Source organism: Nocardia sp. NPDC058658, from assembly GCF_042716665.1.
Lineage (GTDB): Bacteria > Actinomycetota > Actinomycetes > Mycobacteriales > Mycobacteriaceae > Nocardia.
The window spans coordinates 1-55,447 of sequence record NZ_JBHXRR010000010.1 but is presented as its reverse complement, the minus strand read 5'-3'; the positions used below and the strand labels follow the sequence as shown (position 1 = coordinate 55,447).

The 55,447-nt window shown below is 67.0% G+C and carries 62 protein-coding genes, 1 rRNA gene and 1 riboswitch (1 of these 64 cut by a window edge); of the genes, 23 read left to right on the top strand and 40 right to left on the bottom strand.

The annotated features are described in order from the left end of the window. Both ACFWUP_RS16715 and ACFWUP_RS16710 read left to right on the top strand, forming a co-directional pair. On the top strand, window positions 1-119 hold the end of the coding sequence (locus ACFWUP_RS16715) for an acyl-CoA dehydrogenase family protein (RefSeq protein WP_379235125.1). Its footprint begins 1,033 nt before the window's first position; only the last 119 of its 1,152 coding nucleotides appear in the window; the start codon falls outside the window, past its left edge; it ends in the stop codon at window positions 117-119. Between the two features lie 79 nt (window positions 120-198). After that, a complete protein-coding gene (locus ACFWUP_RS16710) occupies window positions 199-990 on the top strand; it encodes a hypothetical protein (protein ID WP_379235123.1) in 792 nt (263 codons plus the stop codon). 7 nt (window positions 991-997) lie between these two features. Here the strand turns inward: ACFWUP_RS16710 and hisF are convergent, their stop codons facing one another. The 5 genes from hisF to ACFWUP_RS16685 form a co-directional block, all read right to left on the bottom strand. Then, complete coding sequence (hisF, locus tag ACFWUP_RS16705; protein WP_379235121.1) at window positions 998-1,789, bottom strand: imidazole glycerol phosphate synthase subunit HisF; 792 nt, start codon at window positions 1,787-1,789, stop codon at window positions 998-1,000. Next, window positions 1,786-2,616 (bottom strand): inositol monophosphatase family protein, encoded by an 831-nt coding sequence (locus ACFWUP_RS16700; protein ID WP_379235119.1) that lies wholly within the window; start codon window positions 2,614-2,616, stop codon window positions 1,786-1,788. The genes hisF and ACFWUP_RS16700 overlap by 4 nt, the downstream gene beginning before the upstream one ends. A gap of 8 nt (window positions 2,617-2,624) precedes the next feature. Beyond that, window positions 2,625-3,356 (bottom strand): bifunctional 1-(5-phosphoribosyl)-5-((5-phosphoribosylamino)methylideneamino)imidazole-4-carboxamide isomerase/phosphoribosylanthranilate isomerase PriA, encoded by a 732-nt coding sequence (priA, locus tag ACFWUP_RS16695; RefSeq protein ID WP_379235117.1) that lies wholly within the window; start codon window positions 3,354-3,356, stop codon window positions 2,625-2,627. Window positions 3,357-3,458: 102 nt separating this feature from the next. Further along, window positions 3,459-3,605, bottom strand: coding sequence for a hypothetical protein (locus ACFWUP_RS16690; RefSeq protein WP_379235116.1), 147 nt, complete (start codon window positions 3,603-3,605; stop codon window positions 3,459-3,461). Beyond that, entirely contained in the window at window positions 3,602-3,901 is a 300-nt protein-coding gene (locus ACFWUP_RS16685) for an ADP-ribosyltransferase (protein WP_379235407.1), read from the bottom strand. Before ACFWUP_RS16685 ends, ACFWUP_RS16690 begins: the two co-directional genes overlap by 4 nt. Before the next feature lie 338 nt (window positions 3,902-4,239). On the opposite strand from ACFWUP_RS16685, the gene ACFWUP_RS16680 reads away from it, so the two are divergent. After that, complete coding sequence (locus ACFWUP_RS16680; RefSeq protein WP_379235114.1) at window positions 4,240-4,893, top strand: class I SAM-dependent methyltransferase; 654 nt, start codon at window positions 4,240-4,242, stop codon at window positions 4,891-4,893. Here ACFWUP_RS16680 and ACFWUP_RS16675 read toward each other — a convergent pair. Next, entirely contained in the window at window positions 4,886-5,488 is a 603-nt protein-coding gene (locus ACFWUP_RS16675; RefSeq protein ID WP_379235112.1) for a maleylpyruvate isomerase family mycothiol-dependent enzyme, read from the bottom strand. The two genes, ACFWUP_RS16680 and ACFWUP_RS16675, sit on opposite strands and share 8 nt — an antisense overlap. Before the next feature lie 232 nt (window positions 5,489-5,720). Between ACFWUP_RS16675 and ACFWUP_RS16670 the strand changes: the two genes are divergently transcribed. Then, window positions 5,721-6,953 carry a DUF2786 domain-containing protein gene (locus ACFWUP_RS16670; protein WP_379235110.1) on the top strand — a complete coding sequence of 411 codons (1,233 nt, stop codon included), beginning with the start codon at window positions 5,721-5,723 and terminating at the stop codon, window positions 6,951-6,953. Here the strand turns inward: ACFWUP_RS16670 and ACFWUP_RS16665 are convergent. Together ACFWUP_RS16665 and ACFWUP_RS16660 are read right to left on the bottom strand one after the other, a co-directional pair. Next, entirely contained in the window at window positions 6,929-7,549 is a 621-nt protein-coding gene (locus ACFWUP_RS16665) for a LemA family protein (RefSeq protein ID WP_379235108.1), read from the bottom strand. The genes ACFWUP_RS16670 and ACFWUP_RS16665 overlap by 25 nt on opposite strands. After that, on the bottom strand, window positions 7,546-8,391 hold the full coding sequence (locus ACFWUP_RS16660) for a DUF3137 domain-containing protein (protein WP_379235106.1): 846 nt from the start codon (window positions 8,389-8,391) through the stop codon (window positions 7,546-7,548). Before ACFWUP_RS16660 ends, ACFWUP_RS16665 begins: the two co-directional genes overlap by 4 nt. 142 nt (window positions 8,392-8,533) lie before the next feature. On the opposite strand from ACFWUP_RS16660, the gene ACFWUP_RS16655 reads away from it, so the two are divergent. Then, window positions 8,534-9,115, top strand: coding sequence for a Uma2 family endonuclease (locus ACFWUP_RS16655; protein WP_379235104.1), 582 nt, complete (start codon window positions 8,534-8,536; stop codon window positions 9,113-9,115). 37 nt (window positions 9,116-9,152) lie between these two features. On the opposite strand, the gene ACFWUP_RS16650 is transcribed toward ACFWUP_RS16655, so the two are convergent. Then, the gene (locus ACFWUP_RS16650) at window positions 9,153-9,983 is read right to left on the bottom strand and encodes an SDR family oxidoreductase (protein ID WP_379235102.1); all 831 of its coding nucleotides are present in this window, start codon (window positions 9,981-9,983) and stop codon (window positions 9,153-9,155) included. Next, window positions 9,980-10,537, bottom strand: a complete 558-nt coding sequence (locus ACFWUP_RS16645) for a TetR/AcrR family transcriptional regulator (protein WP_379235100.1) — start codon at window positions 10,535-10,537, stop codon at window positions 9,980-9,982. The genes ACFWUP_RS16650 and ACFWUP_RS16645 overlap by 4 nt, the downstream gene beginning before the upstream one ends. Window positions 10,538-10,701: 164 nt before the next feature. On the opposite strand from ACFWUP_RS16645, the gene ACFWUP_RS16640 reads away from it, so the two are divergent. From ACFWUP_RS16640 to ACFWUP_RS16630, 3 genes are read left to right on the top strand one after another with little or no spacing between them, the layout of a single operon-like run. Then, window positions 10,702-11,478 (top strand): helix-turn-helix domain-containing protein, encoded by a 777-nt coding sequence (locus ACFWUP_RS16640; RefSeq protein ID WP_379235098.1) that lies wholly within the window; start codon window positions 10,702-10,704, stop codon window positions 11,476-11,478. A gap of 52 nt (window positions 11,479-11,530) precedes the next feature. After that, on the top strand, window positions 11,531-12,487 hold the full coding sequence (locus ACFWUP_RS16635) for an alpha/beta fold hydrolase (protein WP_379235096.1): 957 nt from the start codon (window positions 11,531-11,533) through the stop codon (window positions 12,485-12,487). Continuing rightward, window positions 12,480-12,833, top strand: coding sequence for a cupin domain-containing protein (locus ACFWUP_RS16630; protein ID WP_379235094.1), 354 nt, complete (start codon window positions 12,480-12,482; stop codon window positions 12,831-12,833). The genes ACFWUP_RS16635 and ACFWUP_RS16630 overlap by 8 nt, the downstream gene beginning before the upstream one ends. 53 nt (window positions 12,834-12,886) lie before the next feature. Here the strand turns inward: ACFWUP_RS16630 and ACFWUP_RS16625 are convergent, their stop codons facing one another. From ACFWUP_RS16625 to ACFWUP_RS16570, 12 genes are all read right to left on the bottom strand, one after another. Beyond that, window positions 12,887-13,399: a GNAT family N-acetyltransferase gene (locus ACFWUP_RS16625; RefSeq protein ID WP_379235092.1), complete on the bottom strand. Its 513-nt coding sequence runs from the start codon at window positions 13,397-13,399 to the stop codon at window positions 12,887-12,889. A 3-nt stretch (window positions 13,400-13,402) separates the two neighbouring features. Further along, window positions 13,403-13,672, bottom strand: coding sequence for a DUF1778 domain-containing protein (locus ACFWUP_RS16620; protein ID WP_379235090.1), 270 nt, complete (start codon window positions 13,670-13,672; stop codon window positions 13,403-13,405). A gap of 56 nt (window positions 13,673-13,728) precedes the next feature. Then, on the bottom strand, window positions 13,729-14,358 hold the full coding sequence (hisH, locus tag ACFWUP_RS16615) for an imidazole glycerol phosphate synthase subunit HisH (protein WP_379235089.1): 630 nt from the start codon (window positions 14,356-14,358) through the stop codon (window positions 13,729-13,731). After that, window positions 14,355-14,969, bottom strand: a complete 615-nt coding sequence (hisB, locus tag ACFWUP_RS16610) for an imidazoleglycerol-phosphate dehydratase HisB (protein WP_379235087.1) — start codon at window positions 14,967-14,969, stop codon at window positions 14,355-14,357. Before hisB ends, hisH begins: the two co-directional genes overlap by 4 nt. 23 nt (window positions 14,970-14,992) lie before the next feature. Next, entirely contained in the window at window positions 14,993-16,120 is a 1,128-nt protein-coding gene (locus ACFWUP_RS16605; protein WP_379235085.1) for a histidinol-phosphate transaminase, read from the bottom strand. A 73-nt stretch (window positions 16,121-16,193) separates the two neighbouring features. Then, complete coding sequence (gene hisD / locus ACFWUP_RS16600; protein ID WP_379235083.1) at window positions 16,194-17,531, bottom strand: histidinol dehydrogenase; 1,338 nt, start codon at window positions 17,529-17,531, stop codon at window positions 16,194-16,196. Window positions 17,532-17,683: 152 nt separating this feature from the next. Further along, window positions 17,684-19,288, bottom strand: a complete 1,605-nt coding sequence (locus tag ACFWUP_RS16595; RefSeq protein WP_379235081.1) for a serine/threonine-protein kinase — start codon at window positions 19,286-19,288, stop codon at window positions 17,684-17,686. Window positions 19,289-19,376: 88 nt separating this feature from the next. Then, a complete protein-coding gene (locus ACFWUP_RS16590; protein WP_379235079.1) occupies window positions 19,377-21,119 on the bottom strand; it encodes a penicillin-binding transpeptidase domain-containing protein in 1,743 nt (580 codons plus the stop codon). A gap of 68 nt (window positions 21,120-21,187) precedes the next feature. After that, window positions 21,188-23,272: an acyltransferase family protein gene (locus ACFWUP_RS16585; protein WP_379235077.1), complete on the bottom strand. Its 2,085-nt coding sequence runs from the start codon at window positions 23,270-23,272 to the stop codon at window positions 21,188-21,190. A gap of 84 nt (window positions 23,273-23,356) precedes the next feature. After that, complete coding sequence (locus tag ACFWUP_RS16580; RefSeq protein ID WP_379235075.1) at window positions 23,357-24,202, bottom strand: arylamine N-acetyltransferase; 846 nt, start codon at window positions 24,200-24,202, stop codon at window positions 23,357-23,359. A 152-nt stretch (window positions 24,203-24,354) separates the two neighbouring features. Further along, window positions 24,355-25,335 carry a TAXI family TRAP transporter solute-binding subunit gene (locus tag ACFWUP_RS16575; protein WP_379235074.1) on the bottom strand — a complete coding sequence of 327 codons (981 nt, stop codon included), beginning with the start codon at window positions 25,333-25,335 and terminating at the stop codon, window positions 24,355-24,357. Between the two features lie 44 nt (window positions 25,336-25,379). After that, window positions 25,380-27,455, bottom strand: coding sequence for a TRAP transporter permease (locus ACFWUP_RS16570; protein WP_379235072.1), 2,076 nt, complete (start codon window positions 27,453-27,455; stop codon window positions 25,380-25,382). Between the two features lie 125 nt (window positions 27,456-27,580). Between ACFWUP_RS16570 and ACFWUP_RS16565 the strand changes: the two genes are divergently transcribed. The 5 genes from ACFWUP_RS16565 to ACFWUP_RS16545 all read left to right on the top strand — a co-directional run bounded on the left by ACFWUP_RS16565 (window position 27,581) and on the right by ACFWUP_RS16545 (window position 31,698). Continuing rightward, window positions 27,581-28,105: a hypothetical protein gene (locus ACFWUP_RS16565; protein WP_379235070.1), complete on the top strand. Its 525-nt coding sequence runs from the start codon at window positions 27,581-27,583 to the stop codon at window positions 28,103-28,105. A gap of 52 nt (window positions 28,106-28,157) precedes the next feature. Next, the gene (locus ACFWUP_RS16560; RefSeq protein ID WP_379235068.1) at window positions 28,158-29,336 is read left to right on the top strand and encodes a winged helix DNA-binding domain-containing protein; all 1,179 of its coding nucleotides are present in this window, start codon (window positions 28,158-28,160) and stop codon (window positions 29,334-29,336) included. Window positions 29,337-29,934: 598 nt separating this feature from the next. Next, on the top strand, window positions 29,935-30,135 hold the full coding sequence (locus tag ACFWUP_RS16555; protein ID WP_379235066.1) for a helix-turn-helix domain-containing protein: 201 nt from the start codon (window positions 29,935-29,937) through the stop codon (window positions 30,133-30,135). Then, a complete protein-coding gene (locus ACFWUP_RS16550) occupies window positions 30,132-31,325 on the top strand; it encodes a type II toxin-antitoxin system HipA family toxin (protein ID WP_379235064.1) in 1,194 nt (397 codons plus the stop codon). The genes ACFWUP_RS16555 and ACFWUP_RS16550 overlap by 4 nt, the downstream gene beginning before the upstream one ends. Window positions 31,326-31,500: 175 nt before the next feature. Then, a complete protein-coding gene (locus ACFWUP_RS16545) occupies window positions 31,501-31,698 on the top strand; it encodes a hypothetical protein (protein ID WP_379235062.1) in 198 nt (65 codons plus the stop codon). 17 nt (window positions 31,699-31,715) lie between these two features. Here ACFWUP_RS16545 and ACFWUP_RS16540 read toward each other — a convergent pair whose 3' ends face one another. From ACFWUP_RS16540 to nadA, 4 genes are all read right to left on the bottom strand, one after another. Further along, window positions 31,716-32,849 carry a hypothetical protein gene (locus ACFWUP_RS16540; RefSeq protein WP_379235060.1) on the bottom strand — a complete coding sequence of 378 codons (1,134 nt, stop codon included), beginning with the start codon at window positions 32,847-32,849 and terminating at the stop codon, window positions 31,716-31,718. Between the two features lie 81 nt (window positions 32,850-32,930). Continuing rightward, a complete protein-coding gene (gene nadC, locus ACFWUP_RS16535; RefSeq protein ID WP_379235058.1) occupies window positions 32,931-33,791 on the bottom strand; it encodes a carboxylating nicotinate-nucleotide diphosphorylase in 861 nt (286 codons plus the stop codon). Window positions 33,792-33,972: 181 nt separating this feature from the next. Continuing rightward, a complete protein-coding gene (locus tag ACFWUP_RS16530) occupies window positions 33,973-35,664 on the bottom strand; it encodes an L-aspartate oxidase (RefSeq protein ID WP_379235056.1) in 1,692 nt (563 codons plus the stop codon). Window positions 35,665-35,700: 36 nt separating this feature from the next. Next, the gene (nadA, locus tag ACFWUP_RS16525; protein WP_379235054.1) at window positions 35,701-36,738 is read right to left on the bottom strand and encodes a quinolinate synthase NadA; all 1,038 of its coding nucleotides are present in this window, start codon (window positions 36,736-36,738) and stop codon (window positions 35,701-35,703) included. 78 nt (window positions 36,739-36,816) lie between these two features. Here nadA and ACFWUP_RS16520 point away from each other — a divergent pair, with 78 nt between their 5' ends. From ACFWUP_RS16520 to ACFWUP_RS16495, 6 genes are all read left to right on the top strand, one after another. Then, a complete protein-coding gene (locus ACFWUP_RS16520; protein ID WP_379235052.1) occupies window positions 36,817-37,533 on the top strand; it encodes an NUDIX domain-containing protein in 717 nt (238 codons plus the stop codon). A 37-nt stretch (window positions 37,534-37,570) separates the two neighbouring features. Then, a complete protein-coding gene (locus tag ACFWUP_RS16515; protein WP_379235050.1) occupies window positions 37,571-37,813 on the top strand; it encodes a hypothetical protein in 243 nt (80 codons plus the stop codon). Then, window positions 37,810-38,187 carry a type II toxin-antitoxin system VapC family toxin gene (locus ACFWUP_RS16510; RefSeq protein ID WP_379235049.1) on the top strand — a complete coding sequence of 126 codons (378 nt, stop codon included), beginning with the start codon at window positions 37,810-37,812 and terminating at the stop codon, window positions 38,185-38,187. Before ACFWUP_RS16515 ends, ACFWUP_RS16510 begins: the two co-directional genes overlap by 4 nt. 88 nt (window positions 38,188-38,275) lie before the next feature. Beyond that, window positions 38,276-39,067 (top strand): alpha/beta hydrolase family protein, encoded by a 792-nt coding sequence (locus tag ACFWUP_RS16505; RefSeq protein ID WP_379235047.1) that lies wholly within the window; start codon window positions 38,276-38,278, stop codon window positions 39,065-39,067. A 60-nt stretch (window positions 39,068-39,127) separates the two neighbouring features. Continuing rightward, entirely contained in the window at window positions 39,128-39,517 is a 390-nt protein-coding gene (locus ACFWUP_RS16500; protein WP_379235045.1) for a hypothetical protein, read from the top strand. A gap of 205 nt (window positions 39,518-39,722) precedes the next feature. Further along, window positions 39,723-39,962: a nitroreductase/quinone reductase family protein gene (locus ACFWUP_RS16495; protein ID WP_379235043.1), complete on the top strand. Its 240-nt coding sequence runs from the start codon at window positions 39,723-39,725 to the stop codon at window positions 39,960-39,962. Between the two features lie 11 nt (window positions 39,963-39,973). Here ACFWUP_RS16495 and ACFWUP_RS16490 read toward each other — a convergent pair whose 3' ends face one another. The 6 genes from ACFWUP_RS16490 to bioB all read right to left on the bottom strand — a co-directional run bounded on the left by ACFWUP_RS16490 (window position 39,974) and on the right by bioB (window position 43,991). Then, window positions 39,974-40,141, bottom strand: coding sequence for a hypothetical protein (locus ACFWUP_RS16490; protein ID WP_379235041.1), 168 nt, complete (start codon window positions 40,139-40,141; stop codon window positions 39,974-39,976). Window positions 40,142-40,237: 96 nt separating this feature from the next. Next, entirely contained in the window at window positions 40,238-41,374 is a 1,137-nt protein-coding gene (locus ACFWUP_RS16485) for an AI-2E family transporter (protein ID WP_379235039.1), read from the bottom strand. 61 nt (window positions 41,375-41,435) lie between these two features. Next, complete coding sequence (locus ACFWUP_RS16480; protein ID WP_379235037.1) at window positions 41,436-41,969, bottom strand: DUF1353 domain-containing protein; 534 nt, start codon at window positions 41,967-41,969, stop codon at window positions 41,436-41,438. A 70-nt stretch (window positions 41,970-42,039) separates the two neighbouring features. Next, entirely contained in the window at window positions 42,040-42,657 is a 618-nt protein-coding gene (locus ACFWUP_RS16475) for a DUF2567 domain-containing protein (protein ID WP_379235035.1), read from the bottom strand. A gap of 26 nt (window positions 42,658-42,683) precedes the next feature. Beyond that, window positions 42,684-42,893, bottom strand: a complete 210-nt coding sequence (locus ACFWUP_RS16470) for a hypothetical protein (RefSeq protein WP_379235033.1) — start codon at window positions 42,891-42,893, stop codon at window positions 42,684-42,686. Window positions 42,894-42,977: 84 nt separating this feature from the next. Next, window positions 42,978-43,991: a biotin synthase BioB gene (gene bioB / locus ACFWUP_RS16465; RefSeq protein WP_379235031.1), complete on the bottom strand. Its 1,014-nt coding sequence runs from the start codon at window positions 43,989-43,991 to the stop codon at window positions 42,978-42,980. A 150-nt stretch (window positions 43,992-44,141) separates the two neighbouring features. On the opposite strand from bioB, the gene ACFWUP_RS16460 reads away from it, so the two are divergent. Continuing rightward, complete coding sequence (locus ACFWUP_RS16460; protein ID WP_379235029.1) at window positions 44,142-44,726, top strand: TetR/AcrR family transcriptional regulator C-terminal domain-containing protein; 585 nt, start codon at window positions 44,142-44,144, stop codon at window positions 44,724-44,726. Here the strand turns inward: ACFWUP_RS16460 and ACFWUP_RS16455 are convergent, their stop codons facing one another. The 6 genes from ACFWUP_RS16455 to ACFWUP_RS16430 form a co-directional block, all read right to left on the bottom strand. Next, window positions 44,727-45,872 carry an alpha/beta fold hydrolase gene (locus ACFWUP_RS16455; protein ID WP_379235027.1) on the bottom strand — a complete coding sequence of 382 codons (1,146 nt, stop codon included), beginning with the start codon at window positions 45,870-45,872 and terminating at the stop codon, window positions 44,727-44,729. It abuts the gene before it with no gap. Between the two features lie 275 nt (window positions 45,873-46,147). Continuing rightward, window positions 46,148-47,362: an MFS transporter gene (locus ACFWUP_RS16450; RefSeq protein WP_379235025.1), complete on the bottom strand. Its 1,215-nt coding sequence runs from the start codon at window positions 47,360-47,362 to the stop codon at window positions 46,148-46,150. Window positions 47,363-47,417: 55 nt separating this feature from the next. After that, window positions 47,418-48,767: an LLM class flavin-dependent oxidoreductase gene (locus ACFWUP_RS16445; RefSeq protein ID WP_379235023.1), complete on the bottom strand. Its 1,350-nt coding sequence runs from the start codon at window positions 48,765-48,767 to the stop codon at window positions 47,418-47,420. Further along, a complete protein-coding gene (locus ACFWUP_RS16440; protein WP_379235021.1) occupies window positions 48,764-49,528 on the bottom strand; it encodes an ABC transporter ATP-binding protein in 765 nt (254 codons plus the stop codon). The genes ACFWUP_RS16445 and ACFWUP_RS16440 overlap by 4 nt, the downstream gene beginning before the upstream one ends. Next, entirely contained in the window at window positions 49,504-50,364 is an 861-nt protein-coding gene (locus ACFWUP_RS16435; RefSeq protein WP_379235019.1) for an ABC transporter permease, read from the bottom strand. Before ACFWUP_RS16435 ends, ACFWUP_RS16440 begins: the two co-directional genes overlap by 25 nt. Next, window positions 50,364-51,455: an ABC transporter substrate-binding protein gene (locus ACFWUP_RS16430; RefSeq protein ID WP_379235017.1), complete on the bottom strand. Its 1,092-nt coding sequence runs from the start codon at window positions 51,453-51,455 to the stop codon at window positions 50,364-50,366. The genes ACFWUP_RS16435 and ACFWUP_RS16430 overlap by 1 nt, the downstream gene beginning before the upstream one ends. 122 nt (window positions 51,456-51,577) lie before the next feature. After that, window positions 51,578-51,641: riboswitch (cobalamin riboswitch) on the top strand. A gap of 55 nt (window positions 51,642-51,696) precedes the next feature. On the opposite strand from ACFWUP_RS16430, the gene ACFWUP_RS16425 reads away from it, so the two are divergent. The 3 genes from ACFWUP_RS16425 to ACFWUP_RS16415 are packed head-to-tail and all read left to right on the top strand — an operon-like array spanning window position 51,697 to window position 54,583. Next, complete coding sequence (locus ACFWUP_RS16425) at window positions 51,697-52,728, top strand: FecCD family ABC transporter permease (RefSeq protein WP_379235015.1); 1,032 nt, start codon at window positions 51,697-51,699, stop codon at window positions 52,726-52,728. Between the two features lie 44 nt (window positions 52,729-52,772). Beyond that, window positions 52,773-53,549, top strand: coding sequence for an ABC transporter ATP-binding protein (locus ACFWUP_RS16420; protein WP_379235013.1), 777 nt, complete (start codon window positions 52,773-52,775; stop codon window positions 53,547-53,549). Next, the gene (locus tag ACFWUP_RS16415; protein WP_379235011.1) at window positions 53,549-54,583 is read left to right on the top strand and encodes an ABC transporter substrate-binding protein; all 1,035 of its coding nucleotides are present in this window, start codon (window positions 53,549-53,551) and stop codon (window positions 54,581-54,583) included. Before ACFWUP_RS16420 ends, ACFWUP_RS16415 begins: the two co-directional genes overlap by 1 nt. 30 nt (window positions 54,584-54,613) lie before the next feature. Here the strand turns inward: ACFWUP_RS16415 and ACFWUP_RS16410 are convergent, their stop codons facing one another. After that, window positions 54,614-55,084: an SRPBCC domain-containing protein gene (locus ACFWUP_RS16410; RefSeq protein WP_379235009.1), complete on the bottom strand. Its 471-nt coding sequence runs from the start codon at window positions 55,082-55,084 to the stop codon at window positions 54,614-54,616. A gap of 63 nt (window positions 55,085-55,147) precedes the next feature. Then, a 5S ribosomal RNA gene (gene rrf / locus ACFWUP_RS16405) occupies window positions 55,148-55,264 on the bottom strand. Window positions 55,265-55,447 lie beyond the last annotated feature (183 nt).

Sequence of the window (55,447 nt, the reverse complement as noted above, 5' to 3'; positions counted from 1 at the left end):
TAGGCTATCTCGCGGACTCCCCCATCGCTCGCCTTTACGCCGACCACCGAATCGACCGCATCATGGGCGGCACCAGCGAGGTCCTGCGCACGATCATCGCCGCCGACATGGGGTTGTGAGATCGGGTAACGATTCGACAGTCCACCCGGGCGCTGCCTACTATCGCGGCGATCGAAGTTCTGACGGAGGGGGATTTTCATGCATCCGCAACAGCCATACCAGCCGGGCCACCCGCAACCGGCCTACCAGCCCGGCTACCCGCAACAGGCTTACCAACCCGGCTACCCGCAACAGGCGTATCAGCCCGGCTATCCGCCGCAGGCGAATCACCCTGGTGCGCAACCCGCTCACCCACAACAGCCCGGTTACCCGCCGCAGGCGAATCTGCCTGGCGCGCAGCCGGTTCACCCGCAACAGCCGGGCTATCCGGAACAGGGGAATCGGTCGGGTCACCCGCAGCAGTTCGGGTCAGGTCAGCAGGCCGATGGGTCCATCGAGGTCACCTATGTCTGTGACGACAAGACCGCTCGCCGCCTGAGCCGTGGCGCCGCCTGGGTCAACTGGCTGCTCCCCGCCAAGTTGGGGATACTGTTCGCGATTCCCGCGTTCCTGCTCGCGCGCGGAACCATCTCGCTGGTGAGCAATGGCGGCGATGCCGAATTCGGCGAGATGATGGGCGCGTTCTTCATCGTGCTCGGCTTCGAGCTCGTGTGCGTCATCCTGATCACGGGTTGGCAGCTGGTCAGAGTCAGCCCGAAATTCACCGCCGTGGCCGGACCCGGACACCGGATCACCGCGCGCTACACCCACGACACGATGCATCTGCAGCAGACCAGCGGAGCAGTCGCCAACCGCTATGCCGACATCAAACGGGTCAAGGTCCTCGGCGACGTAGTGTTCCTGCAGCCCAACGGAACTCAGGGCTTCATGCTGCCCTGCGAGGTGGTGCCCGACGCCGCACTCACCCGGCTGCGGGGCGGTCGGGCCTGAGTTGATGTCAGCGGACGGTGATGCCGTCCGCTCGCATCGCGTCCTTCACCTGACCGATGGTGAGGTCGCCGAAGTGGAAGACGCTGGCGGCCAGCACCGCGTCGGCACCGGCCTGGACGGCGGGCGGGAAGTGCTCGACCGCGCCCGCGCCGCCGCTGGCGATCACCGGGACCCGCACCGCGGCGCGGACCGCGGTGATCATCGGCAGGTCGAAACCAGCTTTGGTGCCGTCGGCGTCCATCGAGTTCAGCAGGATCTCGCCCACGCCCAGTTCGGCGCCGCGGATGGCCCATTCGACGGCGTCAATGCCGGTGCCGCGCTTGCCGCCGTGGGTGGTGACCTCCCAGCCGGAGGGGGTGTCGGGCTGGCCGTCGGGCACGGTGCGCGCGTCGACCGAGAGCACGATGCACTGGGCGCCGAAGCGCTGCGACATCTCGAAGAGCACTTCGGGGCGGGCGATGGCGGCGGTGTTCACCGATACCTTGTCAGCGCCCGCGCGCAGCAACCGGTCGACGTCTTCGACCGTGCGCACGCCGCCGCCGACGGTGAGCGGGATGAAAATCTGTTCGGCGGTGCGGGTCACCACGTCGAGCATGGTGGCGCGGTCGCCGGTGGAGGCGGTGACGTCGAGGAAGGTCAGCTCGTCGGCGCCCTGGGCGTCGTAGGTCGCGGCCAGTTCCACCGGGTCGCCCGCGTCGCGCAGGTTCTGGAAGTTCACGCCCTTGACCACGCGGCCCGCGTCGACGTCCAGGCACGGGATCACGCGGACCGCCAAGGTGCTCGGCGCGGTGATGCTCATGATGATGTCCCTCGTTCTTCTTCGCTGACGGTGCAGATCATTTCGAGCAGTTCCTGGTGTACGCCCGGTGCGGCGGCCAGCACCGACCCCGAGGTGATCGTCCACGGCGCGCCGGCCAGGTCGGTGACCACGCCACCCGCGGCGCGCACCAGCGCGACCCCGGCCGCGTTGTCCCACGGATGATGCCCGAACACGACCGCGCCACCGAGCGCACCGGACGCGGTGAACGCCAGGTCGATACCGGTCGCGCCGTGCATGCGCACCCGCGAGGACAGCCTGCTCAGCGCACCGAGCAGGTCGAAGCGGAACTGGCCGGGGATGCGGCCCGCCGAGTCGAGGTTGAAGGCCCCGAACCCGATCATCGAGTCCGACAGCTTGGCCGGTTCGAGCGGCGGCAGCGCCATCCCGTCGAGATACACCGGCCCGCCGGACACCGCGGCATAGCGACGCCCGAGCATGGGCAGCCAGGTCAGTCCGATCACCGGCTCACCCTCGTGCACCAGTGCCAGCAGGGTGCCCGACATGGGATGGCCCGAGGAGTAATTGAAGGTGCCGTCGATCGGGTCGAGCACCCAGGCCGTGCCCGAAGTCAGTGCGGGCCCGCCGAATTCCTCGCCGTGCACCGCGATCCCGGTGCGCTGCTGCAGCTCGGCCGAGATGGTGCGTTCGAGCTCGAGGTCGAGTTCGGTGGCGAAGTCGTTGCGGCCCTTGGTGACTGCGCTCGGCGCGCCGAGTCCTTCGACGAACCGCGGCACCACCCCGTCCAGGATCTGGGTGGCGACGGCCAGCAGGTCGGTCAGTTCGGCGGTGCTCGGCGCAGTGGTCATCGGCGGCGTCAGCGCACCGCGGCCAGGGCTTCGGGCAGCGTGAACCGGCCCGCGTACAACGCCTTGCCGATGATCGCGCCCTCCACACCCTCGCCGGTCAGACCCGCGATGGCGACGAGATCGTCGAGCACCGAGATCCCGCCGGAGGCGATCACGGGCGCCTCGGCGGCATTGGCGACATCACTGAGCAGCTCGAGGTTGGGCCCGGTCAGCGTGCCGTCCTTGGAGACGTCGGTGACGACATAGCGCGAACAACCGTCGCGCTCGAGCCGTTCGAGCACCTCCCACAGGTCACCGCCGTCGGTCACCCACCCGCGACCACGCAACCGCCACTGCCCGTCGATCTGCTTGACGTCGAGCCCGACCGCGATCCGGTCCCCGTACTCACCGAGCACCCGCGCACACCACTGCGGATCCTCGATCGCCGCGGTCCCGATGTTCACCCGAGCACACCCGGTGGCCAGCGCGGCCTTCAGCGAATCGTCGTCGCGAATACCGCCGGACAGTTCGACCTTCACATCGAGCTCACCGACGACCTGCGCGATCAGGTCCCGATTACTCCCCTTACCGAACGCCGCATCGAGGTCAACCAGATGCACCCATTCGGCCCCCGCCTGCTGCCACGCCAACGCCGCGTCCCGAGGCGACCCATAGCTCGTTTCGCTACCGGCCTCCCCTTGCACAAGGCGCACGGCCTCACCATTGGCGACATCGACAGCGGGCAACAACACAAGACTCACCCATTCAGACTAGTAGGTCTGCGTCCCCGTCCCCGCAACGGTCCGCGACGGGTGAGGCCCGTGTCACTCCTCCCGCATCTGCGAGCTGATCTACCCAGACAGCTAGCTGCCTTTATGCAGGTCGACCGGCAGCTGTTCAGACCGTGCCGCCGCCAAGATCTTCTTGGCTTCCCTTCGACGCTGTTCCACCTGCTGCGGAGTCAGCGGAACGCGAACAGGTCGCATCTCATCCCCGGTCAGCGCGCTCACGAGTCGACCTCCCTGACAGTTGCTCGAATGCGCCACATCTTACGCCTGTAGTCGAAACCTACGTCGACAACGAAGTAGCTTCGTGCGTCGATGACCAGCACCTCACGCTCTGCGGGAAACTCAGCGAGATCTCCCAGACGTAGGGCAGGTGTACCGGCCGGAACAACAAGTTCCAAAATCACCGGATCGGTGAGTCGCGAGGAATGCGGCGGTATCGAAGACCCAGAGGTCGACCAGAACCCCAGCTCGATGAACTCGCCGTCGACCACCGCCCTCGCGGATTCCGCATCGTGAATCCCGTAGATCGCGGCATCAACTTCCCTGCTGACCCGAACGGCAATCGGGAGTGGATATCGGCGCAGCCCAGAGCGAATCGAACCGATCGCCGTGCCAGAGCAGCCGACATCGGGACCACGCCGTGTAGCGCACCATTGATCAACTCGTACCCACCCAGTGCGTACGCCTCGATCGAATCCCGCTCCTCCTGCGTGAGCCGAGTCGATTCCTGACCGGCCAGCGCGGCCTCAGCGAATGGAACGATGTCGAATTCACTGCTCTCCCCTGGCATGTGACGAGTATCGCGACTGCTATCGACTGCCTGTATTCGGGTGGCAGCGTCCAGCACGATGGAGGTATGCCCCTTTCCCCATTGCGGAAGTTGAACCAGCGGCATCCGTGGAGTCACAACGATCATTACGGCCGGTGGGTTGCCGACCGCGTTGCGGCCGCCGGAGCTCGTAACGCCCTCGATGTCGGTTGCGGCACAGGCAATCTCATCGCCAGACTTCGTGACAACGCCGTCACGGTGACGGGATTCGAGCCCGATCCGACCACCTGCGCCGTGGCGGCCGACCGCTTCGCCGATGACCTCGCTGTCACTATCTGCCGCACGGATTTCAGTGGACGCGACCCGCACCAGCGCTGGGACGCCATCACCCTGGTCGCCGTACTGCACCACATGCCACTGCTATCGACGCTGCGCGAACTGCGTGACAGCCTCACACCGGGAGGACGCCTTGTCATCGTCGGCTGCTACCGCGCAGCGAGCCCCGCCGACTTCCTCGCCACACTCCCCGCCGTTGTCGCCAACCCCGTCATGGGCATGATCAAGCACCCGACCCGCGCGACATCGACACCTCTCCACATGACTGCACCCACCACAGATCCGACGGAAACCTTGGCCGAAATCCGGGCCGCCGCAGCCGCGGAACTCCCAGGTTCCCGGATCCGCCGTCGACTGTTCTGGCGCTACACCCTCATCTTCGACAAGCCCAGCGGTCTCAGCTGATTCGACGGCGAAGTTCGGGAAGCCCGTCGCCGGTGAGGTCGTCGAGGGCGGCGGTGCGACCGACGACGGCCAGGGCGATGGCCTCGCCCGGGCCGCGGACTTCCGGGCCGACCCCCGAGGTCCATGTGACGTCGGTAGCCGTGAAGCGCAGCCCCTTGGTGTATTTGCCGGGGAAGGCGAAGGGGTCGGGGTAGGACAGCACCGCGGTGAGGCGATCGGCGGGGATCGTTCGGGGGCGGCCGAGTGGGCGGCGGATGTCCTGCTGATGCACCATCAGGTCCGACAGGGCCAGACGCGGCGAGAATTTCGACAGGCGGCCCGCGTTGTGCTCGAATTCGTCCACCAGCCGGGTGGTCGGCAGGTCGGCGAACGAGGCGGCGATCGCGTTGTTGAGGCGATCGACCGATCCGCGGTTCTTCACCGCGGCGGCCAGGTACCGCACCGGTCCGACCGTGTCGGTCAGCAGGTGCCCGACGACATCGCGCACTCGCCAACCGCCACACAGCGACGGCGTTTCCCATTCCTCGTCGGTCAGCCCGCGCAACAGTTCGATCATTTCGGCCCGTTCCGCGGCCAACATCCCCCGATAGCTCATACCGCAACTCTAGGTACCACGGCCACGCACCGAATCCGCCTACAGTCGGATTTCCTTGCCCCAGAAGCGATGACAGCGTGGCGATCCGGCGCGATCGACTGACCCGCACCGGTGCGACGACATCGCGTGCATGACGTGCGACTCCACCGAGGCCGATGCGCGACAATGGACGCCGCGAACGTCGCGCCGCCACCCATCGCGGGTAGCACCCACGAACAGGACCCCGCACCCCTTGGCCAAGCAGAATCGTCGACGTCGCACCGGTCGTAAACCGGCAGCAGCTCCCGGACTTCCGGTCGAACAAGCGCTTTCCGGTGACCCAGCACAGGTCGCCGACGCCATCGCGACCGTCGCCTTCCTCGCTGCCCAGGGCGACAAGAACGCGATCGATCGATTCATCGACCAGGTGACGGGCGCGGAGTTGGCTGCCGGCGTTCAGCTCGCCGGACAACGAATCATCGCCCGCGCCTTCGACTTCGGCTGGCTCCCCGCCGACATCCACGAGGCCGCGCGCAGGCGGGTCGACGAGTTCGCCACCGCGTACCTGACCGACCTGATGGCCGAGCACCGCGCCGATTTCCCCGCCGAATCCGTCGACGAGATCTGGCAGTCGCAACTGACCGAACTGGCCGCCGCCGTGTGGTGGACACCCACGCACCCCCACCTCGACCAGTGGGCCGACCGCGCCCTGCTCACCCCCGAAGAGGCCCTCACCGCAGCCCTGAGCGCCTTCGCCCTGCTGATCCAGCTCCCGAAACTCGAGCAGATCGCCCCACTGCCCGGCACCCGTCGTCACACCACCCACCATCACGTCGACGAGAAAACCCTCGGCCGAGTCCGCGGTCTGCTGGCCAAAGCCGAGTCCACCTCCTTCGCCGAAGAAGCGGAAACCCTCTCCGCGAAGGCACAGGAACTCATGACCAAATACGCCATCGACCGCGCCCTGCTCCACTCCCAGCAGACCGCCCCCGATCTCCCCGCGGCCCGCCGAATCTGGCTCGAAACCCCCTACACCGACGCCAAGGCCCTCCTGATCGACATGGTCACCCGAGCCAACCGTGCCCGCGCGATCTTCGTAGCCGAGTGGGGTTTCGTCACCGTTGTCGGCGACGACACCGACCTCGACGCGGTAGAAATCCTGTCCACCTCACTTCTGGTCCAAGCCACCCGCGCGATGATCGACAACGCCACCACCGACGAATCCCGCTCCCGCCACTATCGCAAAGCCTTCCTCACCGCCTACGCCACCAGAATCGGCGAACTCCTCACCAAAGCCGCCGAAGCGACCATCGCCAACGCCCCCACCCAGCTACTCCCGGTCCTCGCCTCCCACCAACAACGAGTAGACCAAGCCTTCGACACCTACTTCCCCACCGTCCGCTCCCGAGGCATCACCATCCGCAGCGCCGAAGGCTGGACCGCAGGCACCGAAGCCGCCGATCAAGCCTGTTTCGACAAACGTTGACCAGCGTCCGTCCGATCGCTGAACAGCTGGTCGACGTCGATGACAGCTCGCGCCTGCGCCTCGCTGAGTTCGAAGTACTCGACCGCGGACACGTGATGCAGCGAAGCGACCAGCATGGCGGGCGCGGATTCGACCTTGGTGTTGAGGGCACGGACATTCGCGTTGTACAGGCGCCGGGACGCCGCGATCCGGTCTTCGAGGTCGGCCAGTTCGCGCTGTAGTGCCGCGTAGTTGCGCACGGTTCCCAGCTCGGGGTACTGCTCGGCGAGCATCTGCACGCGCCCCAGCGCCGTGGTCAGGGCGTTCTCGGCGTCGGCGACCGAGGCAACATCCCCCGCGGTCCCGGTGAGCGCCCGCGCCCGGTTTCGCGCCTCGATCACCGCCGCCAAGGTACCGCGCTCGAAGGCCGCGGACCGCTCCACGGTGGCGACCAGATTCGGTACCAGGTCGTGGCGACGCTGCAGCTCGACGTCGATCTGTTTCCACGATTCGGCGACCAGATTCCGCAGCCGCACGAAGTCGTTGTAGGCGGCGAAATACCACAGGACCACGATCAGCCCCACGACGACAACAGCGATGATGACACCGGTACTCATGCGAAATTCCGTTCTCTGACGTGCTCCGCCAGATAGGCCGGGGTTGCGTAGTCGGTCCAGACGAATCTGGGGATGCCCTCGGTGACAATCCGCATCGCCTCGAACACTGTGTCGATCTCGCGGGTTCGATTGCCGAGGATGCTGACCCCCACCAGCTGGTTGCCGACGATTTCGAACTTGGTCAGTGCCGCCGTCGGCAGGTACGTCCCGAGGTTCACCAGTTGCTCGATCGTGCGCGGGGTGAAAACCGCATGTGCGAACGCCGGATTCGACGAATGCACCGAGAAGTGCTTGTTGAAGTCCGCGGATTCGAACTCCACCTGATCACCGGTGGACGTGTCCAACGTCGGCCCCATCGTCAGCCGGGGCAGCGCCACGGGAAGATCGAGGATGAACACATTGCGGTAGTGGGTGCTGACGTTGATCTTGTTGTTGTTGAGCCACGTCAGATGGAACAGGCGGGCGGGATAGTTGCCGATCATGCCCTGCATCCCGTCACGGACCCGAAAGCGCCGTGCCCGACCGATAGTGAACGGCGGAAAGTCCCACTCGGGCACCGCCCATCCGGTCGCGCGGTGATACACGAATCCGTGCTCGTCGGCCCACCGCGCGGTCCAGCGCTTGCGAAAAGCCTTCACGACGATCCCCGCAGGCAGGAACGCCAACGCCGGTGTCGCGAGCAGCAAGACCCACGAGAACGGGCGACCGTGGTCGCGCCACCACACGTACTGCAGGATCGCCAGGACAACAAAGGTCACCGCCGTCACCACATTGAGGAACCGCGGCCCCGCCCAGAACGGATCACTCCCGCCCGCCCGCCGACCACCAACCGTCTCGCCCACAATCTCTCCTACCATCGACGCGCCTCCGAGAAGAGGACGCGTGAACGATCGCAGCGACGGCTTGCAGACTTCTTTACGCCAGCCTTTATCCAGGGTCGCGGGAGCATCGGCGCAGGTAGTATTGCGAATCAGGAGGTGGATTATGACGGCGGTACACCACGATCCCGTCACCACTACGGATTTCGAAGCGATCGCCGCAGCGGTCGAACGAACCACAGATGCGCTGCAGCTCGAGTACATCGACGGAAAGCTGGGGTTCAAGACCGCGCCGGACGGTGATCACAACCGCATCATCAACTGGCTTTTGCTGCTTCTCATGCCGTTGGCTCCTGGCTTGTTTCTACACCAAGGACAGGGACTGAAGATCAACGAATACCGTGACAGCCGTGCCCGCCCGGACGAAGTGGTCGCGCCGCTGGACGCGTTCGTCGGACACGGCGAGTGGGCGCCCTCGCGTGACACCGTGATGGCCGTCGAGGTCACCTCCCACGATTCGGACACCAACAAACGAGACCGGGTGGAAAAGCCGACGGCATACGCCGAGGCCGGCATTCCGCTCTACCTCCTCGTCGACCGAGACACCGCCGAAATCGTCCTGTACAGCGAGCCGGACGGCGGGCGATACCAGGAGACTCGCCGATACGCCTTCGGGCGCGCCGTCCCCCTCCCGGACCCGATCAGCATCACAGTCGACACCACCCCACTCCTCGACTGGGTCGACTGACCTCACGCGACTTGCTCAACGATTTGCCGCGCGCGGATCATGGCGTGGCTTCTGCGACGAACTGCGACAGTCGCCGGGTCGGTCGGCCCAGGAGGTCGGAAGCGTCCGGGACAACAGGTGCGTTGGCGCCGGAGGCGATGGCGTCGAACAGCCCGGCGAGGGTGGTGATGTATTCGTGGTGCCAGCCCAATCGCGAGGCGAGAGCGTGAAACTGCTGGACAGTCGAATCCTCGTATCCGAAGAGGGGGATTCGCGATCGGGCAGTGAGCGCGGCGACTTCGGAGAACGTCAACGCTTCGGCGCCGGTCAGGTCGAACTCGCGCGCACTGTGGTCACCGACGAGGGCTGTAACAGCGCATGCCGCAATATCTTCGGCGTCGATGAAACTCACCCTCGCGCCGCCGGTGGGCAGCCGCAGCACACCGTCTCCCGCAGTCGCCAAGTCGCGGAGCGGGCCCTCGGTGAGGTTCTGGAAGAACCAGTTGGGTCGCAGGATCGTCCACCGCATATCGGTGTTCTGCAGGTGGAGTTCCACGGCGCGCTGTTCGACGGATGTCGGCGCGTACTGCATTCCCATCGCTGTCATCAGCACCACGGTGGTGACACCGGCGTCCTGTGCCATATCCAGGAAAGCGCAGGTGCGTGCACCGAGCCCGCGCACGGATCGATGTCCGTCGTCCCCGCCGGGTACGACCGTGAAGATCTTTTCGACACCGGCGAGCGCTCGCCCCCACGTGTCGGGTTCGGTCCAGTCGAACCCGATAGGCGCCCGCCGCGATGCTGCCCGCGTCGGGTATCCCGACTCGGCCAGTTGGGCGAGGACGTGGCGGCCGACCTTGCCCGTGGCGCCGGTGACCAAGATCGTCAACGGGTCACCCCAAGACAAGCCGCGAGCTGGTCCAACACCACTTCCGTGTACTCCTGCGGCTCCGTACGCATGTGCCCGAGCACACGCGGGTACAACAGTCCGTCCATCGCACCGACCGCAACGTCGACTATCGCTGTGGCGCTTCTGCGGCAGTGGAACATGCCACCGGCGATGCCGTCGGCGACCGCTTCGTCGAATGGCCGTCGATAGAGCGCGGCCAGCCCGGCGGCATGCTCGCGCAGCTCGTCGTCGTGCGCCGCCGCCGTCCAGAACTCCATCAGCATCCGCCAGACCGGCACCGGAGTGCCGAGCCCACGCTCGGTCAACGCCACCAACCGTGCCCATGGATCGTCGTCCAGGCCCGCGGTCATCGATTCCATCTCCGCTACTTCCAGGGCTGTCGATCGACGCAGTGCCTCGACCAGCATGTCCTCACGAGAACCGAAGTAACCCTGCAGGGTGCTCACGGCGACGCCGCTCGCCTCGGAGACATCGCTGAACCTGGTATTCGCGAACCCGCGTGCAACGACAATGTCGACCACGGTGTCCAGCACGCGCTTCCGCCTTTCACCACCAGCACGACGGCGACGCGATCCCTCTGCAGCTATCGTCATCCTCCTACCGTATCACCATACGGTAGGAGTATACGAAGTTCGGCGGCTGGGGCTCGTTGCCAGGCCCGCAACTTCGCTCGTACGCTCGGTATGTGCGGCCGATCATGTCCGAACAGGAGCTGGATGGCGGCTGGGACCTGGCGAAGTCGACAGCGATGGCGATGGCTGGCGTCTCGATGGACGGGTTTCGTGATCGGGGGTCCGTGGGGTGCGATATGCGGATTTTCGCGCGGCCGGAGGTCACTGTGGCGATCCAGTTCGGGAACAGTCCGTTGACCGTGGAAGGCCCTGACCAGCCTGTATTCGATGGGTTGGTCGCTGGTCTCGTCCCCGGTATTCGTCATGTCCGTGCCGAGCGCGTCGAGTGCGTCGAGTTGCGGATGTCGCCGATCGCCGCCTACCGCCTGCTCGGTGTCGGTCCGGCCGACCTGGACGGCACGGTGGCCGGGCTAGCGGATATCTGGGGTTCGGGGGCAGCACTGTTGCGTGAGCAGTTGTCCGAAACAGCAACGTGGGCAGAACGATTCGCGGTGACCACGAAGTTTCTCGCCGCCACGGAAACAACGAGGACAGCTGATTCCGAAGTCGTCGCGTGCTGGGAGCGGATCGTCGCGGACAAGGGTGCCGTGCAGGTCAGGGAGCTGGCCGAGCTGACCGGGTGGAGTCGGCAACGCGTGTGGTCGAGGTTCACTGCGCAGATCGGTGTGACGCCCAAGCGAGCGGCGATGGTGGTCCGGTTCCGCCGTGCGTTCGACCTGCTGTCGGTTGGCCGATCCCCCGCCGAAGTCGCTGCGGCATGCGGTTATTCGGATCAATCCCACCTCCACCGCGACATGTCCGCCTTCGCCGGAATCACCCCCGGCGCACTAGCGACGAACTGATCGGCGAACATTCGTCCAAGACGCCGCCCGCCGCGAACCGGACAGTAGTCGCATGAGACTCGAGCAACGGATCCGCGCCGCCGAACAGCGCGTCGCCGCCACCTACGGACTGACGATCACCGAACACCCACTGGCACAAAGCAACCCCGCGGTTCGTGTCCTGACCACCGGCGAGGGTGAACCGCTGATCCACATGAACGGCATCTCGGCACCCGCCATGGGCATGGCACCCCTGATCGCCGGCCTACCCGGCTTCCGCCACATCCTCATCGACCTCCCCGGCCACAGCCTCGCACCGCCCTACACCTGGCAGGGCCGACCGGTCCGCGAACTGGCAGTCGACGTTGTCACCGGCACTCTCGACGCACTCGGCATCGAACAGGCCGCCTTCGTCGGCAGCTCCCTGGGCGGCCTGTTCACCCTCTGGACAATGCTCGACGCACCCGACCGCGTCTCGCGAGCGGCGATCGTCGCAACACCCGCCACCGCCTTGCCCGGCACCCGCGTCATCGCCGAGTTCGAATCCCTGACCTCCCCGATCCGGGGCCGACTCGAACAGAGCCTGATGCAACTACCGTCCCCACCGTTCATCGCTCGTTTCGCCCTCACCGAGGCCATCGGCGCGAACGCGGCACGCGCGATGTCGGCCGACATGCTCGACCTGCACCGCCTACCCCTGCGTCTACCAGGGCAAGCCGCGTCCTACCGTGCCCTGCTGCGCCGCCTGATCGACGGCGCGACCGCACGCCCCGAGAACATCCTCACCGACAACGAACTCGCCCGGATCACCACCGCGCCGCTGTTCGTCTGGGGCGAAGACGACGTCATGTGCGCACCCGACCAGGCACGACCTTCCATAGCGAAGATCCCCGGCGCGCACCTGGTCACCGTTGCGGGCGGCCACGCCCCTTGGTTCGACGATGCGTCCCGTTGCGCAGCGCTGGTCCGTGACTTCCTCGCCGGCGACCCGGCCCGCGCCATGACCGAAGAAGGAACCAACCATGCGTAACCACGACCCCATCGCCCTCGCGGCGAATCTCGATCCGTTCGACTTCCGCGAACTCGCCACATTCAACGACGGCGCGTTCTGCATGTACTTCGGCGACGAACTCGAGTCCTCGGACTGGGAACTGCACCCCGACACCGACGAGCTGCTGATGGTCCTGAAAGGCAGCGTGACGGTCGAGATCCTCACCGATACCGACCGTCACCGAATCCCGCTCACCGCAGGACAATTCGCCATCGTGCCCAAGGGCCACTGGCATCGTCACCTCGACATCGACAATGTCGTGGAGATGTTCTACACCCCGGGCGAGACCGTCGAGTCGACGGCCGACGACCCGCACACCGCCTGAACTACAGCGACCCAACAACCGCGCCCTTTCGGCAGCGGCCGGCCAACGCCATCTCAGCCGATGCCGAGCGCGTTACGAGCAGTCGCGATCTTCATGACCAACCTGCGCGGTGTATTGCGCACCGGCGTGAAAGCGTATTTACGGTAGAACTGCGCGGCCGCGTCGTCGATCGCATCTACGACGATCAGTCGGCCACCACCTACCTCCGCGGCCGCGACGGCCTTGGAAACGGCGTCGTAGAGAAGTTCCGCACCGAATCCCTGCCCTTGGAACGAACGATCCAGTGCCAATCTCCGGATCAGGTATCCCGGGATCCTCGACACCCCGCCCGCAGCCCCGCTCGGCACCCCGTCTTCGTCGCGATTGACCAGCGTGGGCGTCAGCGCGAAATACGCGACGACCTTCTGCTCACCCTCAGGAGTCCACACGTACACCCGGGCAGTACCCGATACGCATGCCCGCTGCGCCATCGAACGTAACCAGTCATCCAACGTCGCCTGCCCGCTGTCGAAGGTCGACAGGTCGTGGTCTTCCGCCAATCGCGTCGAAACGAACTGTGCGGTCACCGATCACCGTCGCTTGAAGGCGCGCGGGCGGCGGGCCAACTCGGCCAGCTCTGGAGCGGCATCGGCTTCATCGAGCGAGTCCAGCAGTGCGTCGAACTGTTCCGCCGACATGACGGTGATCAGTTCCTGCGCCAGAATTCGCTCGGCACGTTCGAACACCGCGCGACGGATGAACTCCGACTGCTGCTCGTGCACCAGCTCCGCGGCGCGCTGCAGCTTCGCCCGCAGCGCGTCGTCGACGCGGAACTCCGCGCGTTCGGTCTTGGCTCCCATAGGCCTAGTGTAGCCACTGTACGGATATTTACCGTACAAATTCCCGGGAACCGCGCCTACAGCGACCCGATCCAGTTCCGCAGCAGCTGCGCACCCGCATCCCCGGACTTCTCCGGGTGGAACTGGGTAGCCGACAACGGCCCGTTCTCGACGGCGGCCAGGAACGGCACACCGTGCTCGGCCCAGGTGAGTTTCGGCGGCGCTATGTGCTCGTTCTCGGGGAGTTCCCACTGCTGGGCGGCGTAGGAGTGGACGAAGTAGAAGCGGGTGTCGGCGGCCATGCCGGCGAACAGGGTGCTGTCGGCGGGAGCCTTCACCGTGTTCCAGCCCATGTGCGGGAGGACGGGCGCGTCGAGCCCGGCGACGACGCCCGGCCATTCACCGCACCCTTCGGTCTCCACACCGAACTCGACCCCACGGTCGAACATGATCTGCATCCCGACGCAGATGCCCAGCACAGGACGCCCACCGGCGAGGCGCTGGCCGATGATCCGGTCACCGCGCACCTCGAGCAGCCCGGCCATGCACGCCGCGTACGCGCCGACACCGGGGACGACGAGTCCGTCGGCGGCCAGCGCGGCGGTGGGGTCGGCGGTGACCTCCACCTGCGCACCCGCCCGCACCAGCGCGCGTTCGGCCGAATGCAGGTTGCCGGAGCCATAGTCCAGCAGCACAACGGTTTTCACAGCACACCCTTCGTGGACGGCACACCGCTCACGCGAGGGTCGATTTCGACGGCAGCGCGCAAAGCCCTTGCTACAGCCTTGAATTCGGCCTCGGTGATGTGGTGCTGGTCGCGCCCGTAGAGCACCCGCACATGCAACGCGATACGGGCGTTCTGCGCGATCGACTCGAACACGTGCTTGTTGAGCACCGTCGAGTACGAAGCACCGGGGCCCGCACTCGGAATGATGGTGTGCACCAGGTGTTCCGGCTCGCCGGTGAACACGCAGTACGGCCGACCGGACACGTCGACGGCGGCGTGCGCGAGGGTCTCGTCCATCGGGATGAAGGCGTCACCGAAGCGGCGGATGCCCTTCTTGTCGCCCAGCGCCTGGCCGAGCGCCTGACCGAGCACGATCGCGGTGTCCTCGACCGTGTGGTGCGCTTCGATCTCGATGTCACCCTCGGCCCGCACCACCAGGTCGAACCCGGCGTGCGCGCCGAGCGCGGTCAGCATGTGGTCGTAGAACGGCACACCGGTGGAGATCTCGGTCTTCCCGGTGCCGTCGAGGTTCAGCTCCACCAGGATCGAGGATTCCTTGGTGACGCGTTCCACCCGCGCTGTTCTGCTCATGATGTGTCCCTCCACAGGTGGATTCAGTGAGTAAGGTCGGTGCCCGCGATATCGCCGCTCACGCGCAGGAATTCGTCGTTCTCGGCAGCCAGGCCGATGGTGGCGCGCAGGTAGCCGGGGATGCCGACGTCGCGGATCAGCACGCCCGCGCCGAGGTAGTGCTGCCACGCCTGCCCGGCGTCGGTGAACCGGCCGAACAGCACGAAGTTCGCGTCGCTGGGAATCACGTCGAAGCCGAGCGAGACCAAAGAAGCGGCGACCCGGTCGCGTTGGGCCGCCAATTCCGCGACGCTGCCGAGGGTTTCGTCAGCGTGCCGCAAGGCCGCGCGCGCGGCGGCCTGGGTGACCACCGACAGGTGATACGGCAACCGCACCAGCAGAATCGCGTCGATCACCGCGGGCGAGGCCGCCAGATAACCCAGGCGCCCACCCGCGAAGGCGAATGCCTTGCTCATGGTGCGGGTGACGACGAGCTTGGTCGGGAACCTGTCGATCAGCGTGATCGCGCTGGGTGCCGCCGAGAACTCGCCGTAGGCCTCATCCACGACGACGATGCCGGGCGCAACATCGAGAATCCGCTCGAGCTCGTCGATCGGAATGCTGTGGCCCGTCGGGTTATTGGGGCTCGTCACGAACACCACGTCAGGCCGACGTTCGATAATCTGTGCTACCGCATAGTCGATATCGAGCGAGAAATCACCGCTGCGCTTGGCCTCGACCCACTCGGTGTCGATGCCCTCGGAGATGATCGGGTGCATCGAGTACGACGGCACGAAACCCAATGCGCTACGGCCGGGACCACCGAACGCCTGCAACAACTGCTGCAGAATCTCGTTGGACCCGTTGGCCGCCCACACATTCACGGTGTCGACGGCGACACCGGTCTGACGCGTCAGGTACTCGGCCAGGTCGTGACGCAACGCGACCGCATCCCGATCCGGGTACCGGTGCAGATCAGCCGCTGCCGCCCGCACAGATTCCGCGACATCGTTGATCAGCGCCTTGCTCGGCGGGTGCGGGTTCTCGTTGGTGTTGAGCTGCACCGGCACCGTCAATTGCGGTGCGCCATAAGGAGATTTGCCCCGCAGGTTATCGCGCAGCGGCAGCTGATCCAGCGTCGCCGAAGCACCGGGCACGGTCGGAGTGCTCATGCCTCCGCCTCGCTGGCGCTCAGCTGCGGCATGCGCACCGCGCGCTGGCACATGATTCGCTCGCTACGCTCGCTCACGACAGTGCCTCGAATCGGGCCTGCACAGCCTGACCGTGCGCGGGCAGATCCTCCGCATTGGCAAGGGCCACAACATGTCCGGCGACATCCTTCAACGCCGCTTCGGTGTACTCCACGATGTGGATGCCACGCAGGAACGTCTGCACGCTCAGCCCCGAGGAGTGCCGCGCACAACCAGCGGTCGGCAGCACGTGATTGGAGCCCGCGCAGTAGTCGCCGAGACTGACCGGAGCCCACGGCCCGACGAAGATCGCGCCGGCACTGCGCACCCGACCCGCCACCGCAGCCGCGTCGACAGTCTGAATCTCGAGGTGCTCGGCGGCGTAGGCGTTGACAACGAGCAGACCCTGCGCGATGTCGTCGACGAGCACGATCCCGGACTGCTTGCCCGACAACGCTTCCCGCACCCGATCGTTGTGCTTCACCACGGCCAGTTGCGCATTCACCGCGGCATCGACCGCATCGGCCAGCGCCACGGAGTCGGTGACCAACACACTGGCCGCGAGCACATCGTGCTCGGCCTGACTGATCAGATCGGCGGCAACGTGCACCGGATCGGCAGTCTCATCGGCGAGCACCGCGATCTCGGTAGGACCGGCCTCGGCGTCGATCCCGACCAGCCCACGGCACAGCCGCTTGGCCGCCGTGACGTAGATATTGCCGGGCCCGGTGATGAGATCGACAGGTTCGAGCGCCCCACCATCGGTATCCACACCGCCGTAGGACAGCAAAGCCACCGCCTGCGCCCCGCCGACAGCCCACACCTCATCGACACCGAGCAGCGCGGCCGCCGCCATGATCGTCGGGTGCGGCAGCCCACCGAACTGCGCCTGCGGCGGCGAGGCCACCACCAGCGACTCCACACCCGCGGCCTGCGCGGGCACCACGTTCATCACCACAGAAGACGGGTACACAGCGTTGCCGCCGGGCACATACAGCCCGACCCGCTCCACCGGCAGCCACTTCTCGGTCACAGTCCCACCGGGCACGACCTCGGTCACCGTGTCGGTGCGCCGCTGATCGGCGTGCACCTTCCGGGTCCGCTCGATCGCGACTTCCAGGGCAGCCCGAACAGCCGGATCCAGTTCGGAGAGAGCTTTGGCCAGCTCGGCGGCAGGCACCCGCACCACAGCGGGCCGCACCCCGTCGAACTTCTCGCTGTATTCCAGCGCGGCCTCAGCACCCCGATCGCGAATATCCTCGACGACCGGCCGCACATGATGCAGCACCGAGTCCACGTCGACCCCTCCACGCGGCAGCGCGGTGCGCAGCTCGGCAGCGGAAGGAGTACGACCGCGCAGATCGACGCGGGCGAGCTCGATGCGGGAAGTCATATCGGGTTACGGTCCTGTTCTGTGCTGGGCCTGAAGGTCAGCTACCAGCCTAATGCCCGCCCGCCATCGCTTTTCCAGCACGTCCCACGCGAGCAAACCGAACGGTCTACCGAGACAGCACGGGCGAGCCACTGATCGGCTCGCCCGTGCTGCTACTGGACGCGGGTGTCGTCGTCGATGCGCAGGGAACCGCCGGAGTTCACCACGCGCATGACCAGCGCCTTGGTCGTGCCGTCGACCGTGATGCTGGCCAGGCGCATGTCCGTGGATCCGTCGGCATTGTTGCCGCTCACGGCCATGATGCTGGCGAAGCTCTGGACAGTGCGGTCGTTCCAGTACGCGCGGAAATCGGCCTCACTGCCGTAGACCTTCTGCGCGGCCGGGGTGAGCAGCGACCAGGAGCCCGCCGGATTGCTGTAGAAGTTCTCGACGAGCAGACCGGCCGAACCGATATCGACGGTGCCGACATTGCTGGCCTGTCCGAGCGGGGGAAGCGCCGCACTGGGCTTGGGGGTCGCCGAAGCCTGAATCGAGGTCGGCGGACCCGCCTGCACCTGCGGTGAATCCGAGTCCGAACCGCTGAACGCGCTGATCGCGACGGCGACCGCCGCGACAACCGCACCCACACCGGACCCGATCAGTACCGCGCGCCCCTTACCTGCCTGCTTGCGATGCACGGGCGCGGGCTGGGCCTGGGTGCGCGGGTGCGCTGCGGTGTCGTGGCGGGGCTGCGGACGCGGGTTCGACCGGATCTGGCGGGTCGTCGCCGTGGACGCTCCCGCATGCGAGGCGCGACGCCCCGACTGCCGGATCACCTGGGTGGTCGCCGCAGAATTGCGACGGCCGAAAGCCTCACTGGCGGGGACGAATCCGGCGGGCACCGCGTTGTCGTCCTCGGCGAAGTGCGCCAGCGCGTCGCGGGCCTCGGTCATCGTCGGACGATCGAGGGGGTCGGGGCTGAGCAGGTCGAGCAGGAAATCGGTGGCCGGTCCCGCGTTGTGCGGCTCGCGGACCTGCCCGTTGGCGGCGGCGTAGAGCACGGCGAGGGGGTTGGCGTTGGCACCGTAGGGCGGCTCGCCTTCGAGGGCGTGGAAAAGCGTTGCGCCGAGGGCGAATACGTCAGCGGCGGGGGTCGGGTCGGAGCCGCGCGCCACCTCGGGTGCCAGGTAGGCGGCGGTGCCGCAGATCAGCCCGGTTTCGGTGAGTGTGACGTCACCGGCCGCGCGGGAGATGCCGAAGTCGGTGATTTTCACCTCACCGTGGTCACCGAGCAGGATATTGCCCGGTTTCACGTCGCGGTGCACCAAGCCGGCCTGGTGGGCGGCGATCAGCGAGGAGGCGACCTTCTCACCGATGCGGGCCACCTCGAGCAGCGGCAGCGGGCCCTTCTGACCCAGCTCTCCCGCGAGGCTGACCGACTTGAGGTACTCCATCACCAGGCACGGATCACCGTTGTGCTCGGTGATGTCGAAGACCACGATGGCGTTGGGATGCTGGAAGCGTGCCGCGTTGCGGGCTTCCCGAATCGCGCGCTGGCGCAACACATCCCGCTCGCCCTCGGGCAAGCTGGGTTTGATGTGGATCTGCTTCACTGCCACGGAGCGTTGGAGGCGTTCGTCGACAGCACGCCATACAACGCCTGTGCCGCCGCTACCAATACGCTCGACCAGGCGGTAATGCTCCGCGATCTTCTGACCGGTATCGATGGCGCCTACTCCGAACCTTCTCGAAATTGTGACATCCCGCGTATTGACCATGGGTATGGTCCGCCGACGAGTGTAGCTGGCTGGGTGATGACCGCGTGCGGCAGCGGGGGGATTGCTCGCCTGCGGAGGGAAAGATGACTCATGGTGTCACACGCAGCATCCGTCCCGCTGCCTCGACCGCCGGTCCGGAGCTCCCGGCGTCGGAAACGAACACCGCGAACGCCAGATCATCCTTGATTCCGACGAACCAACCGTGTGCGTGGGTGTCGTCGAGGTATTCGGCGGTGCCGGTCTTGCCGAGCAGACCTGGGATGTCACGCAGCGCCGTTGCGGTACCGGCGCTCACCGTCTCCCCCATCATGGCCTCTATCTGCGACGTCACCGCTGGGGGCACCGGCGACGAGGTCCGATCCGGAGCGCCGGGACGCCCGCGAATGATGCTCGGCGGGGGCGCGGAACCGTGCGCGAGGGAGGCCGCGACGAGCGCCATACCGAACGGCGAGGCGGTCACCGTGCCCTGTCCGATGCTCGATTCGACCCGTTGCGCCGGATTGTCGGCGGGTGGAACTTTCCCGGTGACAGTCGTCAAGCCGGGTGTCACGTAGTCGACGCCGAGACCGAGTTGTTGGGCGGCCGCGGTGAGTCCGTCGGCGGGCAATTTCACTCCCAACTCGGCCATCGTGGTGTTGCACGAGCGTGCGAACGCGGTGTGCAGAGGCACCATACCCAGGTCGAAGCCGTTGTCGTTGGGAATCGTTCGTCCCTCGATGGTGGCGCGGCCGGGGCACGGCAGCACGGTGTCGGGGGTGAGCCCGCCCGCTTGCAGTGCGGCCGAGACCGTGACGGTCTTGAACGTGGAACCCGGCGGGTAGAGCCCGGTCAACGCGATCGGGCCCTGGGCGTCGGCGGGCGCGTTCTGTGCCACCGCGAGGACCTCGCCGGTCGAGGGCCGCAACGCGACGATGGCGGCCGGAGTGGCGATCGGGGTGAGCGCGTCCTCGGCGGCGTGCTGTAGGTCGATGTCGAGGGTGCTGGCGATGTCGGCGGTGGGTTTCGCGTCGGGGCCGGCGATGCGCTGGGTGCCGGTCGGGGTCTGCGCGCGGATCGCCCAGCCCGCGGCGGTGTCGGCCTGCTCCTGCCAGATCTCGGCCAGGCCGCCGATCGTGGGCCCGGACAGTGCCTTGTCGACGGTGAGCAGCCGGGTCTGTGGCGCGAGTGTCACTCCGCGCACCCCGGTCAACCCCTGCTGCACCGGCGCGATGTCGGCCTCGCGCAGCGCGACGGCGGCGATCGGTTTGCCCTGTGCCGCATCGAGATCCGCCCGCAAACCGGCCTCCGTGACGCCCTGTGGCGCGAGCAGCGCCGCGACGGCGGCCAGGTCCGCATCGGGTGCGACGTTCACCAGCGTCACCACCTGCTGGGTCATCAGGTCTCCGCCCGAGGCGTCGAGTACGCGGGCCGGTTTCGGTTCGACCGGGCTGTAGCTGAGCGGGCCGAGGTCGAGCCCGGGGGCGACCGTGGTCGGCTGCCAGGCGATCTTCCAGTCGTCCTCGCCGGTGGTGGTGCCGGCAGTCGAATAGGTCCACGCGTTACGACCGCCGGGGCCGAATTTCCAGGTGGATTCCAGCGTGAAGGACTTGCCGTCGGTCGATGTCAACCGGACGGTGTCGTTGGGGCCGAGGTTGTCGAACAGCGCGGTCAGTACCGGGCCCGCTTGTTCGGGCGCGTCGGTCAATGCCGCGGCGGCGGCAGCGTCTCCGCTGGTCAGCGCGGCGGCGAAGGACTCGACGACGGTCTCGGGTTGGTCCGGTCCCGACGAGCACGCGACGGGAAACGCGGCGAGCGCGACGAGCAGGACCGATGCCTTCCGTGGGATGCGCACGGGTCCGAGAGTAGCCCGATCTGTGGTGCCGGTGGGGTTGTTGTTGCGGCAGTGAGGAATCCGCCGGGCTACCACCAGCCCGTGATCGCCCCGATCTGCCGCCCGAGTTCGGGGGCGAGCGAGCGGGCGTAACTGGCGGTCAGGTGGTGTTCGTCGCGATAGATGAGCACATTGCCCTCGACCACCCGGCAACGCTGCGGTCGGCACACCGCGTCGGACAGATCGAGCGGGTGGACGTTCGGATACCCGGCCGCCGGTTCCTGGGCGGGGTCGAGGGGGTCGAGGACTTCGGCGCGGTCGAGCCCGCAACTGTCGGGGTCACCACGGTAGGCCAGGCAGTCGGTGGCCCGGTAGAGCACGCCGTCGCGGCGCAATCGTGGAGTGTCACGCAGCGCGAGCACATTGAATCCGCGATCCTGCATGGCCGTCCACACCTCGAGGTATTCGGCGGGCACCTCGTCGCCGAGGCCGTCCATGCGGTAGCGGGTGGACAGGGTCAGCACCCAGTTCGGTGGTTCGGCGGACAGCCGGTCGAGCACCTCGACGGACCACTCGTGACATTCGGGGAACGGCCACTCCGCGTAGGACGGCTCATCGGAGAGCACGACCGGGCACCCCTCCTTGAGGTAGGAGATCACCCGGAACCCGTGTTCCACGCCGAGCACCTCCAGCGCGGGCAACCAGTGCTCGGAGTGCGAGCCGCCGACCAACGCGATCGAACGGTCGGCGGTGGGGTCGCCGTAGGTGCAGACGCGCACCTCCCGGTCGGGGGTGATGCACCCGTCGGTGGTCGGCGACGGCGTGTCGGCCTGTCCTTCGAAGACGGTGGGGCGCATGGGTTCCGGCGAGTATTCGGCACCGGTGAGCAACGCCTGGGCGCCCGGGTAGCGCTGGGCGTCCAGTGCCTGCGGCGGCACGGCCGGGTTCGCCACCAGCACCACCTGCCACCCCACCGAGGCGATCAACACCGCGACGGTCATCGCGGTGACCAGGCCGCCGGTCGGCTTGCGGTTGTCGGCTCGCTGACCACGCGGGGGCATCCGCAGCGGCGTCTCGATCAACCGGGTCGTCGCATAGGCCAGCACCAGCGAGGCCCCGATCACCACCAACCCGTCGACGACCCCGGCATCGGCCCGCCCGGTCTCACCGAGATAGAAGATGAGGATCGGCCAGTGCCACAGATACAGCGGGTAGGCGATCGCGCCGAGTTCGGTGCACAACCGTCCGGCCAGCATCCGGTTCGGCCACGCCTGCGCGGTCGCGCCGAACCCGGACGCGATCACCAGGCAGGCTGCGAGCACCGGCCACAGCGCCGCGACACCGGGGAACTGATGCGCGCCGTCGAACAGCGGCCCGCACGAGACCACCATGGCGAGCCCGATCGCCGCCGCGAGCCCACGCAGCCGGTTCGGCATCCGCAACCAGGGTGCCGCCACCGCCAGAATCGCACCGGCGAGGAGTTCCCAGCCGCGCGCGAAACTGTCGTAATAGGTCCACGCCTGGTGCTGCGTGGTCCCCGACGCCGCGTACCAGAACGACAGCGACCCGAGCCCGACCAGCACGATCACCAGGGCCACCCGCCCGGCCGCACCGCGTCGGCGCAACCAGGCCCATCCCGCGAGGAGCGCGAAGATCGCCAGGTAGAACTGCCCCTGCACCGACATCGACCACAGGTGCTGCAGCGGGCTCACCGAGGGATCGGGCGAGAGATAGTCGAGTTCGGCGGTCGCCAGGTACCAGTTCTGGCTGTAGAACATCGAGGCCAAGGTCTGCACGGTGGCCTCGCCGAGCTGGGTGTACGGCCGCAAGAACACGGTGGCGAGCAGAACCGCCGCTAACACCACCACCAGCGACGGCATCAGTCGGCGCGCGGTCCGGCGCGCGGTCTCCCCCACCTCGACGCCACCGGCCCGTTCCACTGCGCGCACCACCGCGCCGGTGAAGAAGAACCCCGACAGCACCAGAAATACATCGACACCGCCGGATACGCGCCCGGCCCACACGTGGAACGCCACCACGAGCGCGATCGCTACCCCGCGTAGCCCGTCCAGATCCTGTCGTCGTGCGACGGTGCCGCCGACCGCCATACCGCCATCGACCCGCGACGCACTACGGACATTCGGCACCATCGAACCCACAGAATCGGCCCCCACAAAGGAATTGTTTCCCGGCAAGTAACCATCAATTTGCCGTAGCGCCATCCAGGAAGCAAACCGCCGTGCCGCGCGGGCGAGGCGCTATCCGCGTCGCCAGGGGGTGGTCGCGAGGGTGGTGGCGTCGGTTTCGGTGAGGTCGATGTCGAAGGTTTCGCCCAGAATCTTGGTGAGCTCGGTGGGGTCGAGATCACGCGAAGTGCCGGTGCCGTCCGGGTATTCCGTGATGAGTGTCAGGTCGTCGAGCACGTAGTGGACCTCGGGCAGGAAGCGCTGGAGGAAGGGCCGGGTGGTGAACGGCGAGCGCGGTGAGGTCGACACGAAGTGGTTGCCGACCGCGTAGTCGATGCGGAACTGCGGGTTCTCGGTGAAGGTGTAGCGGTCGATCCAGCCGTCGCGGCCGAACTGGAACATCACCCACTGGTCGGCCCGACGTTCGAGCCGGTAGCGCCACTCACCGAGGGCGAATTCGCCTGCGCTGTCGACCAATTCGTACGGTTCGAGAGGTCCGAAGCCGAACCCGACATCGCAGATCCACACGCGGTCGTCGTCGGGAGTGGTCACGCGCAGCAGGGCGTGGGTGGCGGGTCGCAGCGCTCCGGTGTCGGCCACCCCGTAGGTGACCCGGCCGCTGAGTCCCGAGACACCGAACCCGAGCCGCTCCAGCGCGGCGGCGAAGAGCGCGGCGTTCTCGAAGCAGTACCCACCGCGCCGCTGCCGGATCATCTTGTCCTGCAGCGAAGCGAGGTCAAGGGGGATGCCGCGTCCGAGGATGATCTCGAGATTCTCGAACGGGATGGTGGTGGTGTGGGCGCGTACCAGGGCGCGCAGGGTCTCGACCGAGGCGGTGCGCGGTCCGTCGTAGCCGATTCGGGCCAGGTAGGCATCCAGGTCCAGTTCGGCACCCTGCCAGCCGTGATCGTCGCTCATCGCATCCTCGTTCCGTTGGTTGTCTTTCGCACAACCACGGCCCGGTGAGCGTTTGTTCCTCCGGGGTCGGACCCGGCGTAATCGCACAATTCGCGGCCGTTCAGTCAGATATCTGATTGTCGAGCCGCGTTTTGTACGATTACGCCGGTTCGTCAGCGCAGTGCGGCCTCGGACCCGCGGTGCAACTGCACCGGCGCCGTCTTGCTCGCGGTGTCGGCGTTGATCCCCTTGGCGGCCGGGTTCGCCTGTTCCAGTTGGGGTTTGCGATCCAGCAGCGTCTTGGTGAGCACACACGCCAGGTTCGCGTCGAGGTCGTCGCGGACGACGAGCAGGTTGGGCACCACGATGGTCGGTGTGTCGGCGGCCAGGCCGTAGGTGGCGGCGGGGATCGAGCCCGTCTCGTAGACCGGGTTGATCTCCTTCAGTTTCGGCAGCACTCCGGTGATATCGAGGAAGCGGACCTTGTCCTTCGCGGTGGTGAACAGGTCGGTGATGCCGGGTGTCGGCAGGCCACCGGACCAGAACATGGCGTCGATAGAACCGTCCTTGAGCCCGTCGACGGTCTTGGTCAGGTCGAGGCGCTGGGCGGACACGTCACTGTCCGGGTTGAGCCCGGCGGCCTGCAGCACGCGCTGGGCGATGACCTCGGTGCCCGATTTGGGCGAGCCGGTGGAAACCCGCTTGCCGCGCAGGTCGGCCAGCGAGTTGATGCCCGCGTCGGTGCGCACGATGACCTGGGTGTAGTTGTCGTAGAGCCGGGCCAGTGCGCGGATCGGCTGCGCGGAGGTGAAGCTGGCCTTGCCCGCGACCGCGTCGGCCGCGGAGTCGGCGAGGGAGAAGCCGACCTGGTAGGTGCCGCCGACGACCTGCTGGATGTTCTGCACCGAGGCGCCGGTTTCGGCCGCGGTGGCCTTGACGGTGCCGTTGGTGGCGGTCGAGATCTGTTCGGCGTAAGCGTTGCCGAGCGCGAAGTACACACCGGTGGCGTTGCCGGTGGCGATACCGATCCTGGTGTCCTGCTTCACTTCACAGGTCACCTCACCGCCCGCGTCGGCCGTCGGGGTGTCCTGCCGGCCTCCACAGCCGGTGAGCAATGCCGCGGCCGCGACCACGGCGACAATACTTCTGACCATCAGGTCCCCTCTCGTCGACGGCGATGCCGCCGGTTCGATGTGAATTACGGTGTGTCCGTGGATGTTCGCCGCGTGCGGTCGACGAGCCCCGCCACCGCGGCGACGACCAGCAACCCGAGTCCGATCCCGGTGGCGATCGGATTCGGATACAGCAGTGTCAGGCCCGCCGCGGCCGCCAGTCCGCGCGGAATCGGTCCGATGGCGCCGACCCCGAACAACCACCCGCCGGTCGCCGCCGCCAGCGCCGCGACACCCGCGCAGGCGGCCGCGCTCACCCACAGCACGTCGAGCCACGGGCCGCGCCCGAGCAGGTGCTGCCCGGAGTCGGTGAGCACGAACATCAGTGGCACCAGGAAGGCAGGCAGGGCGTAGCGCAGGGCGTGCCACATCGTCGGCATCGCCTTCGCGCCGGTCACCGCCGCCGCGCCGACGGCGGCCAGCGCGGTCGGCGGCGTCACTTCCGACAGCACCGAGAAGTAGAAGACGAACATGGCGGCGGCCGGTGCGGCGACGTGCAGGTCGAGCAGCGCGGGCCCGATGATCACCCAGCCGATCACGAACGACGCCGTCACCGGGACCGCCAGACCGAGCAGCGACAAGGCGATCGCCGCCAGCACAGCGGTGGTCGCCAGGACGATCGCGGGATCATCCGACAGTGCGGAGCCGGCTTTGACCAGCAGCGCGGCCAGTTGCGCACCGAGTCCGGTCTTGGTGGTCATCGCGGTGATCACGCCCGCTGCCGCACACACCGCGACCACGGGCAGTGCCGAACGCATGCCGTGTGAGAGTGCGCGCAGCGCCTCGATCACGAACTGCGTCACGGTTTTTCGCGTCCAGCGATGCCCGACCTCAGTAGCAGACTTGCGCAGCATCCGATCCGGGATGGCCAGCAGCAGCGCCAGCACGGTGGCATAGACGACAGCTCGCGTCGCACTCACCCCGACCAACAGCAGCACCACGATCACGACCAGCGACGAGAAGTGATACCCGAAGCGCCCCAGCAGTTTCCACCACGGCGTCGGCAGCGGCCCGTCCGCCAGATCCGCGGGTGCCCGCCCGTCCGCGTGGATGCGGCGCGCGTCGATCTCGACCGACAGCAGAATCCCGAGGTAGTACAGCAGCGTCGGGATCAGCGCCCACCCGAGCACCGTCACATACGACACATCGAGATATTCGGCGACGATGAACGCCGCGACACCCAACGTCGGCGGCGACAGAATCGCACCGACACCGGCCGCTGCCAGCATCCCGCCGGCCTGCTCGGGCCGGTACCCCGCCTTGCGCAGAATCGGCCAGGTCACCGCACCGGTACTCACCGCGGTCGCGGTCCCCGACCCCGAAACGGTCCCGAGCAGAAACCCCGACGCCACCGCCGTACGGCCCGCCGCACTGTGCGAGCGACGGAACAGCGAGACGGACAGTTCGACGAAGAACCGTGCGGCACCGGAGAATTCGAGCACCGCACCGTACAGCGTGAACAGCACGATGTAACTGGCTGCCACATCCAACGGAGTGCCGTAGAACCCACTGCCGGAGTTGTACAGCGCGTCGACGATCTGATCGACATCGAGCCCCGCGTGCGCGATCGACCAATCCTGCGGCAACAGCCCGCCGTAATACCCGTACCCCAGAAACACCAGACACACGATCGGCAAGATCACCCCGGTCGTCCGCCTGCACGCCTCGAGCACGAGCACCAGCAGCAACCCACCCATCACCACATCGAGCGGCGCCAGCATCCCCTGCCGATCGAGAAACGCGTCGTATCCCCCACCCGCATCCCCGATCCGAATCGGCAGCACCGGATACAAACACACCACCAGGGTGACCCCGGCCAACACCCAGTCGAGCACCGAAGGCCCATCAGCCCGGTCCAGCGGCCCCCACCACGACCGATAGCTCAGATACACCAACGGCAACGCGACAGCCAGAAAGACAACCAGGTAGTACTGACTCCCCTGCGCCAACGGCCGAAACACCTGCCACACCGACAAAAACGCCAGGCCGAGCGCAACAACCCCCACCAGCCGCCCGGTAAACCCCGAGAGCACCCGAGCAGGCCGTTCCTCGTCATCCACCCCCAGCTCAGCCGCAGTAACAACCGGTGGCGCTGCGTTCATGAGCGGACGATAGCAACGAGATTCGCCCCCGGGGAGCGAAACCGACAACCACACTCCCTGCACAAAATGGACACTACGAAAGGGCGGATAATGTTGTCGTGGCTGCGATACGACGAATTGTTGTGATGGGAACTTCGGGTTCCGGCAAGACCACGCTGGCACGCCAGATCTCACGCCAGCTCGACATCCCACACATCGAACTGGATGCGATCCATCACCAACCGAACTGGACTCCGATGTCCGCGCCCGATTTCCAGGCAGCCGTTGCCGAGCGGATCGCCGGGGACGCCTGGGTGGTCGACGGCAACTATCGGGGCAAACTCGGCGATCTCGTGTGGCAGCGCGCCGATACGGTGGCGTGGTTCGATCTGCCGCGGTCACTCGTCATGCGCCAGATAGTCCATCGGACCGTCAGTCGGTTCCTGACCGGGCGTGAGCTCTGGAACGGCAACCGCGAGCGTTTGGCGAACATGCTCTCCCTCGATCCCCAACGATCGGTGATCATGTGGGCGTGGACGACCCACGCGAAGAATCGGGCCGGTTACCTTGCCGCACAATCGGATCCGGCGTATCAGCACCTCACGTTCGTGCGGCTGGGTTCGCACCGTGCGGCCGCCGCGTTCCTCGGCGGGCTCTCCCCTTCGGAGTAATCGATCCTCGAGGTGCGCCCGGTTGTCGGTGCCCGCGCCTACTATCCCGGTCATGCTCTCGATCGATATCGCGCAGCGTCGCGCCCGCCTGGCGGTCAGGCATCGTCTCGCGCCGTCGGCCCGCTCGACCGACCCTGTCGACATCGCGCGTTCGATGGTGGTCCTGCACGCCACCGACCCTGCGACAGTGTTCCTTTCGGTCGGCGCTCGTGGCGTGGATCTGACACCGGCCGATGTGGAAAAGGCGCTGTACGACGACCGTGCGCTGATTCGGATGCTCGCCATGCGTCGCACGATGTTCGTCGCGCCGACCGAGTTGCTGCCGGTGCTGCAGGCATCCACCTGTGATGCGCTGGCCCGCAAGCAGCGCCGTACCTACGGCCGCTACGTCGAACAGGCCGGCGTGATCGACGGCGATATCGCGACGTGGCTGGCCGAGGTCGAAGCGGAGACCCACGCGGCGTTGCTGACCCGCGGCGCGGCGACCGGTGCTCAGCTGAGCAAAGACGTGCCGCGCCTGCGCACCCAGATCGACACCGCTCCCGGCAAGTCCTATTCCAAGCCGACCAGCATCACCACCTGGGTGCTCGTGGTGCTCGGGGCCGAGGGCCGGATCGTGCGCGGTCGCCCGAACGGCAGCTGGACCAGCAGCCAGTACACCTGGGCACCCGTGGAAACCTGGCTGCCAGACGGCTTTTCACCTTTGCCTGCCGCCGAGGCCCGCGTCGAACTGGTCCGTCAGTGGCTGTACACCTTCGGCCCGGCCCCGATCACCGATCTGAAATGGTGGACCGGCTGGACCCTCGGCGAAGTCCGAAAAGCCTTGGCGGAACTGGACACAGTAGAAGTAGACCTCGACGGCACCCCCGGCATAATCCTCGCCGACGACCGCACTCCCGTCCCCACCCCCGAACCCTGGGCAGCCCTGCTCCCCGCCCTCGACCCCACCCCCATGGGCTGGCAATCCCGAGACTGGTTCCTCGGCCCCCACGCCCCCGCCCTCTTCGACACCAACGGCAACATCGGCCCCTCCATCTGGGCCGACGGTCGCATAGTCGGCGGCTGGGCCCAACGCCCCGACGGCGAAGTAGTAACCCGCCTCCTCGAAGATGTGGGCACCGATACCCGAAAACTCATCGAAGCCGAAATAGACCGCACCACAACCTGGTTCGGGGAAACCCGAGCCATCCCCCGCTTCCGCACCCCCCTCCAACGCGAACTCACCGCTTGAGAGCTATCCGCTGACCGCTTTCGGGAAAAACTTCACGAGCCTCGACTCTTGTTTCCCGGGCATGACGACGATCGACTCCCCTCGACAATCGCCCTTCTCCAAAATGTCTACGCCACATTGCTGCCGTTCATCACAGACATCGCGGTCAGTGGTCCGGGACTGCCTACATCGAGCTCGAGACAGTTTTCTGGCGCGATAGGGGCACCTCGCCGTGCTCTTGTTCGTCCCATAATCCTTTGAAGTCGGGCAGGTGCCACCAAAACACCGCTCCGCCAGCACAGTTCGTTTGCTGGATGATCTGCGTCATCAGGTGACGGCCGGCCGGCCGCGCTGATGTTTCGAGAAGCACACGCCCGCCCCGACCGAGCGACAGTCAGTAGCCTCGCGCAGTGGTGAAACTCGGGTTGAACAAGAGCAACCGACGCCGCACAACGGTCGCCAGACTTCCGGCAGCATTCTGCCGGTTTGTCGCTGCTGGCCACGAAAACACCCCGCCAGACAATAGATCGGCAGAATACTACCGATTGCGTCCAATTTCGAGTACTCTCCACAAGCAGAGCTATCAATTCGGCAGTATTCTGCTGATCGGAGGTGGACCGTGGATGTACTGAAAGACATCGGGGCGAAGATCCGGGCGGAGCGCCGCCGCCACCACCTGACCCAAGAGCAGCTTGCCGAAGTGGCGGATACCTCCACGCGCACGGTTCGCGATATCGAACAGGGTCGAGGTTCGACCAGCATCGGCACGGTCACCGCGGTGGCCGGCGCACTGGGACTGACGCTGACGGTGTCGCCGTGACGGACTTCGAAGCGCTACGCAGGGTCAGCAGCGCTGATGTCTACAAGGCAGGCCATCTTGCTGCCTCCATCCGCAGAACCGACGATGGTGGTACCGAATTCCGGTACATACCTGAGTATTCCGGCGATCCGATCGCATCGACATTGCCCCTCGACACTGAACCGGTTACCGGCGGATCAGGGTCGGTCCCGCCGTTCTTCGCGGGACTTCTGCCAGAGGGACACCGCTTGACGGTGCTTCGTCGTGCGGTAAAAACCAGCGCCGACGACGAACTCAGTCTGCTCCTCGCCGTCGGTGCCGATGCCCCCGGTGATGTTCAGGTTTTTCCCGCCGGTGCGGACCCTGTCGACGTTCCCGCGCTCGTCGACTGCATGTCAGCGGACGAGCTCGAATTCGACCGGCTCATAGACGACGTCGACCGGCAGGCCATTCCAGGCATCCAGAACAAGGCGAGCGCGTCGATGATCAGTACGCCGATCGCAGCCGGCTTCGGTCGATTCATCCTGAAGCTGTCACAGCCGGAATACCCGCATCTGATCGAGAACGAAGCCGCACACCTGGCCGCGGCGCGAGCATTGAAGTTGGAGGCCGCTGGTTCGGATCTCGTGCATGACAAATCCGGGCAGCCAGGCTTGCTTGTCCGCCGCTTCGACCGTGTCCACGAAGGTGATGCGTGGCGTCGTCTCGCGTTCGAAGATGCAACCCAACTGCTCGGATTGCCGCCATCGGCGAAGTACAACGTCGACACGATCGATGTTGTCGCAGCGATCACCGGGATGGTTCGCGCCCCTGTCCTCGCAGCACGAAATCTCTACTTGCAGTTCCTCTTCGCGTGGTTGACCGGCAACGGTGACCTACACGGGAAGAACGTCGGCGTCCTCCAGGACAGCGAGGGGCGCTGGGATGCCGCACCCATCTACGACATCCCCTGCACCTTGATATACGACGACGATTCGATGGCGCTGCCGATCGCCGGACGCACCAAGGGTTTACGGCCGAAGCACTGGTCCGCTTTCGCCGCGGAAATCGGCCTGCCGTCCAAAGCCGCGACATCCGCGCAACGCCTTGCGCTCCGCGCGGCCGCGACGGTCGATCTCGACCGGCTGCCCTTTAACGGGTCACCCTTGAACAGAACTCGCCGTGAGCTGCGCTTGCGCCGCGGCGAGTTGGAGCAGGCGCTCGACTCGTAGCACCCCCGGCTCGATATCGGTTGGAGTCCCGATCCGCAGACACATCCGTCATAGTGTTCACATGAATACCGAACAGCCCGAGTGGATTCGACTGCTGGCCTATGACGCCGTCAAGGGCGCACCGCGACCGATCAGTGCCCTGCGCGGTTGACTGCGTGACCGCGGAGTCGACTGGATGCCGTTTTCCGCCGAAGACATCCGCTTCGATCTCATGCGTGCCCAGCATGCCGACGGCCGCATCGGCTGTGTCGTCGGTGTAGCGGTCCGCGGCGAGGCCCTGTACCCGCTGGGCCTGCACCCCGACCAACCGGAATCGCAGCCGATGCACCCGTCGCCACCCGCTTGGTGGCATGCTGCCGCTGAGCGCACATAGCTCTGAGCTGCGGGGATTCAGCGCAAAGATGGTTCGGCTTGGGCCGGGTGGACCCACAGTGCGACCACGCGCGGCTCTCTGTCGGGGCCGATGTCGCCGTAGAGCGGAACCACTCGGTCCCAGAATTCCCAGATTCGAGAGCGCATCCCCGCGTCGTCGGGGTTGGCCAGGCGCCAGCCGATGGCGAGGGACAGGATGTCGGGGGCGTCGAGGACCAGTTCGATGTGGGCGTTGGGGAAGCGGTCGAGGTACAGCCGGATGGCTTGGGTGAGTTGGTCGGCGGCGGCGCGCAGGTCGTGGCCGCCGTTGCCGTCACCGCGTAGGTCGAGGGTCGGTTCGTCGGCGGTGGCGCCGTAGCCGACGGCGAAGACGGGGGCGCGGCCGCCGGTGTCGGCCAGTTCGGTGGCGGTCAGCCGACGTCCTGCCGATGATGTCGCGGCGACCACCTCGGCCATGTCACCTTCGGAGACTGCGATCAGTAGTCGGATCCTTTGTGCGGCAGCATCTTCGGTTGGCCCATCGGGCAACAGGACCGGGGCGCCGTGCACCATCGCGGCGTGGCGCAGTTGCGGTAACGGCGCGAACGGTGCCGCCGAATGCGTGCCGGTCGCCGGGTAGGAGAAGGCTGCCGGTGGGCCGCCTTCGTCGACGGCCACCAGCCAGGTGCCGGGCCGGGGCAGCCAGTCGTAGCCGATCGAGACCGCCACCGGCCAGGCGAAGTCGGGCACCACCGAGTAGCCGGAGTCGCTGCTGTCGGCGTTGAGCGCGGCGTCGAAGATCGCTCGAACCTCGCCGACGATGCCGCGCAGATCCACCGCTCCATCGGACGTGGCGGTCGAAAAGGTGCGCCGGACCGCGCACAGATCCTGGGTCTGCTCCGCTGCGGCCGAGATGGCGGCCCCGTGCAGTGACGGCACCCGACTGCTGTCGGCGCGCAGGTAGTACAGCGTCCCGGAAGTGTTCCTGCGCCACAGATACCGCAACTGGAGCAACGCCACCAGCAGGAACAACGCCAGCAAAGCGAAGAACACGATGATCTGCGCCAGTGTGGCGGGCAGCAGATCCTCGGCCACCAGACCCATCACCGTGACCAGCAATGTCGAACACAACGCCAGAAGGAGCGGTAGCCCGTACTGATTCCAGCGGTTCATCCAGCGAGGTTACCGGCAGGCGGTCGGCCGATCACGGAAGCCGATCCGCATGTCCACCACCGATCACCGCAGGTCAGCGGCTCACATGTCCAAGCCGAGATCGAGCACACGGACCGAGTGGGTCAGCGCGCCGATGGCCAGGTAGTCGACGCCGGTGCCCGCGTACTCAGCGGCCTGATCGAGCGAAAGTCCGCCGGAGGACTCGAGTTTCGTGTCGGGCGCGTTGGTATTGCGGCGCTGAACGGCGGCTTGGGTCTGCCAGAGCGGGAAGTTGTCCAGCAGCACGAGTTCGACGTTCTCGGCGAGCACCGCATCGAGTTGTTCGAGGCTGTCGACCTCGACCTCACAGGCGATATCGGGTGCCAGTTCGCGGACCGCGCGCAAGGCGTTGACGACCGAACCCGCCGCCACGACATGGTTGTCCTTGATCAGCGCGGCATCACCGAGCCCCATCCGGTGGTTCACGCCACCGCCGACCCGGACCGCGTACTTCTGCAGGGCGCGCAGGCCCGGCAGGGTTTTGCGGCTGTCCCGGATCTTGCAGTCGGTGCCCTCGACCGCGTCGACCCACGCGGCGGTAGCGGTGGCGATCCCGGACAGGTGGCAGACGAGGTTGAGCATGGTCCGTTCGGCGGTGAGCAGGCCGCGGGTGGGGGCGACGATGCTCAGTACCGAGGTGCCGGGCTCCACGCGGGTGCCGTCGGCGACGCGCGCGGCGATCTCGTAGGTGCCCGCGCCGAGCACTTCGTCGAGCACGAGCAGCCCGACGTCCAGGCCCGCGACGGTGCCGTGCTGACGCGAGACCACCGAGGCCTTGCTCACCGCGTCCTCGGCGACGGTAGCGACCGTGGTGACATCGGGTCCGTAGCGCAGGTCCTCGTCGAGGGCGGTGCGGATCAGCGTCAGCAGCTCATCACGGTCGAGGGTGGCATCCAGAGCCATCACTGCACTCCTGTTCTCGGGCAGCTGTGCGCCGCACCGATCGGGCGGCAGACTTTCGCTGCGCCGGAATTGCTTGAACAACAACATATTTCAGTGCGCTCACCGTTGCCTGCGCGCGGGGACAACCGAGTCGTGCGCGTCGACCGCCGGACAAAAGCCGCCGACGCCGGTTCGACGATGCTCACCAGGCCCCCGTCGACAACGGCTCGGAGTCGACGGCCACGGCGGACAGTTCGAGACCACCGTGCGTATCGAGACGGATCACGGTGCTGTGTCGCTGCGCGGCGACGACCTCCGGATACTCCGACCGCGTGTGACAACCCCGGCTCTCGGTCCGGCAGGCCGCCGCCCGCAACAGCGCCCGCGCGGTTACTGTGAGCGCCGCGTCTTCGATGCGCCGCAGGTGCTGGACCGCGTCCACAGCTTCCGGCCCCGCCGCGAGCTGTTCCGCACCATCGACCGGCGGCGCCGCGTCTGCGACGCCCCGATCGACTTCTGGCGCAACCGAACCCGCGCCCGGGTCGAGCAGTGCCGCCTCCGAAGACATCCCGGCCTCGATGCGCCGCAACGCCTCGGCGAGCCCGACGCCGTCGCGCACGACAGAGGCGTGCTCGGTCATCGCCTGTTGCACCACCGCACGATCCGCGAATTCCAGTGTCCACGAGGAGATCTCGTCGACCCGTGCGGCAACACCGACCCGCTCGACCGCCGCCGCGCCGGCCCGCTCCCCCACCACGAGCCCTTCGAGCAGGCTGTTGGAGGCCAACCGGTTGGCGCCGTGCAGACCGGTCCTGGCGACCTCGCCCGCCGCGTACAGCCCCGGCACACCGGTCCGTCCGTGGGTATCGGTGAGCACGCCACCGCACTGGTAATGCGCGGCGGGCGCGACCGGAATCAGTTGCGCCGCAGGGTCGATGCCCGCCGCCAGGCACGAGGCGGTGATCGTCGGGAACCGCTGCGCGAACCCCTCGACGGCACGAGCGTCGAGGAAGACGTGGTCGTCACCGAGCGCCCGCATCCGCTCCGCGATCGCCCGCGACACCACATCACGCGGCGCGAGGTCACCGCGAGCATGGACGCCGGCCGTGACCGAGTTCCCTTGGGAGTCAACGAGAACGGCCCCTTCACCGCGCACCGCCTCGCTGATCAACGGCCGCCGACCCACGCCGCCGGGCGTGTACAGCACGGTAGGATGGAACTGCACGAATTCGAGATCGGCCACCGCGGCCCCGGCCCACAGGGCCAGCGCCACACCATCCGCGGTCGCTCCGGGTGGATTCGTACTCAGCGCGTAGAGCTGCCCGAGCCCACCGGTGGCCAGCAGTACCGAGGGCGTATGGACGACACCGAAACCGTTGTCCGACACCGCGATAACACCCTGTACACCATCGACTCCGGTCACCACACGCAGCGCGGCCGCACCGAACATCACTGGCAGCCCTGCCGCGTTCAGCGCGCGCTGCACCTCGGCGCCGGTAGCATCCCCACCGGCGTGAATGATGCGCCGCGTACTGTGCCCGCCCTCGCGAGTCCGCGAGATCTGCCCGTCACGACCGAGATCGAACACCGCACCGAGGTCGGTCAGCGCGGCAACCGCCGCCTGCCCACCCTCGACGATCGAGCGCACCGCGTCGACCTCACACAGCCCGGCACCGGCCTCGACCGTGTCACGCACGTGCGAGTCGACCGAATCACGCTGGGGCGCAACAACTGCGATACCACCCTGCGCGTACTGCGTGGACGTATCGGTGGGACCGCCCTTGCTCAGGATGAGCACCCGCAGCCCACGCAACGAGGCCGTGCGCGCCGCGGTGAGTCCCGCGACGCCACCGCCGATGACCACCAGGTCGACCTCGGCCTCCCAGGAAACCATCACGCCTCGCCTACCGACTCGACCGAACGGCGCCGGTCACTCTCCACCGCCGGAGTTGCCGATCGCGATCATCCGCTGCACCGACGCCCGCCCGGCCTCGGCCATCGCCAGGTCGACGTGCACCTCGTCGGCGCCCTCGACCAGGCACCGCAGCAGCGCGGCCGGGGTGATCATCTTCATGTACTTGCACGACGCGCGATCGTTGACGGCCTGGAAGTCGATCCCGGGCGCGGCCTTGCGCAGCTGGTGCAGCATGCCGACCTCGGTCGCCACCAGCACCTGGTTCGAGGTCGACGCCTTCGCCGCGTCGATCATCCCGCCGGTCGACAGGATGTGCACCCGCTCGGCCGGGAAGGCGCCCTCGCCGGCCAGGTACAGCGCCGAGGTGGCGCAACCGCACTCCGGGTGCACGAACAGCTCGGCGTCGGGGTGGGTGCGGGCCTGCTCGGTGAGTTCGTCGCCGTTGATGCCGGCGTGCACGTGGCATTCGCCCGCCCAGATGTGCATGTTCTCGCGGCCGGTCTCGCGCTTCACGTGCGCGCCGAGGAACTGGTCGGGCAGGAACAGCACCTCACGGTCGGGGTCGATCGAGTCGACCACGTCCACGGCGTTGGAGGAGGTGCAGCAGATGTCGGTGAGCGCCTTCACCTCGGCGGTGGTGTTCACATACGACACCACCATCGCGTCGGGGTGCTCGGCCTTCCAGGCGCGCAGCTCGTCGGCGGAGATCGAATCGGCCAGCGAGCAACCGGCGCGCTGGTCCGGGATGAGTACGGTCTTGGCCGGGCTGAGGATCTTGGCGGTCTCGGCCATGAAGTGCACGCCGCAGAACACGATGGTGTCCTCTTCGGCCTCCGCGGCGATGCGCGAGAGGGCCAGGGAGTCGCCGACGTGGTCGGCCACGTCCTGGATCTCGGGCAGCTGGTAGTTGTGCGCGAGGATGGTCGCATTGCGTTCGCGCGCCAGGCGGCGCACCTCCTGCGCCCACTCCGGCGTCGCTTCGACACCCGCGTACCCGCCGGGTCCATCGAAGACCGAACCCATCAGCGTCTGCTGTGCAGTCGTCGTCGCCATGGTGGCTCCCTTCCTCGTGCGAGCGGCGCCATCGCCGTAATTCGCACCAAACCAGGTTTTCGACTTATAATCGAAAACGTGCCCCATAGTAACACCATCCACGAATCGCTCACCGCGGTGTTCCAGGTTCGCCGCTTTCCCGTCGACGTTTCCGCAGGTAGGAGCACCAAGCACCCAGAACTGGCGGTGCTGCTGTGGGAACGCGCGCTCGATCCGCAGATCGGTACGTGGTCACTGCCCGGTGGCCGCCTTCGCGACGACGAGGACCTCGACACCTCCGCCCGCCGTCAGCTCGCCGAGAAGGTCGACGTGCGCGACCTACACCACCTCGAACAGCTGTCGGTGTTCTCCAACCCCGACCGCGTCCCCGCCCCGCGCCGCATCGCCTCGGCCTACCTCGGCCTGGTCCCCCTCACCACCGAGCCCGAACTCCCCTCCGACACCACCTGGCACCCGGTCTCGAACCTGCCCGACATGTCCTTCGACCACCGCACCGTCGTCGACCACGCCCGCACCCGCCTGGCCGCCAAACTCTCCTACACCAACATCGCCTACGCGCTGGCCCCCGACACCTTCACCATGTCGACCCTGCGCGAAATCTATTGCGCCGCACTCGGCTACGACGTCGACACCACCAACCTCCAACGAGTCCTCACCCGCCGCAAGGTGATCACCCCCACCGGCGCCACCGCACCCCCCGGCCGAGCAGGCGGCCGCCCCGCCGCCCTCTACCGCTTCACCGACTCCGGCCTCCGCGTCACCGACGAATTCGCCGCCCTCCGCCCCCCGAATTGATGGGTGCAGACTGCACCCATGGTGCTACGCTGGGGTTATGCCAAAAGTGATTCAGATTCGCGAGGTTCCCGATGACGTTCATGACGCGCTGGTTGCCGCAGCCGCAGCGGAGGGCCTTTCCCTGACCCGCTACCTGCTGCGCGAGCTGAATCAGGTGGCCCGGCGCACCCAAATCGTGCAACACAACAGCGAGATCATTCACCGGACTCGAGACGAAGTCGGCGCGTCCCTCGATCGCGAAACAGTGCTGTCGGTGCTGCGCGAGGGTCGTGGCGAGTGATCGTCATCGATGCCGGGGTGGTCGTCGATCTGGTTATCGGAGTGGTCGATCCGGCCTGTCTGAGCGACGAAGAATTGGCAGTCCCACATCTGATCGACAGTGAGGTCACCAACGCCCTGCGACTGCTCGCCCGACGCCGCGCACTGACCGAGAAGCAGGCCGACCTGGCCTTCGATGGATTCTCCCAGCTGGTGCTGAGTCGATTTCCCGCAGAGCCACTTCGGCGCCGAATGTGGGAACTCCGTGGCAATCTCAGCGCCTACGACGCAACGTATGTAGCTCTGGCCGAAGCGCTCGGCGCCACCGCGCTGCTCACAACCGACGCCAGGCTCGCTGCCGCGCCGGGCATCAACTGTCTCGTCAAGGTGGTTTGACAGCGAGCAGTCTTGCCGATGCGCTGCGGACTTTCGCTCACAGCAGCAACCGATTCCGGCGATGCCGGCGCGGGCCTATCGTGGGCGGATGTCCTCACCGATCACGGGAACGGCCGCAGGGGTACCTTTCACCGCTCTTCCACCAGCAGGAGGTGGTGCCGCGCCGTTGATCGTCACCTGGCACATGCTGGACGCGCCGCGGTCGAATGCCGCTTTCGCCGCCGCGTTGCCGATGAACGGGCTGCCGGCGTGGCGGGTGCATCTCGGGATGCCGATGTGCGGTGAACGTATGGTCGACGGCAGTACCGATGCCATCGTCGAGTTGTTCAACAAAGACCCGCTGATGCTGTACCTGCGCCCGTTCGTGCGTCAGGCGACCGAGGAATTCCCGGCGGCACTGGCAGCGATCCGCGAACAATTGCCGGTCGGTGACGAGCCGATCGGGGTCCTCGGCGGCTCGTTGGGCGGTGCCGTCGCGCTGCAGGTCCTCACCGATGCCGCGGTCCCGATCTTCGCGGGCGCCCTCGTCAACGCCGCTGTCCGAATGCGTTCCGTCGTCGACATGCTCCCGGGCGAGTACCCGTACGACGCGGACTCCGAAAAGGCAGTCGACGCACTGGATTTCGTAGCCAAGGTAGACGGTCTCCGCGCCCGCCCTCCCCTGCTGGTACTCAGTGGCGAACTGGATCACCCCGGTCTGCGCGCAGACGCCCGCGACCTCGTCGACGCATGGGGCGACCGAGCAGAACTACAGACGATCCCCGATCTGGCGCACCCACTCGCCGAAGAACCAGGCATCGAACCCGCACCCCAACTCCCCTCAGCCGCCAAGGTCGACTCCGCCCTGACCACCTGGTTCCAACACCACCTGCCGAGCTGAATCCCGAACCCTCCCACAGCACACACGGCAGACGATCAGCTCGATCCGTACAGTCAGCACATGGCCCTGCAGTGCGACGTCCAGCCCACCCCACCGTTGCAACTGACGCCGTCCTGCACCATCCACACCGGGACGGTACGGCTCACCACCACAGGTAAATTCTTCCAGTCCCTGCGAGCACCGGCCGACGAGTTCGGCGTCTTCGTACCCGACGTCGCCCCCTTGCTCGACACTGCGGCCGAACCGCGAATATGGGCGGAAGCCCACGTCATGTGCACCATGTCCGCCCCCGCCAGCGGGTATCCCTCCGGCGTCGACCACGTACGCGCCGCATACCTACCCGATCCCCGCGGCGGCCCGGCACGATGGCTACACCTCGGCGGCGCCGTGTTCAACCCCAAAGGAATGACCCTCAGCTACCGCATCACCGTGCAGACCCCCGAGTTCTGAGAGCCGAAAGTTGTCGGTGGCCGGTGTCACACTGCTGGCATGGACGACAACGCAGCGGACGCGAAAGACACCATCTCCTACGACGACCCTGATGCGCCATGGAACAAGGAGTTCTCCGAGGAGGAGATGGCGGGCTGGAACGACGGGGTGATCACGGAGTTCAGGGAGAACGGCGGGAAAGTCGGGGGTGATTACGCGGGGGTATGTGAGCTCGTTCATCGAGGACAGGTATCCGGCCTGGTATCACAACGCCAAGGCCGATCCCCGGGTCACGATCGAGTTGGGCGGCGAGAAGTTCGCGGCGACGGCCGATGTGCTCACCGGCGAGCGGTACGACGAGTTCGCGGCGTGGGCGCTCGCGGAGAATTCCCTGCTGGCCGAATACCAGGCCAAGGTCGACAAGCCGTTGCCGCTGGTGGTGTTGATACGGGCGGAACCGGAATAGTCCGTCCCCGTTCAGGATTCGTGGCGGCGGTCGCGGTGCTTGGCCGAACGGCGGTAGGTGCGCCCGCTGGGTACCGCGGTGGCGGCCGACGAGCTGCGCAGCGCATGGCGGCGGCGCCAGGCGACCAGGTCGGGTCGCTCGGCGGGCTGCTCGGCGACCGGCTTGTTCGCGGTCTTCATGGTCAGGTCCTCCCCCGGAATGCGATGTGTCCAAGATAAGGAGCGAGTACGATTACATTCCACTGATTTTCCGGGTGAACCTCTGCGGGCTGTCCGCTATTCCTTGTCCACCGCCGTCTCGACCGCAACGGTCTTGCCCGATTTCTTGTGCGGCGCAGTCTTTTTCTCCATCGGCGCACCGATCAGCACGTCGGCCCAGCGCGTCGTGGGGTCGATGTCGAACAGCAACGCCTTCACCAGCAGCGTCAACGGAATCGCCAGCAGCGCGCCGAGCGCACCGATCACCCACGCCCAGAACACCAGCGACAGGAACGTGATGGTCACCCCGAGGCCGACGGCGTCACCGACGAACTTGGGTTGAATGATCGACTGGATCACGAAGTTGATCACCGAATAGACCACGATCACCCAGATCATCAGTACCGGCCCGCTGTCGAGCAGCGCGAGCAGCGCCGGCGGGATGACACCGATGACGAACCCGATGTTCGGGATGTAGTTGGTGATGAACGACAGCAACCCCCACAGGATCGGCAGCGGCACCCCCATCGCCCACAGCGCCCCACCATCGATCACCGCGACGATGGCGCCGAACACCGTGGACACGACCAGGTATTGGCGGGTCCCGATGACGAAATTGCCCAGCGCCTGCGCGATCGCGGGCCGTTCGCGGGCCACGATCGCCATCCGGCGGTCCATCGTCATCCCGTCGACGGCCATGAACAGCAGCAGTGCCAGGACGAAGAACAGATTGGAGAAGACGCCGAGCACGCCGCCGAGTATCTGTTCGATGACACCCGCGGCCTTACCCACATCGATCCCGCTGAGCGCCTTGTGGATCTGATCGGAACTCACCCCGAGATCCGACAGCCAGCCACGCCCGTGATCGAGCAGATCGTTGAGTTGGTCGGCATATTGGGGCAGCAACGAGGCCAATTGCACCGCCGACAGCGCCAGCGCGCCGCCGATGCCGAACAAGATCGCGACGACCGACACCAGCGCCAGGGCCATACCCAGCCAGGTGGGCCAGCCCTTGCGCCGCGCCCAGCTCTGGATCGGCTGCACCGCGATGGTCAGCATGAGGGCGAGAAAGACCGGCCCGACCACGCTGGAGAAGGCTTTCAGGCCGGCGATGGTGACCACGGCCGCCGCCAGCGACAACAGCACGATCAGCCCGCGCGGAATCGACCATTCGGCGGGGGCCGGAGCTGCGGTTTCGGTACTCGGCTCGGACATGCGCCGAACGGTAGCCACGCGAACACCCCACCACCTCCCCCGTTCCGGGTGAGATCGACGCTCAGGCCGTCTTCATCTGCGGTTTCGGTGGCGGCGCCGCGGTGCGGCGGGTGATCCGGCCCGCCGCCCAGAACCCCAACTCCACCACCCAGAACACCAGCAGCGCAGCGGTCACCACCGCGACGGGCACCGCGAGGAACACCACCGACGGCACCGCGATCAGCAACCACCCGAGCACATCCACCGCCCGCGCCCCACGCCACCGACTGCCGAGCCGCACCGCCGCCCACATCATCCAGCGTCGCGGCACCGATACCCCGGCCTCGTGCAGGCTGCGCCGGAATATCCCGTCGGCGTCGGCGGGCCCGACTTCGCCTGTGCGGCACAGATAGTCGTGCAGGATCGCGGCCCTGGTGTAGGCGCCGTAGCGCGGGATCAGCCAGACGAGCGAGCGTGGCACCGAGGCGAAATCGGTGCGGAATCCGGTAGGCACCGTGAAGGTTTCGATCGCGCCCTGATAGGTGAGCGGTTCGGTGAGCCGCCAGAATTTCGCGTCGAGTTCCTCGACGACCGGACCGCCACCGATGAATGCCACGATCGTTCCTCTCGCCACACAGCCAGCCTCTACCTGCTGTTATACGAAAAGGGTATCGCGCGAACGTCGCTCAGCCGCGGGGTTGCGAACTCGGATCGAAATCGCCACTGGGCCGATACTCTTCGGCACCGTAGGGCAGCCGGTAATCGCCGTCGTCGAAGTCGGCCGGGCGCAGATCACCGAGCAGTCCGGCGGCGCCGGAATTGAGATCGGCGGCCGGGTGCAGCGCGGCGAGGAACAACAGCACGAGGGCGGCGAGGAACGGTTGCACCAGCAGCGCGAGGTCGGTGCCGACCTCGGCGGGCAGCGCGACGATCTGACCGACCGCCGGATCGTCGGGTCGCGGATGACGTAGGCCCGCAACCCCTTCGCCGATCCACATCATCACCGCCGCGCCGAGCCCGGAGGCGAGCAGCACCCCGAGCACCAGCGCGGGCCCCCGCGCGATCCGCACCCGCCAGGCACCGACCGCGCTCACCACCGCGACCGCCGCACCGATACACAGGAACATCCCGACCGCGTCGAACAGGTGCAGACTCTCGCCGGTGAGCACTGCCGCGCGACCGGGCTGGGTCACCCGCAACCGCTCGGTCGGCGCGAGCAGACCCCACACCACCCCGGCAGCCGCGCTCGCCACCAGCACCGCCGCCATGACCACGCCGACACCGATGAGCTCGCGCCGCAACACTTCAGGGCGCTCCTCGCGGCCGAGCACTACCGACGTTCCAGCTGGGCCGATTCGATGACACCGTGGCGAGAGCACTTGGCCCACCAGCCGTCCGGGCTGATCTGCACGATCATCCGGCGACCGCACTGTTCACAGAACCTCGGCGGTTCGAGGCCGAGTGCGGCCGAGGCGGGCATCGCGTCGTCGATCCCCGGCACGATCCGCTTCCCCGTGAACGGGTTGTAGCGCTCATCCACTGCGTTCTCCGCCTGTCGTGAAGTGTGCTCGGCGGTCGTGTCACCACTGCCGACCTGGGTCGATTCTCGATCGTACACAGCGATTTACAGGGTGTCGTTGAACGCCTTGATCGGCATGCTCAGCTCGCCGAGCAGGTCCAGATCGGACTCGGCGGGACGGCCGAGAGTAGTCAGGTAGTTGCCGACGATGACGGCATTGATGCCACCGAGCATGCCCTGCTTGGCACCCAGGTCGCCGAGGGTGATCTCGCGGCCACCGGCGAAGCGCAGGATGGTGCGCGGCATCGCGAGCCGGAAGGTGGCGATCGCGCGCAGCGCGTCGGCGGCGGGCAGCACCTCGAGGTCACCGAAGGGGGTGCCGGGGCGCGGGTTGAGGAAGTTCAGCGGAACCTCGTCCGGGCTCAGCGCGGCCAGCTGCGTGGCGAACTCGGCACGCTGCTCGATGGTCTCGCCCATGCCGAGGATGCCACCGCAGCACACCTCCATACCGGCTTCGCGCACCATCCGCAGCGTCTCGAAACGCTCCTCGTAGGAGTGGGTGGTGACGACCTTCGGGAAGTGCGACTTGGCGGTCTCGAGGTTGTGGTTGTAGCGGTGCACGCCCATCGCGGCGAGCTGGTCGACCTGTTCCTGGTTGAGCATGCCCAGCGAGCAGGCGACCTGGATGTCGACCTCGTTGCGAATGGCCTCCACACCGGCGGCGACCTGCGCCATCAGGCGCTCGTCGGGCCCGCGCACGGCGGCGACGATGCAGAACTCGGTGGCGCCGGTCTTGGCGGTCTGCTTGGCCGCCTCGACCAGGCTGGGGATGTCGAGCCAGGCCGCGCGCACGGGCGACTGGAACAGGCCCGACTGCGAGCAGAAGTGGCAGTCCTCGGGGCAGCCGCCGGTCTTGAGGCTGATGATGCCCTCGACCTCGACCTCGGGACCGCACCACTTCATCCGCACGTCGTGGGCGAGTTCGAGCAGCGCTTCCAGGCGGTCGTCGCCCAGACGAAGGACCTCGACGGCCTGCTGCTCGGTGAGGCCTTCGCCGCGCTCGAGCACCTGCTCACGGGCGATGGCCAGAATATCGGTCTGGACGGGTGCCTGTGTCACGACGTGATGTCCCTTCGACGGGGTGTGCGCACGAGCCGTGGGTGTGATCCACCCGGCGTGGCCGTGCAACTTGAACGGTGTTCAGGATAGGGTAGCGGCTATAAGTGAGTCACGACACTCGGGTCGGAAAATCACCACGGAAGGACACGCGTGCAACTGCGGAAGACGGATGTGGTCGACGCCGCCGTCGCGATCCTGGATCAGTACGGGCTCGCCGATCTGACGATGCGCCGCCTGGCGGGTTCGCTGCAGGTCCAGCCGGGCGCGCTGTACTGGCACGTGAAGGACAAGCAGTCGCTGCTCGGCGCGGTGGCCGACCGGATTCTCGCCCCGATGGACCAGCCGGTCACCGCCACCGAATGGCCGTCCCAGCTCACCGAGTTGGCGCATCGGCTGCGCGATTGTCTGCTCGCCTACCGCGACGGCGCCGAACTGGTGTCGGCCACCTACGCCTCGCGCCTGACCACGAGCAAAGCGCGGGAACGGTTGGCGGGCATCGTCATTCGCGCGGGCATGACCAGGGAGGAAGCCGATCTCACGGCCTACACCCTGCTCTACTACGTACTCGGCCAGACCGTCGACGAGCAGTCGCGCATGCAGATGGACTCGATCGGCGCGCTCCCCGAGGACAACACACCGCTGCTCGAAACCCCTGACCCCACAGCCCGATTCGACTTCGGTCTGCAGCTGTTCATCGCGGGTGTGCGCACCATTCTCGGTTCCCGCGTGCGCTGATCAGGGCGGATCGTTGCGATTGGCTTCCTGGAAGCGGCGCACGAACGGCAGCACCTGCGACTCGATGATCTCGTTGTATTCGCGGGGTCGCTGAATCGGATTCGCGTGTTCGGTCTGGCTTGTCCGCGCCACCGACAGCGTGCCGTCCACCCCACCGGCGTGTTCGATCAGCACCTCGTGCGAATACGCCACGTCCACCACAGTGTCGCGGGAGGCGTCGCGGGGGCGGATGAACACGATGGCCGGGTTTCGCTTGTCCGGATGCGGCCTGCCGAGTGCCCGCAGATCCCTGGTACCGCCGCCGGCGACGATCGCCAGGAACTGTGCCTCGATCAACCCGTTGCTGGCGGCGTCGCGGGAGAAGATCTTGTCGCGCAACACTTCCGAGGCCGCCTGACCCATGGCGGAAAAGTCGATATCGAAGAACAGCCCGTCCGACTGCGCGAAACGTTCACGGCGCACCGACATCTCGACCGCGAAGCGCAGCAGCCTGCTCTCCCTCGCTCCCGGCAACCAGCCCACCCAGCGCACCAGATCGGCACCGCGACTGCGACTTTCGGGGCGCACCGCGTCGAGGTCCATCGGTGTGCAGTCCAGCACAACGGCCACCAGTCGGCGATCGCTGCCGAGGTGGATGTGTCTCGCCACTTCGAGCGCGACGATCCCGCCCATGCTGTGCCCGACCAGCACGATATTGCGCACATTGCCGTATCTGGCGGCCCGCACGATCATCTCGGCGATGACCTTGGTGTCGATACCCGCGTTGTCATAGCGCACCGCCCACACCACCCCCAGCTGATTCAGCGCGGGCAGTGCCTTGGCGGTCGGCACCGCGTTCACTCCCCCGAGCCCCACCAGGTCGACGACCGCGGTGTCCCAATTCCGGGAATCCGCAGGCAGATTCGCGGGCAGCAACTCCGGCGTGGTGTGCGCCAGCCGATCACGTTCGGGGGCCACATCGTGCACCCAGTACTGCCCGAACACGATCATCCCGACCAGCAGCACCCCGACAATGCGCAACACCGCCAGCCTCGTTCGGCGCAGGCTGCCCCACGCGTGGCCCAACCGGGTTTCGCGCAACCGTTCCCGCCGACGCGCATCGTCGAAGTCCGCGACGGTGGACGGATGCCGATCGAATGACGACATAACTCCACCATAGGGGCGCCGATCAGCCCCCGCCGCTCACCACCAACGCCCGCCCGCGACCGTTAGGGGCGTCAGTCCAGCTTGTAGCGCTGCGCGTACCGGGTCGGCGGTTCACAGAAGATCGTCCGAAAGTCGCGACCAAGGTGCGCCTGGTCGGCATAACCGACCTCGACAGCACGGGCGAATGAGCGGCCGCCTGCTCATCGACCTCGCCGCGCGCGGATCAGAAGTTCCTGTTGACGCGGACGCACCGCTGCTCGACCGCGTCCGCTGGCTCACGCGACGCGATCCCTCTTGGGCACAACATGCGGCCCCACTGAACGCCCGGGGAACCAGCGGTACATCGCGAGGGCACCGAGGCCGACGCCGAATGCCATCAGGCCACCGGCGGCGGCGAGGCCGGCCAGTGCGCCGACGAGGCCGACCGCGACCGGCCCCGCGAACGCGCCGACATCGTGGGTCAGCCGCCAAGCACCGAGGAATTCCGCGCGGCGGTCAGGAGGTGCGGCGTAGGCGCCGACGGTCATGATCAACCCGTTGCTCAGGCCGTTGGCCAACCCCAGCAGCATGGTGGCCGCGCCCATGGTGAGCACCGAGTCGGTGAACGGCAATACCGCGTAGCCGAGCGCGAAGCAGATTCCGCACGCGGTGCCGGTGACGCGGCTGCCCACGCGGTCCAGCCACACCCCGGCCGGGTAGGACATGAGGACGTCGACCGCGCCGGCCAGTCCGAACAGCACACTGGTGGTCGCGGGGGCGATGCCGAGGTGGGCGGCCCACAGCGGCAGCAGGGCCGTGCGGGAGGCGCGTGCGGCGCCGACCGCGACGGAGGCGAGTCCGAGAGTGCCCAGCACCCTGCGGTTTTCGGACAGCACCGTGTGCACCGGACGCAACAACGACGGATCGCCGATCTCGTTGGAGCGGATCGCCACCATCGCCGCCGCGGCCGCCAGCGTGGTGACCAACTGCAACCACAGCGCACCGACCGGCCCCATCCCGTGCACCAGCGCCGCGCCGAGGAACGGCCCGCAGAAGAACCCGAGCCGGTGCGAACCCGCCAGCGCCGACATCGCTCGCCCACGCTGCTCGGGCGCCACCACCGACACCAGATACGTCTGCCGCGCCAGCCCCCACACCGCGCCCGCCGCACCGTTGAGCAGCAAACCCACTGCCAGCACACCGAGATTCGGCGCGAAGATCGCCGCGAGCACCCCGACCGTGCCGAGCACACTGCCGACCCCGATCGCCGCCCGCTCCCCGATCCTGGCGACGATCCGGCCCGCGGGCAGATCAGCGAGCACCATCCCGAGCCCGCCGAGTGCCACGATCAGCCCCGCCGTGCCCGCCGATGCCCCGAGATCCAGTGCGCGCCAGGCATACATGGGTGCCGCGGCCCCGGCGCCGGTGCCGTACAACGTCATCGGCACGAACACCGGCCACACCAGCGAACGCAGCCGCAGCGGTTCGGTGTCGACCGTGACCGCACTCACCGCCGCCCGCCGCGGTTACCTCTACCAGGACAACAACTTCCGTCGCACTCAGTGCTCATCCGACAGCGACGGGCGTCTGTGCGAACTGGCTCTGCGGACGAGCGAGCCCGAAGTGATCGCGCAGCGTCGTCCCGCTGTATTCGGTGCGGAAGAGCCCGCGCTGCTGCAGGATCGGCACCACGGTCTCGGCGAAAACCTCGAGCCCACCGGGGTAGTACGGCGGCATCACGTTGAATCCGTCGGCCGCGCCCTGGGTGAACCACTCCTCGATCGTGTCAGCCACCTGCTCGGGTGTCCCCGCGAACACCCGGTGACCTCGCGCACCGGCCAGCCGGTGCAACAACCCGCGCAGAGTCGGCCGTTCCCGCTCGACGATCCCCGCCACCACCTGCAACCTGCTGCGCGCGTTGTCGGTGACATCGCCCGCCCCCGCGAACACTTCCACCGGCACCGGCGCATCCAAAGTGAGAGTGCGCAAAGAAGTTCCGGTAATCGATTCCAGCTGCTTGATCCCGTATTCGGGCACGGTGAGCTCGTTGAACTCCCGCTCCAAACGCAGTGCGGCAGCCTCGGTGTCGGCGATGAACGGGCTGATGCCCGGTAGAATCTTCACCTCGTCGGCGGTGCGCCCGAAATCGGCCGCCTTGGACTTGATGTCGGCGTAGAACGACTGCGCGTCCGAAAGCCGTTGGTGCGCGGTGAAGATGGCTTCCGCGTACTTGCCCGCGAAGGCGCGCCCCTCGTTCGACGCCCCCGCCTGCACCAGCACCGGACGCCCCTGGGGTGTGCGCGCCGAGTTGAACGGTCCACGCACACTGAGGTGTTCGCCGACGAAGTCGATCGGGTGGATCTTGTCCGGATCGGCATACACACCGGCGGCCCGGTCGAGCACGATCGCATCGTCTTCCCAGCTGTCCCACAGCCTGACCACCGCGTCGACGAATTCCCGTGCGCGGGCGTACCGTTCGGCGTGGTCGGGGTGTCGATCGAGCCCGAAGTTGGCCGCGGCCAGGTCGGTTCCGGTGGTGACGATGTTCCAGCCCGCGCGCCCACCGGAGATGTGGTCGAGCGAGGAGAGCAGTCGCGCCAGGTTGTAGGGTTCGTAGTAGGTGGTCGATGCGGTGGCAATCAGGCCCAGATGTGTTGTCGCCGCGGCGATCGCGGTGAGCAGGGTGATCGGCTCGAGGCCGGGCGCGGCGTTGTGCCGCACGTCGGTGCGCAGGGCGGGACCGTCGGCGAAGAACACCGCATCGAGCTTCGCCGCCTCGGCAGTGCGTCCGATCTCCTGGTAATACGAGACGTCATAGATGCGGTCGGGCCTGCTGTCGGGATGCCGCCAGGCGGCCTCGTGATGCCCGGACGGGTAGATGAACGCGTTGAGACTCAGTTGACGCGGTGCACTCATGACGCCTGCTTCACTTTCTCGAATTCTGTTGTGTCGACGCCGAGTCCGGCTAGCAGCGTCTCGCGCAACCGAACGAACTCCGGGTGCGCGTGCCTGCGCGGACGCGGTGTCTCGATGCGCTGATCGATCGTGATCTGCCCCTCGTCGAGCACCAGCACCCGATCGGCGAGCAGCACGGCCTCGTCGACATCGTGGGTCACCAGCAACACGGCGGGCCGGTGCCGCTCACACAGCGCCTGCAGCAGGGCGTGCATCCGGATCCTGGTCAGTGCGTCGAGCGCGCCGAACGGTTCGTCGGCCAGCAGCAACTCCGGCTCACGCACCAGCGATCTCGCCAGCGCCACCCGCTGCTGTTCACCACCGGAAAGCTCACGCGGCCAAGCCTTCTCGCGACCGGCGAGGCCCACCTCGGCCAGCGCCGATCGCCCCCGCTGCGCGGCATCGCGCCCGGTCAACCCGAGCACCACATTGTCGAGCACCCGCGCCCACGGCAGCAGCCGCGAGTCCTGGAACACCACCGCGCGCTGGGTCGGCACCGTCAGCTCGCCCGAACCGGGTACTTCGGAATCGAGTTCGGCCAGCGCCCGCAGCAGCGTGCTCTTGCCCGAACCGCTGCGCCCGAGCAACGCCACGAACTCCCCACGCCGGATCTCGATGTCGATGCCGTTCAACACGATTCGCCTGCCGAAGCCGCGAGTGAGCGCGCGGGTGCGCACGACGACCCGCTCGTCGGAGCTCAGTCGCCCAGAGTCTGTCGCCATGCCAGCGCCTTTCGTTCCGTTGCCCGCACGGCGAGATCGCCGAACAGTCCGAGCAGCCCGTAGATCACCAGGCCGACGACGATCACGTCGATCTGGCCGTACGTGCGCGCCTGGGTCATCAGGTAGCCGATGCCGCTGGTCGCGTTGACCTGTTCGACCACCACCAGCGCCAGCCAGGAGATCGTCACCGCCAGCCGCAACCCCAGGAAGAAGCCGGGCAGCGCTCCCGGCAGCGCGATCCGCCGCAGGAATCCCCACCGCGACAACCCGACCGTCTCGGCGAGTTCCACATACCGCGAATCGACACTGCGCAGGTAGGCGTGGGTATTGATGTAGATCGGAATGAGCACACTTGTCGTGATGACGATCAGCTTCATCTGCTCGCCGATCCCGAACCAGACGATGAACAGCGGAATCAGCGCCAGCGTGGGGATCGCCCGTTTGATCTGCACCGGACCGTCGACCACCGCCTCCCCGATCCGGCTCAGCCCCGCGACCAGCGCGAGCACCACACCGATCACCACTCCGAGGACGAGCCCGATCACCGCGCGCTGCAACGAGGTCAGCAGATTGGACTGCAACCGTCCGTCGGCGATCAGTTCACCGGCGGTCTGCGCGACCGTCCACGGCGCGGGCAGTGTCTCCGGGTCGATGGCACCGATCGCCGAGCCGACCACCCAGGTGCCGATCAACAGCACCGGACCGAGGGCGAAACCGAACGGAATCGGCTTGCCGGGTCCCAGCTTGCGCCTGCCCCGCCCACGCGGCGCGAGCACCTCGACGGGGGCCGTGCTCGTCCTGATCCGGCGCAGCACACCGGCATCGAGGGTCGCCATCAGCTCGTCGCCGGCGCGAACGCCGCCCCACTGGCCGTGACGGCCTCGGTGACCGCCGCGTCGAACCGCAGATCGAATCCGTCGGCGGCCTTGATCTTCTTTGGCAGCTCGCCCACGGCGTCGATCGCGTCGATGGTGGTCTGCTGCCTGGCGATCAGCTGCTGGTCCAGGTGCGGGAACGTGTAGGTGCCCAGCGATTCGACGATCCGCGCCGCATCCTCGGCACTGACCTTCTGACTTCCCACGTAGTACTTGGTCGCCCACTCCTCGCGATGGGTGTTGGTCCACTGCCATGCCCGCACGAACGCGCCGACCAGGGCTCGGGTCGCGGCGGCCTTCGCCGGATCCTGCACCACCGCGCGACGCGCGTACAAGTAGGCGAGACCGCTGTAGATGCCGGTGGTTTCCGAATCGGGGATCAGCGAGGCGCCCTGGGTGCGCAGGAACCGGGTCACATTGGGTTCGATGAGTGGCGCGACATCGACCTGACCGGTCCGCACCGCGTCGGGGAATTCGGCAAGCTGCAGCCGGACCAGCTCCACATCGATGGGCTTCAGACCGGCCTTGGTGAGCGCCTTCAACACCGCCGCCTGCTGGGCGGTGCCCTCGGCGTACGCGATCTTCTTGCCCTTCAGCTCCACGAGCTCGGTGATCGAACGCCCCGGTGCGACAGCGAGTTTCATCGCCTGCGGCCTGGTCTGATAGGAGCCGACGATCGGCACGTCCTGCCCCGCCGCCAACGCGTGGATCGGCGGCACATCTCCGACCTGACCGACATCAGCCGCACCGGCACGGAAAGCCTCCAAGATGGCCGGGCCACCGACGAAGTTCGCGAACTCGATCTTGAACGGCAACTTGTCGAGCTCACCCGACAGCCGCAGTGCCGATTGCAGACGTTCCTGCTGATCGGCGACGACGAGTGTGGTCCCCGGCGGCACCTCGGTCGGCAGCGGCGTATCGGGGGTGCCGACCGGTGCGTCGTTGCCCTGCGCACAGCCGGTCAGGCCGAGCGTCGCAACGGTTGCCATCGCGAGAAGTGCGGCGGTGGCGCGGCCACGCAGGCCGGGTCGAAAGGTGTTCGGTCGGTACATACAGGGATTGAATCAACCGCACACCGCCCCGAATACCTTTAGCGTTGCCGTGATTCGAAGGGCTCGCGGCGGGCCTGGCACCGCGTGCCTTGTACAGTCACGGTGTCATCCCCGGCGGGTGCGGGAATCCGGTGCAACTCCGGAACGGTCGCGCCACTGTGATCGCCTCGCGGCGAAAGTCAGACCTCCCTCGCCGGGACACCCTCTGAAAGGGCCGCGTCTTGCCTGTGGAGATTTCGCGATGACCCGTGCGCGGGTCTCGCTCGCATTACCCCTGCTCGGGGCGCTGTTGCTGGCGGCCATGATCGGGGCAACCGGATTCGGCGCGGAGATCGTGCCCGTATCCGCGGTGCTCGACACCCTCCTCGCCCGGCTCACCGGCGCGACGCCCGCCGACCTCGGCATCGACACCATCGTCTGGCAACTCCGAGTGCCACGCACCCTGCTGGCCGCGGTGGTCGGCGCCGGCCTGGCACTGGCGGGCGCGGCAATGCAGACGCTGGTGCGCAACCCCCTAGCTGATCCGTTCCTGCTCGGCGTCTCGTCCGGTGCCGGTGTCGGCGCGGCCGCGGTCATCACCTCCGGGCTGTTCGCCGGTGCGGGCATCTGGGCGCTGTCCGGCGGTGCGCTGCTCGGCGCGCTCGGTGCCGCGACGCTGGTCTTCCTGATCGCGCTGGCGCAGGGCGGTCTCACCCCCTTGCGGCTGGTGCTCACCGGCACCGTCCTCGGGTCGGCCTTCGCCGGGTTCAGCAGCTTCCTCGTCTTCCGCAGCACCGATCCCGCCGCCGCCGAGTCGGTGCTGTTCTGGCTGCTCGGAAGTCTCGCCGGTGCCGACTGGACGACCCTCGCCCTACCCTGCACGGTCGTCGTGGCATGCGGCGCGATTCTCTTTGCGATTGCGGGCTGGTTGGATGCGCTCACCCTCGGCGCGGACACCGCGTCATCGGTCGGCGTTCCGGTGCGACACCTACGTATCGGCCTGTTCGTGCTGCTCGCCGTGCTCGTCGGAGTACTCGTCGCAGTGTCGGGCGGCATCGGTTTCGTCGGCCTCGTCGTCCCGCACGCCGCGCGCATGATCGTCGGCCCCCGCCATCGCAACCTGCTGCCCACCTGTGCGCTGGGCGGCGCCCTGTTCCTGGTGATCGCCGACGCCGCAACCCGAATCCTGGTCCGCCCCACCGAAATCCCCGTCGGCGTCCTCACCGGCCTCATCGGCGCGCCGATCTTCCTCTTGCTGATGGGCAGACGCCGCTACCACTTCGGCGCGTCATGATTCGGGCATTCGGCCAGCCGCACGAACCTGGTTCCTCGCACAGCGTGAGGCCGCAAGGCGAACTGCGGGCCGTGGCCCTGACCTGCGCGATCGGGCGCCGGAATATCGTTACCGAAGCGGACTTCTCGATCAGACCCGGCGAGATCGTCGGCGTCGTCGGGCCCAACGGCAGCGGCAAGTCGACGCTGCTACGGGTGCTGGCCGGGGTCGACAAGCCGAAACACGGCCAGGTCCTCGTGGACGGGCAGGTACTGCACGCGCTCCGGCCCCGTCGCCGGGCCGCAGCGGTGGCGCTCGTGGCGCAGGACGAGAGTCCGCCCGCCGACATGCTGGTCGGCGAAGTGGTCGCCCTCGGTCTGACGCCCTATCTACCGCCATGGGGTCTCGGCGCCCCGCGTGAACAACAGCAGGTGGCGCAGGCTCTGGACGCCGTCGATCTGGCCGGTTTCGCGGGCAGGCAGGTGCATCAACTGTCCGGCGGCGAGCGGCAGCGGGTGCTGCTGGCTCGGGCGCTGCTCCAGGACACCCCGGTCCTGCTGCTCGACGAGCCGACGAACCATCTCGACGTCACCCATCAACTCGAACTGCTCACCCTGATGCGGACCCTGAACCGCACCGTCGTCGCCGCCCTGCACGATCTCGCGCTGGCCGACCGCTACTGCGACCGAATCATTGTGCTGCACAACGGTTCCACGCGGCCGCCCGCAGAGACCTTGGCACCCGAGGTCATCGCCGAGGTATTCGGTGTCGACGCGACCCGCATCCGACATCCCGTCACCGGCGAAGACCACCTGTTGATCACCCCGCGAGAGGCACGATAATGAACAACCCCGGCCGAATCCTGGCCACCACCGCCGCTCTCACCGTCGTCCTGACGGCCTGCACCGGAACCACCACACCATCGGCGGCAACGATCCCGATCCGCAACTGCGGCAAGGAATCCCAGTTCCCCGCCCCCGCGCAACGCCTGTTCGTCAACGACGGCAATCTCATCTCGATGGCCCTCGCCCTCGGCGCGCAGGACCAGGTCGTCGCGGTCTCGAGCATCCAGCGCGACGCCGCCACCCTGCGCGCACACTACGGCACCGACATCGTCGACGGCCTGAAATCCGTTGCCCCCGAGTACCCCTCGCGCGAGACAGTGCTCGCCAACCGCCCGGATGTCATGGTCGCCGGCTGGAGCTACGGCTACGACGAAGCCGCCAACCTCACTCCCGCGTCACTGCAGAAGGACGGCATCGCCGCCTACGTCCTCACCGAGAGTTGCCGCCAACTCGACGGCGAGGCCGCCCGCGGCACCGTCGAACCGTGGACCGCGCTGCGCACCGACCTCACCGACCTCGGCACGATCACCGGCCACTCCGACCGCGCCGCCGAGGTCACCGCCGACCTCGACCGCAGGCTCGCTGCCCTGACCGCCGCACCCAAGCCGGCGAAAACCCCGACCGTGTTCCTGTTCGACAGCGGCACCGACACCATCTTCTCCAGCGGGAAATTCGGTGCGCCCCAGGCGATCCTCGAAGCCGCCGGCGCCCGCAACATCCTCGATGATGTCGACGACACCTGGACCAAGGTCTCGTGGGAACGTCTCGCGGCCGCGGACCCGGACGCAATCATGTTTGTCGACTACCCCGGCCAAAGCTACACCCAGAAGGTCGAGCTGCTGCGTTCCAAGCCCGGCATCAACGGTCTGCGCGCAGTCCGCGACAGCCGATTCTTCAACCTGCCCTACGCACTGTGGACGAGCGGGCCGCTCAATATCGACGCTGCGGAACAGATCCGCAAGCAGCTCGAAACGTGGGCCCTTGTGCCCGCATCGGAAATCACGCCCCGCGCGGACGACGCCGTGCGCTGACCTGGGTACACCGATCAGCGGGGGCGATAGTCAGCTGGCGGATTCTCGCTCGGCCAGTGCCGCCAGATTCGCCAGCGACTGGTACCAGGTTCTCTCGTTGTCGGCCAGGGTCAGTGCCTGCGGGAGATTCTCGTGCAGAATATCGAGCTGGGTGCCGCCGTCGGCGTCGGTCAGCGTGTACGTGAGGGTTTGCGCACCGGTCATCTCCGGCTGCACAGTGACCCATTCCAGCACCTCGACGATCTGTTCGTCCGGCACCAGTGTGCGGAACGTTCCAAAGCAGGCGCTGCGCTGTATCGGCTGCGTCTCCCCCGCCTCCGTCGGCTCGTCATAAGCGAGGGTGATCGAAAACGATCCACCCTCTTTCGGCTCGAACCGGTGCACTTCGGCCGTGATCCCGGGTGGTGGCATCCAAACGGCCACCGCGTCGCCGTCCAGCAAGAGCCGATAGACGGTCGAACGAGGCGCGTTGATATGCGTACCGATCTTGGTCGTCGCCATGGATTCACAGTACAGGGAACGCAAAAAGGCCCCCAGCAATGCTGGGGGCCTTTCGCAATGATGTTCCGGCAGTGTCCTACTCTCCCACACCCTGTCGAGTGCAGTACCATCGGCGCAGGTGGCCTTAGCTTCCGGGTTCGGAATGGGACCGGGCGTTTCCCCACCGCTATAACTACCGTAACTCTATGAAACTGTCACACAGAGAGCCACAAACCCCAACCAAACCCCAAAAGGGACCAGTCGAGACCTGTTGTCTCCATGATCTGTGTGTTGTTTCAGAAACCGCACAGTGGACGCGTAACACCTTCATAAGTAAGCCCTCGGCCTATTAGTACCAGTCACCTACACCAGTCACCTGGCTTC

What these genes read in the sequence shown, in the direction of transcription:
- ACFWUP_RS16440 (WP_379235021.1), bottom strand. Translation starts at nt 49,528, where the DNA reads ATGGCGACAGACTCTGGGCGACTGAGCTCCGACGAGCGGGTCGTCGTG.
- ACFWUP_RS16515 (WP_379235050.1), top strand. Translation starts at nt 37,571, where the DNA reads ATGCCAAAAGTGATTCAGATTCGCGAGGTTCCCGATGACGTTCATGAC.
- ACFWUP_RS16540 (WP_379235060.1), bottom strand. Translation starts at nt 32,849, where the DNA reads ATGAACCGCTGGAATCAGTACGGGCTACCGCTCCTTCTGGCGTTGTGT.
- ACFWUP_RS16490 (WP_379235041.1), bottom strand. Translation starts at nt 40,141, where the DNA reads ATGAAGACCGCGAACAAGCCGGTCGCCGAGCAGCCCGCCGAGCGACCC.
- ACFWUP_RS16560 (WP_379235068.1), top strand. Translation starts at nt 28,158, where the DNA reads ATGCTCTCGATCGATATCGCGCAGCGTCGCGCCCGCCTGGCGGTCAGG.
- ACFWUP_RS16630 (WP_379235094.1), top strand. Translation starts at nt 12,480, where the DNA reads ATGCGTAACCACGACCCCATCGCCCTCGCGGCGAATCTCGATCCGTTC.
- ACFWUP_RS16545 (WP_379235062.1), top strand. Translation starts at nt 31,501, where the DNA reads ATGCCGTTTTCCGCCGAAGACATCCGCTTCGATCTCATGCGTGCCCAG.
- ACFWUP_RS16680 (WP_379235114.1), top strand. Translation starts at nt 4,240, where the DNA reads ATGCCCCTTTCCCCATTGCGGAAGTTGAACCAGCGGCATCCGTGGAGT.
- ACFWUP_RS16655 (WP_379235104.1), top strand. Translation starts at nt 8,534, where the DNA reads ATGACGGCGGTACACCACGATCCCGTCACCACTACGGATTTCGAAGCG.
- ACFWUP_RS16485 (WP_379235039.1), bottom strand. Translation starts at nt 41,374, where the DNA reads ATGTCCGAGCCGAGTACCGAAACCGCAGCTCCGGCCCCCGCCGAATGG.
- ACFWUP_RS16570 (WP_379235072.1), bottom strand. Translation starts at nt 27,455, where the DNA reads ATGAACGCAGCGCCACCGGTTGTTACTGCGGCTGAGCTGGGGGTGGAT.
- hisB (WP_379235087.1), bottom strand. Translation starts at nt 14,969, where the DNA reads ATGAGCAGAACAGCGCGGGTGGAACGCGTCACCAAGGAATCCTCGATC.
- hisD (WP_379235083.1), bottom strand. Translation starts at nt 17,531, where the DNA reads ATGACTTCCCGCATCGAGCTCGCCCGCGTCGATCTGCGCGGTCGTACT.
- ACFWUP_RS16435 (WP_379235019.1), bottom strand. Translation starts at nt 50,364, where the DNA reads ATGGCGACCCTCGATGCCGGTGTGCTGCGCCGGATCAGGACGAGCACG.
- hisF (WP_379235121.1), bottom strand. Translation starts at nt 1,789, where the DNA reads ATGAGCATCACCGCGCCGAGCACCTTGGCGGTCCGCGTGATCCCGTGC.
- ACFWUP_RS16430 (WP_379235017.1), bottom strand. Translation starts at nt 51,455, where the DNA reads ATGTACCGACCGAACACCTTTCGACCCGGCCTGCGTGGCCGCGCCACC.
- ACFWUP_RS16455 (WP_379235027.1), bottom strand. Translation starts at nt 45,872, where the DNA reads ATGTCGTCATTCGATCGGCATCCGTCCACCGTCGCGGACTTCGACGAT.
- ACFWUP_RS16620 (WP_379235090.1), bottom strand. Translation starts at nt 13,672, where the DNA reads ATGGGAGCCAAGACCGAACGCGCGGAGTTCCGCGTCGACGACGCGCTG.
- ACFWUP_RS16595 (WP_379235081.1), bottom strand. Translation starts at nt 19,288, where the DNA reads ATGGTCAATACGCGGGATGTCACAATTTCGAGAAGGTTCGGAGTAGGC.
- ACFWUP_RS16580 (WP_379235075.1), bottom strand. Translation starts at nt 24,202, where the DNA reads ATGAGCGACGATCACGGCTGGCAGGGTGCCGAACTGGACCTGGATGCC.
- ACFWUP_RS16575 (WP_379235074.1), bottom strand. Translation starts at nt 25,335, where the DNA reads ATGGTCAGAAGTATTGTCGCCGTGGTCGCGGCCGCGGCATTGCTCACC.
- ACFWUP_RS16500 (WP_379235045.1), top strand. Translation starts at nt 39,128, where the DNA reads ATGGCCCTGCAGTGCGACGTCCAGCCCACCCCACCGTTGCAACTGACG.
- ACFWUP_RS16635 (WP_379235096.1), top strand. Translation starts at nt 11,531, where the DNA reads ATGAGACTCGAGCAACGGATCCGCGCCGCCGAACAGCGCGTCGCCGCC.
- ACFWUP_RS16415 (WP_379235011.1), top strand. Translation starts at nt 53,549, where the DNA reads ATGAACAACCCCGGCCGAATCCTGGCCACCACCGCCGCTCTCACCGTC.
- ACFWUP_RS16605 (WP_379235085.1), bottom strand. Translation starts at nt 16,120, where the DNA reads ATGAGCACTCCGACCGTGCCCGGTGCTTCGGCGACGCTGGATCAGCTG.
- nadC (WP_379235058.1), bottom strand. Translation starts at nt 33,791, where the DNA reads ATGGCTCTGGATGCCACCCTCGACCGTGATGAGCTGCTGACGCTGATC.
- ACFWUP_RS16425 (WP_379235015.1), top strand. Translation starts at nt 51,697, where the DNA reads ATGACCCGTGCGCGGGTCTCGCTCGCATTACCCCTGCTCGGGGCGCTG.
- ACFWUP_RS16665 (WP_379235108.1), bottom strand. Translation starts at nt 7,549, where the DNA reads ATGAGTACCGGTGTCATCATCGCTGTTGTCGTCGTGGGGCTGATCGTG.
- ACFWUP_RS16700 (WP_379235119.1), bottom strand. Translation starts at nt 2,616, where the DNA reads ATGACCACTGCGCCGAGCACCGCCGAACTGACCGACCTGCTGGCCGTC.
- nadA (WP_379235054.1), bottom strand. Translation starts at nt 36,738, where the DNA reads ATGGCGACGACGACTGCACAGCAGACGCTGATGGGTTCGGTCTTCGAT.
- ACFWUP_RS16410 (WP_379235009.1), bottom strand. Translation starts at nt 55,084, where the DNA reads ATGGCGACGACCAAGATCGGTACGCATATCAACGCGCCTCGTTCGACC.
- ACFWUP_RS16565 (WP_379235070.1), top strand. Translation starts at nt 27,581, where the DNA reads ATGGGAACTTCGGGTTCCGGCAAGACCACGCTGGCACGCCAGATCTCA.
- ACFWUP_RS16640 (WP_379235098.1), top strand. Translation starts at nt 10,702, where the DNA reads ATGTCCGAACAGGAGCTGGATGGCGGCTGGGACCTGGCGAAGTCGACA.
- ACFWUP_RS16505 (WP_379235047.1), top strand. Translation starts at nt 38,276, where the DNA reads ATGTCCTCACCGATCACGGGAACGGCCGCAGGGGTACCTTTCACCGCT.
- ACFWUP_RS16710 (WP_379235123.1), top strand. Translation starts at nt 199, where the DNA reads ATGCATCCGCAACAGCCATACCAGCCGGGCCACCCGCAACCGGCCTAC.
- ACFWUP_RS16445 (WP_379235023.1), bottom strand. Translation starts at nt 48,767, where the DNA reads ATGAGTGCACCGCGTCAACTGAGTCTCAACGCGTTCATCTACCCGTCC.
- ACFWUP_RS16675 (WP_379235112.1), bottom strand. Translation starts at nt 5,488, where the DNA reads ATGAGCTATCGGGGGATGTTGGCCGCGGAACGGGCCGAAATGATCGAA.
- ACFWUP_RS16530 (WP_379235056.1), bottom strand. Translation starts at nt 35,664, where the DNA reads ATGGTTTCCTGGGAGGCCGAGGTCGACCTGGTGGTCATCGGCGGTGGC.